Here is a 56,627-nt window from a genome sequence, read left to right as displayed (position 1 = left end):
ACGGCGTCGCGCTGACGATCATCGTCACCATCGGCTCGCTGCTGCTCTCGACTGTGCTCGGCCTGATCTGGGCGATGATGCGGGTCTCCGGCATCAAGGCGCTGTCGATGCTCAGCGCCAGCCTGATCAATGTGATCCGTGGCATCCCGATCATCGTGCTGTTGTTCTACCTCTACTTCGTGATGCCGGATCTCGGCGTCACGCTGTCGGCCTTGCAGGCCGCGATCCTCGGGCTCGGCATCGCCTACTCGGCCTATCAGGCGGAAAACTTCCGCGCCGGCATCGAGGCGATCGACAAGGGGCAGATCGAGGCGGCGCAGTCCATCGGCATGGGCTGGTGGCTCACCATGCGCCGCGTGGTGCTGCCCCAGGCCGTGCGCATCGTGCTGCCGCCCTACGGCAACGTCATGATCATGATGCTGAAGGACTCCTCGCAGGCCTCCACCATCACGGTCGCCGAGCTCGCGCTGCAGGGCAAGCTGATTGCGTCCTCGACCTTCAAGAACACCAGCGTGTTCACGCTGGTGGCGCTGATGTATCTCACCATGAGCATCCCGCTGATCCTGCTGGTCCGTCACTTCGAGAAGCGGGCCGGCAAGCGATGATCGAGCTCAATGACGTCCACAAGAGCTTTGGCAAGGTTGAGGTGCTCAAGGGCATCACGGCTTCCGTGCAAAAAGGCGAGGTGGTCTGCATCATCGGACCGTCCGGCTCGGGCAAGTCGACCATCCTGCGCTGCATCAATGGGCTCGAAAGCTACGACCGCGGCGAGATCAACGTCGAGGGATTGAAGGTCGACCGCGACGCGCCGTCGATCGTGAACATCCGCACCCAGGTCTCGATGGTGTTCCAGCGCTTCAACCTGTTCCCGCATCGGACAGTGCTGGAGAACGTCGTCGAGGGGCCGCTCTATGTGAAGAAGGAATCGCGTGGGCAGGCGCTCGAGCGAGGCCGCGCACTGCTTGCCCAGGTCGGGCTTGCCGAGAAGGCCGACGCGCATCCGCCGCAGCTCTCGGGCGGCCAGCAGCAGCGCGTTGCCATCGCCCGCGCACTCGCGATGCAGCCCAAGGCCATTCTGTTCGACGAGCCGACCTCGGCACTCGATCCCGAGCTCGTCGGCGATGTCCTCGGCGTCATGCGCAAGCTCGCCGACGACGGCATGACCATGGTCGTCGTCACCCACGAGATGGGCTTTGCCCGCGACGTCGCCGACCGCGTGCTGTTCATCGACGGCGGCGTCATCGTCGAGCAGGGACCGGCGAAATCGGTGCTCAATCAACCCCAGCACCCGCGCACCCAGGATTTCCTGCGCCGCGTGCTGCATCCGCTCTGACCGGACCTTGCCATGACGACGCGTCTGCCTTTGCCGCCCTCGCTTTATGCCGACACCGCCGTCGCGCCTGTGGCCACGCCGCCGCTCGATGTCGACAAGACCGTCTCCATCGCGATCGTCGGCGGCGGCTATACCGGGCTGTCCACGGCGCTGCATCTGGCGGAGCAAGGCGTCGAGGCGCTGGTGCTGGAGGCTCAGGAGCCGGGCTGGGGTGCATCGGGCAACAATGGCGGCCACACCAATCCCGGCCTGAAGCACGATCCCGATCAGATCGAGGCCGATTTCGGCACTGAGCTCGGCCGGCGCATGATCGACTTCTCCTACGGCACCACGAATTTCACGCATGAGCTGATCCGCCGCTACCAGATCCCATGCGAGGCGCGGCAGAACGGCACGCTGCGCGCGGCCTACAACGAGGCCAGCGCCGCCGCGATCGAAAACACCGCGCAGCAATGCATCCGCCGCGGCATGCCGGTGACATATCTGAACCGCGAGCAGCTGCGCGAGATGACCGGCACCGACCGCTACATCGGCGCGATGCTGGATACGCGCGGCGGCGATCTGCACCCGCTCAGCTACGCCCGCGGCCTTGCGCGCGCCGCGATCTCGGCGGGAGCAAAAGTCCATGGCGAGACACTGGCCCTGTCGCTGCGCCGCGAGGGCACGCGCTGGCGCATCGAGACGCCGCGCGCAGTGGTTCATGCCGACAAGGTCCTGCTCGCCACCAACGGTTTTACCGACGATCTCTGGCCCGCGCTCCGTCGCACCATCGTGCCGGTATTCTCGTCGATCGCTGCCACCGCGCCGCTATCCGACGCGGTCGCCCGTTCGATCATGCCGACGCGTCCCGTGCTCTACGAGAGCGGCCACATCACGGTCTATTACCGCATCGATCAGCACAATCGCCTGTTGATGGGCGGCCGCGGGCCGATGCGCTGGATCAACTCGCCCAGCGACGTCGACTATCTCATGCGCTATGCCGAGCGGCTGTGGCCGGAGCTGAGGGGTGTGGCCTGGACTCATGGCTGGAACAGCCGGCTCGCGATCACCAAGGACCACTATCCGCATGTGCACGAGCCTGCGGAGAACATCCTGATTTCGCTCGGCTGCAACGGCCGAGGCGTCGCGCTCTCGACCGCAATGGGCGCGCAGCTCGCCCGTCGCCTGATCGGCGGCGTCAAGGCCGAGATCGACATGCCCATCACCGGCATCAAGCCGATCCCGATGCACGCATTCTGGCCGCTCGGCGTCACGAGCGCCGTGATCGCGGGCCGCATACGGGACCGGCTCGGCATATGAGAAGGCGCCGCCCCGTTAGAAGGCGACGCCTTGCATGATTGGCGGATTAGAGCGTTTTCGAGCGAAGTGGGTACCGGTTCGCGTGAAGAAAACGCGTCAAAACAAGAATCTAGAGCTTCGGTTCTGATTCAATCAGAATCGATGATGCTCTAGGGCCTCAGCAGCGGCCTTGCTTCCACAGGCCGGGCGGGCAGCCGTAACCGCGCCAGCCGACCTTGCGCCCGTGGTACCATCCCGGCGGGGTGCCATGATAGTGATGGCCCATCGCGTGGCCACGACCGTGTCCATGACCGTGTCCATGTCCGTGCCCATGCCCGCCCTTGGCAAGCGCAGGATTGGCGAGTGTGAGGCCGGCGGCAACGATCAGCGACGCGGCGAGCGCAAGTTTCTTCATCATGTCCTCCAATGGGGGCGGGCGCACTTGTCCGTTCTTTGAACGAACCGTGCGTTGCCAAATTCCCTGCGAATGTGGAGGAGTCGTGACGCTCGCGGAGATACGCAATCGCGCATCGGCTCAACGCGCGCTGGCACAATCTCGCATCGATCGGTGCGCTCAGCCTTCCACCACGGCTTCGGCCCACGGCTGAAAAATCTCGACCGCACCCGAATTCGTGTCGCCCTCGCGCATCACCACGCTCGGGCAGGCGAACTTCATCGGCAGGGCCTGGACCTGCGTCTCCTCGTAGTCGAAGCGAGCCGCCAGCGTCTTGCGCGCGTCCGTCGGCAGGCGGGCATCGCCGATCACGACCGCGCCTTCGCTGGCATCGATGCGCGGCTGGTGGATGGCGGCATCGAGGTCCATGCCGAAATCCATCGCAAAGGAGACGAGCTGCATCACCGCCGGCAGGATGCGGCGGCCGCCGGAAGCGCCGAGCGCGAGGCGCTTGCCGTCCTTGGTCTCGGCAATGACCGGCGTGTAGTTGGTGAGGCAGCGCTTGCCGGGCGCGAGCGAGTTGGTCGTGCCCGGCGTCGGATCGAACCACATGATGCCGTTGTTCATGGGGATGCCGGTGTGCGGCGTGACGTATTTCGAGCCGAAGGTGGAGAGCAGCGTCTGCGTCACCGCGGCCATGTTGCCGTGGCGATCGACCACGGAGAAATGCGTGGTGCAGGCCGGCGCCAGATATTCCGCGCCGAGCGAGCGCTTGCCGTCGGCATCGCCCATGTCGTCGAGCCGCTGGCGATAGGCCGATTGTAGCGCGAGCGCATATTCGGCGTAGGCGGCCGCATCCGGCGTGCTGGCCGGCTTCAGGTTCTGTTGCAGCAGCCGCAGTGCGTGCGCCATGGTCGGCCCGGCCGTGAGCTCCGGCGTCGCAAACACCTTGCCGCCGCGATAAGGGATCGCGAGCGGCTCGCGCAGATGGCTGCGGAATGCGGCGAGGTCCTCAACGGACAGCGAGCCGCCATCGGCCTTGATGTCGGAGGCGATGCTCCTGGCGAGATCGCCCTCGTAGAAATCGCGTGGGCCGGCGGCGGCGAGATGGGCCAGCGTCGCCTTCAGCTTTTCCTGCGGCAGCCGCGTCTCGGCCTTGATACCCCAGGGCGCATTCGGCGGCAGGCCGTCCCTCAGGAAGATGTCCGCGCTGGCGGGATAGCGCCTGAGATCGGCGGCCGTGCTCGCGATCATCAACGTCGTCCACCAGTCGACCAGCAGCCCTTCGGAGCCGATCGTCGCCGCCGGCTCCAGCAGCTCTTTCCACGACACCCTGGCGTGGCGGCGATGCGCCTCCTCCATGCCGGCGACGACCCCGGGCACCGCGATCGAGCCGGGCCCGTGAATGTTGCGATCATCCTTCACCCGCGGCCAGGGGAACAGATCGGACGCCGCGCCCGCGCCGGTGATCGGATAATCGGCGACGCGCAGGCTCTGCGGTGCGCACATGCCGTAGTCGATCACCTCGTACCGATTTTCCCTGGCGCGGTAGAGCACCATCGCGCCGCCGCCGCCCATGCCGCTCATCCACGGCTCCAGCACGTTGAGCGCGAAGGTGGTGGCGACGACCGCGTCGACGCAGTCTCCGCCCGCCGCCAGCACCTGTGCGCCGACCTCGGCCGCCCGCCGCGACTGCGCGGCAACGATGCCGCCCTTGGTTCGAACTGCGGGCTTGCGGATGGATTGGGCGAGGCTGAACTGGTGAGGCATGATGTCGTCTTGATATCTGTCGTGGCTTCGTCGCGCTAACTCTGAAGCTCCGCAATTCGCGAAGCCCGCGGACAATGGCACATTGCAGTCAATGAGAACATCAAAAGGGAGCCGCGACATGGCTGGTGTGAGACAGGCGCGGGATGGCGCTCGACGGGTTTCAAGCCACCATGCGCAGGAGCGCCGACGCCATCGAGGGCCGCAACGCCTTTGTCGAGCAGCGCAAGGCGAGGTTCACCGGCAGGTGAGATTTTCCTGAGCCGTCATGGCCGGGCTTGTCCCGGCCATCCACGTGCATTCGCAGAGGCCAAAACGTAGATGCCCGGGACAAGCCCGGGCATGACGCGTGGAGAAACCGTCGGCGGGAAAGCGGCGGCCGCGCTCAGAGTGAGCGGTCGAGCCGGCTGGCCTGATACTTGGCGCGCCATTTCGGGCCGGGTCCACGCATGTAGTGAAGCTCGGGGCGGTAGGGATCGCCGGCGACCCGGATCAGCCGCTGCCATTTGGTGGCGACGAAGCTCAGGGGCTGGCGGAGCATGGTCAGGGAAGCGAGCAACATGGCATCACCTCAATGCGGCTTGCCGAGCATGGCGGTGAAGGGGAGATCGAAAATCTCCTCGCCGTCGTCGTCGCTGACATGGATCACCCAGTCGCGCCAGTCTTCGTTGCTGGGCGTCAGGATCATCGAGCGCATGATCTGGGCGGCGCGGTCGCGTGCCTCGGTCAGGTTGGCGACGGCGGCGCCGTAGCGATCGATCAGGGTGCCCTCGGTATTGGAGCAATGAAAGTAGACCTGGACCATATACGCCTCCTGTAGGGCGCGATTGGGATGGCAAACTGATACCACCCGAGGCATTCGCGAAACATTCGGGTCGGACCCGGTAAGGGAATTTACGGAGATTGGTCGGGTCCAAGGCCCTCACCGGTTTGATCACAGGGGGGTGATGTTCAACTGGACGGCTTTCGGGCGGCATGGAACAAGTTTTGCTGGAAAGTCCGGGGGCTGCCGTGAATCACCTCACAGTCTGGCGCGAATACCGACGCCTGCGCCTGTTTGCGGCGGTCATCGCCGGGGCACTGTTCGGCCTTGTCTCGGGAGCCCCCTCCGAACCGGTGAGGAAAAGCGGCTATGCGGTCGGCCCGGACACCTGCGGCAGCGGCGATCTGGCCTTTCCCAGAGTCCAGATCGGCATGGAGGCGGGATTTTGCGCCGGCCTCGTCGCCAGCGAGGAAGATCATCTCAAGTTTCCGCGCTCGATCGTCCAGCTGCCGGGGCGCGACCTGTTCGTCGTGGCCGACATGGGCGGCTGGGGCCATACCGACGGCCGGATGCTGCTGCTCGATCCGCACGCGCCCCAGGGCCAGCGGTTCAAGGAATTGCTGACGGGAATCGAATATCCGTTCGGTCTCGTGATCGGTCCGGACAGGAAGCTGTACGCCTCGACCGCCGAGACGATCTTCCGGTTCGATCCGCTCGCCGAGAACCCGCGGAGCACGGTCGAGACCATCATCCGTCACATGCCGGGACGCCGGATCACGCTGCCCGACGGCACCAGGCTCGATGAGGGCGCGCATCCGCTCAAGCAGTTTGTCTTTGACAGGAACGGGCGGCTGTTCGTCAACGTCGGCTCGCACAACGACGACTGCATCACGCCGGCGCCGATCACGAAGCCCTGTGCGCCGGCGGAGGGCGCTTCGGCAATGGCCGCGATCTGGCTGTTCACGCCGCCTCCGGGCGGCGTCTTTCCGGCGCTGAAGCCTGGCGATACCGATCCGCCGCACACCGTCTATGCGCGCGGCTTGCGCAACTCGATGGCGCTGGCGCTGCATCCGAACTTCCCCGATGCCGGCTATGCCTTCCTGCAAGGCGAGAACGGCCGCGACCTGCCCGACATCTTCAAGCCGAACGAGGAGATCAACGCGATCGAGCAGGGCAGGCATTATGGCTGGCCCTATTGCTACGATGTGTCGACGCCAAGTCCCGAGTTCAGGAGCGTGCTGCAATCGGGAGCCTACAAGTCGCTCTGCACTGCCAATGCGCTCTACAAGCCGCCGTTCTCGCTGCTGCCGCCGCATGGCGCGCCGCTCGCGATGCTCTATTATCACGGCACCAGATTCCCGGAGCTGGAGGGCAAGCTGCTGGTCGGCCTGCACGGCTATCGCCCGACCGGCAGCCGCGTCCTCGTCTACGACGTCGACGACCACGGCTTCCCCAGACTGAGCCCGGCGCCGGTGCGCTATCACGTCAGTTGCGCGGCCGAGCCGACACGCAGCTTTCGCACCGACGCCGGCGAGGTGGCTGCCGCGCCGTTCGAGGAGCTGATCGCGGGCTGGCACCGCGTCAACGGCGCGCGGCCGCAAGGCGCCCCTGTCGGCATGACGGTCGCGGAGGATGGCGCGATCTGGCTGGTCGAGGACAAGAACAAGACCGTGATCCGGATCGACCGCGCCGCAGGCGATCCGCCGCAGCCGCTGGCCTGCGACACGCGCAGCCAGGCATTGATCGACCAGCTCGCGGCGTTCGTCGCGAGCGACGCGCAGAACCGCATCCGGCTCACCACGCTGCGCAAGGGTCTGGTCGAAAAGCATTGCGTCGGCTGCCATTCGGATTTCGGCCTGAAGGCCGGGCAATCGGACGCGGACAAGGACGTCACCGCGCTCCGCTTCATGCTGTCGCAGGACGGCTGGATCTATCCGGGCGATCCCGACTCCGGCATGCTGCGGACGCGGCTTCGTGGGTCAGGCGCGGAGAAGCTGATGCCGCCGGGCGGCGAGAGCCTGCCGAAGACCGAGCCCGGTTACGCGCACCTGCTCGACACCGCGGATCTGCTGGTGGCGAAAATGGTTCCGGGCACGCGGATGCGGATCAAGTCCGGCCCGCCGCAGCGAAAATTCTACGGCAAGGCGGGCAGGGAATGCGGCGAAATACCGGCCGCCAAGGTCGTCGTCGTGACACAAAGGAAGGCTGTAGACAAACCCGGCTTCAGCCGATTCTTCCGGCCGGCCGATCCCTATCTGAACGGCGAGTGCACCGACGACGATGGCTATTACATCCGGCAGGAATTTCTGGTGCCTGTGCAGTAGCATCTTGCTCATCGCGACCCTGCCGGCAGCTGCCGACACGAAACTGTTCGAAAGCGTGCAGGTGACGCCCGCGGGCGAATACACCTTCGGCATCGAAGGGCCTGCCGCCGATCTCGACGGCAACCTGTTCGTCGTCAATCTCGGCAAGCCCGGCACCATCGGCAGGTTGCCCGCGGGCGGTGCGGCTTCGGAGCTGTTCACGACACTCCCCGAAGGCAGCGTCGGCAACGCGATCCGTTTCGATCGGAGTGGCGCGATGTTCATTGCCGACTACAAGAAGCACAACGTCTTCACCGTTCCGAGGGGAAGCACCGCGCCGGCCGTCTGGTTTCATTCCGATGAGATGAATCAGCCCAACGACATCACGATCGCGCGCGACGGCACGATCTACGCGAGCGATCCGAACTGGAAAGGACGCGAGGGCCACATCTGGCGCATCGCGAGAGCCGCAGACGGCTCGGTGCAGGGGCAGATCATGTCGGCGCCACGCGCGATGGGCACCACCAACGGCATCGATCTCAGCCCCGACGGCAAGACGCTCTATGTCGGGGAGTCCAGCAACGGCCAGATCTGGTCCTACACGATCAAGGGCAACGAGCTTACCGGCGCAAAGCTCGTCAAGGCGTTTCAGCCCGACACCGTCGACGGCCTGCGCACGGACGTGGCCGGTCGCCTCTACGTCGCGCGCATTCTCAAGGGCACCATCGCGCTGATGAAGCCCAATGGCGCCGTCGAGCGGGAGATCACGCTGAAAGCCAAGGAGCCGACCAACCTCGCCTTCGGCGGCAGCGACGGCAAGACCGTCTTCGTCACCCAGCGCCAGGGCGGATTCATCGAGTCCTTCCGCACCGACCAGCAGGGCCGCGAGCACTGCCTCCAGCGCGGGCGCTGCTAGAGCATGATCCGGACCCGAAGGGCCGCGTTAGCGCAAAGTGTGCAGCGGTTTTCCCTCGCGACAAACGCGGAACGCGTTTGCGCGGAGATCATGCTCAAATAAAAGAGAAACAGAGGGCCGATCTGCTTCCGGCGCAGGGCGGTGCGACAGGAGCGGCATTCTTCTTGCTTGCATCTGGCCGCCACGGGGATCAAGACATCTGTGGCACCGACCACGGAGTGTTTGAGTGAAAGCCGTCCATACCGAACTGCATCGCGGCCACGATCCGCAATTCTTCCTGGTTCGCGGTGTCGTCAAGCGCACCACCGAGCAGCCCGAGCGCGCCGACCGCCTGCTTAAGGGACTGAAGGACGGCAAGCATCAACTGGTCGAGTCGACGACATTCGGGCAGGGGCCTCGCGCGCGCATCCACAGTCCGGAATATCTGTCGTTCCTAAGCGAAGCCTGGGACGCCTGGACCGCGCTCGGCGATTCCGGTCCGGAGATGATCGGCAACATCCATCCCGTGCGCCACGCCGCGACCTATCCGACGCATATCGTCGGCAAGCTCGGCTGGCACACCGCCGACACCGCGGCGCCGATCGGCCCGGGCACCTGGGCCGCCGCTTGCGCCGCGACGGACGTTGCGGTCACCGCGGCGCAGATGGTGATGGACGGCGAGGACGCAACCTACGCGCTCTGTCGTCCGCCCGGCCATCACGCCTATCGCGACATGGCCGGCGGCTTCTGCTTCCTCAACAACAGTGCGATCGCGGCGGCGCATCTGCGGCAGAAGCACGAGCGCGTCGTCATCCTCGATGTCGACGTCCATCACGGCAACGGCACGCAAGGAATCTTCTACGCGCGGCCGGACGTCTACACGATCTCGATCCATGCCGATCCGGTCGCGTACTACCCGTACGTGTGGGGCTACGCCCATGAGCGCGGCGAGGGCGAGGGGCTCGGCACCAATCTCAACATCCCCCTCGCCATCGGCACCGGCGACGACGGTTATATCCAGGCGATGGAGGTCGCACGCAAGGCGATCGAATCCTTTGCGCCCGGAGCTCTCGTCATCGCGCTCGGCCTAGATGCCTCCGAGCATGATCCGCTGCGCGGCCTCGCCGTCACCACGCCGGGCTTCCGCCGCATCGGCCAGGCCATCGCGAAGATGGGCCTGCCGACCGTGTTCGTGCAGGAGGGCGGTTATCTCTCGGACATTCTGGGCGCGAACCTGACCTCGGTGCTGGCGGGGTTCGAAGAGGCCCGCTGATCTTCGCCTCTCGTCGCATTGACGAACTGCGCCACCGGCGTCAGCTCGCCGACCTCATTCAGCCGCTTCCTGAAGCGGCCAGGCATTGCGGCTGATGGGAAGGCCGCCGGCTGCACGGGAGCCGTCGGCGATCGCGAGGCGATGCGAGGGGGACGGCGAGCACAGCGAGAAGCGCCAGCCTTGCGGATCGTCGGCGATATCCGGCTTGAAGCTGATCTCGATCGCCTCGCGCGACACCTGCATCGCGAAGGCGTCGAGCGGCAGATTGAGGCCAAAGCCCCTGGCCTTCAGATAGGCCTCCTTGAGCGTCCAGTAGTCGAAGAAGCGCTCGATCGCAGCGGGCTCCGGCAGTCCGCGCAGCGTCTCGACCTCTTCCGGCGCAAAGAAGCGAAGTGCGGTGGATAGCGGCGCCACCCGCCGCGACACGGTTTCGACATCGACGCCGACGGCTTCGTGTCTCGACACGATGCAGGCGACGCAGCCGTCGGCATGCGACAGGCTGAAATGCAGCGCAGTCGAGGTCGCAGGCGCCGTGATGAACGGTCGCCCGTAACTGCCGGCGGCAAAGGACCAGTCGGAGGGCGCAACGTTGGGGGCGACCCGCGACAGCGCCAGGCGCAGCATGGCATGGGCGAAAATATACTGCCGCCGATGCCGCTCGAGCATGAAACGGTCGGCGCGGACTCGTTCGTCGACGGAGAGCAGACGTCGGCACGCATCGATTGCGCCCGGCGCGTCAATGGTCTCGATCAGTCCGACAAACAATTCAATTCTGTCGTCTGCCATCAATCGGGCCTTTGGCGTCTGGCCGAGGCTGGATCCCCGGTCCGGACGGAAGAATCAACTGGAGCAAGAATCAACTGAGCGGACCGTTGTTAGCGGTCCACCCGGGCAAATTCTTGTCGATTTGGAGGCCGGTTTACAGGCGCAAGCTTGTGCGAGACCCCAGCTCGACAGGCGAGCGGCCCATGTCCGAAAGGCGAAGTGAGAGGATTCGTGCGGCGTCCCGGCCGACGAGCCTTACTTCTTCTTTTTCTTCTTGGCCTTCTTCGTCACGCCCAGCACCGAAAGGCTGGCGTCGACGTCCTTCAAAGCGGTCTGGAGCTTCTTCTTCTCGAAGTTCAGCAATTTTTGCAGGGCCTTGCGGTCCTTGGGGCTTAACGAGGTGCCCTTGGTAAATTTGATGAAACCCATAACACTCCCCCGGGTCAAAAATAATCGTCCACTCAAAAGACGGGAATAATCTTGCGCGATGACGCCAAAGAATCAAGGCGCAACTTGGTCATTCACAGCTTTGGCGAGTGAACCCGTATTCGCCCGAGCCGTACGGCCGGTCATGCCGCTTTGCGATCGAGCAAACGGCCCAGCGGCATGTTGGGTTGAATCACGGCCCCGCCCAGCAGCGCTACGAGGTCCTTCATCCAGTCTGCGACCATAGGACCGTCCAGCAGTTCGCCCTTGTAACTGCATGATCCGGTGATTCCGGTCGGGCGCTCCTTGAGCATCAGCGACAGCCAGGTCTGGTCGATCTGCAGCACCGGCTGGCCTTCGCGTGCGATGTTGCCGGTCGATTCGACCGTGACGTCAGGCAGATCGAGTGGCTGGCGGAGCGGATTTTGCAGGGTGAAATAGACCTGGAGCAGCGAGGCGGGATCGATTCCCTCCTCTTCCAGATGGTCGGCCAGGATGTTGAACGGCAGCTCCTGCCGCGCATGCGCGTCCACCACGCTCTGGCGCACCCGCGCCAGGGCCTGCGCGAACGACAGTTCGGGCGTGATTCGGGTTCTGATGACCACCGTGTTCTCGAACGGACCGATGATGCGGTCGGCGTCCGGCTGGGCGCGATTGGCCATGGCGGTGGCGATCGAAATGTCGGTGCGGCCGGTCCGCGCCAGCAACAGGGTCTTCAGGCCGGTCAGGAGGCACATGAACAGCGTCGCACTCTGCTGACCGGCAAAGGCGGTGAGCCGGCTGATCAGCTCGCGCTCGAGGCTGACAGGATGGTACCCGGTCGACGCGCCCGGGCTCGATTTGCCGTCGAAGAGCGGGGTCGCGCCACGCAGATTCGCCGTCCAGTCGGCAGCCTGGCGGCGAGCGGCGTCGGTGCCGCACCACCAGCGCTGCCAGCGCGCGACGTCCGAAAAGGCCGGCGGCAGTTTCGGCAGCGGCACTGACGGATATCCGGCCAGCACCGCATAACGGCCCGACAATTCCTCGAACAGCACGCCAATCGACCAGCCATCGGCGATGGCGTGGTGCAGCGTCAGCAGCAGCACGTGATCCTCGGCGTGGAGCCGCAACAGGCGCGCCCGCAACAGCGGCGGGCGTGCGGCGTCGAAGGGAGCATAGGTCTCCTGCTCGATCAGGAGATTGACCTTCCTGAGCTCGAGGGCCTTGCGCCGCTTGTTGTGGTGGGGTCGCCCGTTGCCGATCGTCTCGACGGTCAGGACCGGGCCGAGCGGGCCGGGGGCGGCGACCAGGCTGACCGGCTCCTCGCTGCGCCAGCCGAACCCGGTCCGGAGCGATTCGTGACGGCGCACGATGTCGTCGAACGCCTGCGCGAGGGAAGCCGTATCGAGCGGGCCCTGGAGATGGAAGGCAAAGGGCAGATTGAACAGCGGCAGGCCCGGCAGATTCCGCTGGATCCGCATCATCTGGTCCTGCGCGATCGAGAGCGTCGGAGGCCCGCTCCTGGCCCGCCGCGGCATGCTTGCGGCAGACTTTCGCGGCTTCGCCGCCACGGCCTCGTCGACCCGCCGGGCGAGCTCGTCGATCGTCGGTGCCTCGAAGATGGTCTTGATCGGCAGCGATACGCCGAGTGCACGCGCGATCCGCGCCATGACCTGGCCCGCCAGCAGCGAATGGCCGCCGAGGTCGAAGAAATTGTCGGTCACCCCGAGGCTCTCGACCTTCAGCAGGTCGATCCAGATGTCGGAGAGCACCTTTTCGGTGAAACGCCGCGCCGGCACGGCCGCATCCGCGCCGGACGCTTCCTGCTGCGCGGGCGCCAGCAGCGCGGACCGGTCGAGCTTGCCGTGGGCATTGAGCGGCACCTGATCCAGGAACAGGAATGCGGACGGGATGGCGTGCTCCGGCAGCCGGCGCTTCAGGAACTCGCGCAGCTCGCTGGCGCTGATCCGGCTGCCGGAGGTTGCGACGATGTGGGCGATCAGCCTGACATCGCCGCCGGCCTCGCGGCGCGGTTCGACGATGCCGGCGCGCACACCCGGATGGTCGGCGAGCGCATGCTCGATTTCCTTGAGCTCGATCCGGTAGCCACGGATCTTGACCTGGTGATCGGCTCGGCCGAGGCATTCGATCGTCCCGTCGGCGCGGCGGCGGGCGAGATCGCCGGACCGATACAGACGCGTGCCGGCCTGGCGGGTGAACGGATCGGGCAGAAAGCGTTGCCGGCTCTGAGCGGGATCGTTGACATAGCCGCGGCCGACGCCGGCGCCGCCGATGCAGAGCTCGCCAACCACGCCAACCGGCTGTGGCTGGAGGTTTGCATCGAGCACGTAGAGCTGGGTGTTCGGCAGCGGGGCTCCAATCGGGACATTTGTCGTCGTCTCCGCCGGCGCCTTGGTCAGGCGATGCAGGGAGACGTCGTCGGAACATTCCGACGCGCCGTAGGCATTGATCAGCGGCACCTTGGGGCAGCGGGCGAACCAGGCGTGGCAGAGCTCGACCGGCAGCGGCTCGCCGGTCGAGATCAGCAGCCGCAATTTCGCGAAGGCACGCTGGATCGGTGCCTCGTCCATGCGATCGAGAATCACGCGCAGCAGCGAAGGGACGATCTCGAGCACCGTGATGGCTTCGCGCGCGATCTCCCGCGCGAGCAGAACCGGGTCCTGCACGGTCGCGTTGTCACAGACGTGCACACGCGCGCCGACCATCGGCCCGGCCAGGAATTGCCAGACCGAGATCACGAAACTTTGCGGCGCGGTCTGCGCGATCACGTCCCTGGCCGAGAGGCCAAGCTCGGAGATGAGCGCGGCCAGATGGTTCGACAGCCCGCGCTGCTCGATCATGACGCCCTTCGGCGCGCCGGAGGAGCCGGACGTATAGACGAGATAGGCAAGGCTCGAGGGCGTACGCCGGGCGGCGCGGGCCGGCCTGGTCGTGCCTGGCGTGATCGCATCCTCGAGCTCGGCCACCCGGATGCGTTCGACCAGCGGCTCGAGCAGCGTGTCGACCATGACGGATTGGACGCGCCCGGTCAGCAGCACGCGGGCGCAGCTCGACCCGAGGATGGTCGTGAGCCGCGCCGGCGGCTGGTCGGGATCGAGGTTCAGGAAGGCCGCGCCGACGCGCTGCACGGCGATCATTGCGGCGAGCAGGTCGGGCCCGCGCTCGGCAAGCAGGGCGACCACCGTCTCGGCGCCGACGCCTTCGCGGGCCAGCCAGCGCGCGATCGCCTGGCTGCGGCGCGCCAGCTCGCGATAGCTCAGGGATGCGTGACCGTCCGACACTGCGATCGCATTCGGTGTGGCCCTGGCCTGACGATCGAAGCGCTCGCTCAAGTTGCCGCGCGCGGTGAAATTGGCCGGTACACCATGGCCCTGCGCCAGCAACTGGCGGCGTTCGGCCTCGGTCAGGAGCTGCAGGCGCGAAATGCGCTGCTCCGGATCGGCGATGACGGCCTTGAGCAGGGTCTTGAACTGAGCGGCCATGTCTTCGATCGTCGCGGCGTCGAACAGATCGGTGGCGTATTCGAAGAATCCCGAGAAACGGCCGTCGGCCTCGACCAGCTCGAGCGTGATGTCGAAGCGCGCCACCCTTGGATCGACCTCGATGCGCCGCAACGAGAGGCCGGGAAAGCGAGCAGCCTCGATCGACGCGTTCTGGAGGATGAACATGATCCGGAACAGCGGATTGCCATCGCTCCTCCGCGCGACCTGCAACGCGCGCAACACCTCCTCGATTGGAAGGTCCTGGTTGCGGTAGGCATCGAGCGTCACCTGCCGTACCCGCCGCAGCACTTCGCCGAAGGTCGGATCGCCGGAAAGATCGTTGCGCAGGATCAGGGTGTTGGCGAACAGCCCGATCAGGCGCTCGCTTTCGATCTGGTTGCGGTTGGCGATCAGCGAGCCGATTGCGACATCCTCATGCGAGGTGTGGCGAAACAGGAGACACTGGAAGGCCGCGAGCAGCGTCATGAAAGGCGTGACGCCCTGGTTCTGGCTCAGTGCCCTCAAGTCGGCCGACAGCGTCTTGGAGAATTCGAGATAGTGACGGGCGCCGTGACCGCTCCAGGCCGCCGGCCTCGGCCGGTCGGTTCGCAACGGCAACGTGGTGACGCCGTCGAGCTGCGTCCGCCAGTAGTCGAGCTGCTCCTTGACGGCCGGCGTCTGCGCCCAGCCCTGCTGCCAGAGCGCAAAGTCGCGATACTGGAAGGCCGGCGAGGGCAGCGGCGTCGCGCTCGTCTTGCGCGCCGCGGCATAGTGCGCGGCAAGCTCTTCCCAGAACAGCCGTTGCGACCAGCCGTCGGTGACGAGGTGGTGGACGTTGACCACCAGCGCGTGGCTGGATTTGTCGAACGAGAGCAGGGTGACCTTCAGCGGTGGCTCGCGTGCCAGATCGAATGGATATTGCGCGAGCTTGAGCGCCTCGCGCCGGATCACGGCGGCCCGCCTGTCCGCGGCGCAGGGCTTGAGCCTGATCCGCTCGAAGTGCGGATGGGATTGCAGCACCCGCTGCTGCGGCTCGCCCTGGTGTTCGACGAAGACCGAGCGCAGCACCTCGTGGCGCCGGCAAATTGCGGCGAGGCCCGCGCGAAGCGCAGCAGCATCGATCTGGCCCCCGATCATTGCGACCTCGACGACATTATAGTTGTAGCCGGTCGAATCGAGCCGCGAGAGCACGTACATCCGCTGCTGCTGGAACGACAGCGGCGCGCCTGCTTCTGAAGCCGCGGCCTGGCGCCAGGCCGGCAGCGCCGCTGCGCGGTGGGTTGCGGCGGTCTCCAGCCGGGCCGCAAGCGCCGTGACCGTGGCGCAATCGAAGATATCCTCGAACGAGAAATCGACGTTGAAGCGATCGCGCAGGCGCGAGCGCATCTGCGTCACCGCGAGCGAGTCCGCGCCGAGCGCGAAGATATCCTGATCGACGCCGACCTGCGGCAGCTCCAGCAGATCGGCCCAGATCGCGGCAAGCTGGGTCTCCAGCGCGTTGCGCGGCAGCCGTGTCTCGTCGCTCTCCTCCGCCGTCGCGATCAGCTCCGTCAGTGCATTGCGCTTGACCTTGCCGCTGGCGCCCTTCGGCAGTGCGGCCACGCTGCGGATCAGGCTCGGCACCTTGTAGGCCGCGAGACGTTTGCGCGCGAACTGGCGCAACTGGTCCGAGCTCGCTCCGGAGTCCGGCCGCAGCACCACCACGGCAGCGACGTTCTCGCCGAGCTTGCGGTGCGGGACGGCGAACACGCCGGCCTCCAGCACCGCGGGATGGCCGAGCAGGACCTCTTCCACCTCGAGGGGCGAGACCTTCTGCCCGCCGCGGTTGATGACGTCCTTGATGCGGCCGACGATGAAGAGATAGCCGTCGGGATCGAGATAGCCGAGATCGCCGGTCCGGAACCAGCCGTTGCGGAATGCGGCCCGTGTCGCGGCCTCGTCATTGTAGTAGCCGCGGCTCATGTTGGGTCCGCGCAGCATGATCTCGCCATGCGCGCCGTTCGCCAGCACGCGACCGGCTTCGTCCATGATCGCGATCTCGGGGCCTGCGGCGCGGCCGACCGATCCGATCTTGCGCAACTCGAACGGATTGGCAGCGATCTGCGAGGCCGCTTCCGTCATCCCGTAGGTCTCGAGCACGGGAACGCCGAACGTCGCCTCCAGCCCTTCGAGGATGGCAGGCGCGAGCGAGGCCGAAGCCGAGCGGATGACGCGCAGTGACGACGACCGGGCGCGGTCCGGGTTCGCTTCCGCTGCCGTCAGCAGCGCACGATGAATGGTCGGCACAGCCGTGTACCAGGTCGGTTGCAGCTCCCGCATCCAGCCGAAGAAGGACGACGCATCGAAACCGTCGGTGCAGATCACGCTGGAGCCCGCGGCCAGCGCCGTCAGAAGGCCCGAGATCAGGCCATGGGCGTGAAACAGCGGCAGCACGTTGAGGAGGCGGTCGTGGGAGGTGAGCGACAGCACGCGGCCGGCGTTGGTGGCGGACAGGCACACATTGCGATGCGTGAGCGGCACCATCTTCGGCCGGGCCGCCGTGCCCGACGTCAACAGGATGAACGCATCGTCGTCGCCGCGTGAGGCGCCGCCGGTGATTGCCGGCCCGACCGCCGGACCGATGAAAGTGCAGCCGCCGAGATCGTTCTGCGGCCCCGGCACGAAATCGATCACCGCGACGTCGAGCGCCCTGGCGACGTCGCGACTCGCCGAGTTCATGTCGGCCCGGGTGACGAGCGCCGTCAGCTTCAACTCGCTGAAATAGCGTTGCAGCTCGTCCGCGGTCAGATCGGGATTGACGGGGATGCAGGCGCAGCTTGAAGCGACCGCGATCAACGCCAGAGCGCTGTCGGCGCCGCGTGGCAGCGCAACGGCGATGCGGTCTGCGGGGTCGATGCCGAGCCCGCGCAGGATACGGACCAGTCGCTGAGTCAATTCGCCCAGTGCGCCATAGCTGAGAGCCGGCCGGCCCGGGGCGAGGAGAGCGGGTGCTGCCGGCGTCTTCCGCGCATGGACGTCAAGAAGGCCGCCGATATGGGCAAAGCTCTTGGTTTCGGCGCCTGCGCGTTCCGATCCCTCTCCCACCGCGGATGTAATGTCGGACAACGCCATTCCCTTTTGATCTGATTAAGCTATTCTTTCAAGAACTATGGGAACGCGTCCAGTCTGAGGTGAAGTTTTGGCCCCAAAATCTGTGGTTGAGGGGGCCCTAAGCCCTTCGACGGAGTGAAGGTTGGGCAGATATCACCATGCTGGAGAATGAGCCGGGCACGGGAGCGGAAGGCAGGCTGAAGCTCTGGCTCGAGGGCATCGGTCTCGGCCATTACGGCGATCTGTTCGCACAGCACCGCCTTGATCTCGATGTCATGGGGGACCTGACCGAATCCGATCTGGTCGAGCTCGGAATGCCGCTCGGCGATCGCAAGCGGCTCCAGCGGGCGATGGCGGCGCTATTCCAGGCTGAAACGGCGGAGGCGCCGGCGACAGTGGCGCCGCAGGCGCGGACGGAGGTCGGCGCCGAACGGCGTCAGCTCACCACCATGTTCTGTGACATGGTGGATTCCACCTCGCTCTCGGTGCAGTTCGATCCGGAAGACGTGCGCGACATGATCGCAAGCTTTCGCGAGACCTGCGTCCGCGTGGTGAAGCATTATGAAGGCTTCGCGGCGCGTTTCGTCGGCGACGGTATCCTCGTCTATTTCGGCTATCCGACCGCACATGAGGACGACGCCGAGCGCGCGGTGCGTGCGGGGCTCGAGATCGTGCGGGTGCTGTCGACCGCGCGTGCGATCGAGCCGCGTGGCGCGCTCAGCCACTCCCCCGCCGTCCGCATCGGGATCGCGACCGGTCTTGTCGTGGTCGGCGACCTCGTCGGACAGGGCACCGAAGAGCGCGACTCCGCGGTTGGAGAAACCGTCAATCTGGCCGCGCGCCTGCAAGCCCTGGCGCCCCCCAATGGCGTCGTGATCTCCCCCTCGACGCAGTCGCTGCTGAAGGGAAAGTTCGACTACCGCAGTCTCGGCGTCCACGTCCTGAAGGGCATTTCCGAGAAGGTGCAGGCCTGGCACGTGGTGCGCGCCTCGCGGGTCGAGACCCGCTTCGCCGCCGCCATGGGCACGCGGCTGACGCCGCTCGTCAATCGCGAGGAGGAGATCTCGCTGCTGATGGGGCGCTGGCAGCAGGCCAAGGAGGGCGACGGCCAGGTCGTGGTCAAGTTCGGCGAGCCCGGAATTGGCAAGTCGCGCATCATTCAGGAAATCTTCGAGCGGATTGCGGGCGACCGCCACGGCCAGGTCTCGTTCCAGTGCTCGCCCTATTACACGTCGACGGCGTTCCATCCTTTCGTCGCGCAGCTCAAATTCGCCCTGGGCCTCGACCGAGAGGATGCATCCGCGCTGTCGCTGGCGGGCCTGGAGACTGCGATCGCCGCTGCCCATGGCGACATCGAGCAGGTCACGCCGCTGTTTGCCGCGCTGCTGTCGATCCCGACCGGCGATCGCTATCCGCCGCTCGACCTGTCGCCGCAGCAGCAGAAGGATGCGACCGTCGCGGCGCTGGTCAGTCACTTCCTCGGCCTGGCGCGCGAGATGCCGCTGGTCATCGCGTTCGAGGACCTGCACTGGATCGACCCGACCTCCCGTGAGGTGATCGATCTCCTGGTCGACCGGGTCCAGAACCAGCCGATCCTGGTCATCATCTCCGCGCGCTCCGAATTCCAGCCCAGCTGGAACGCGCATTCGCATATCACCACGGTGGTGCTGAATCGTCTGAGCCGGCAGCTGCGCGCGACGTTGGTCGAGCGCGTCGCCGGACGCGAGCTTCCCAAGGAGGTCGTCGAGGAGATCATCGTCAAGACCGACGGTGTGCCGCTGTTCCTGGAGGAGCTGACCAAGACGGTTCTCGAATCCAACCTCCTCACCGAGCGGCACGGACGCTACGTGCTGTCGGGCCCGTGGCGGCAGCTCGCGATCCCGGCCACCCTGACGGACTCGCTGATGGCCCGGCTGGACCGGATGGGCCCGTTCAAGCGCGTCGCGCAGATCGGCGCCACCATCGGCCGCGAATTCTCCTACGAGACGCTGCACGCGGTCGCCAACACTCCGGCGGAGCAGATCGAGGCGGCGCTCAATCACCTGGAGGAGGCGGGGCTGGTCATGCGGCGCGGCCATCCGCCCGACGCGCTCTACTCCTTCAAGCACGTGATGATCCAGAACGCCGCGCACGCAAGCCTGCTGCACAGCGAGCGGCGCAAGCTGCATTCCCGGATCGCCCAGGTGCTTGCCGAGATGTATCCGGAGAAGACCGAGCGGGAGCCGGAGCTGCTCGCCCATCATTTGACCGAGTCCGGGCAGAGCGAGGGCGCCGCGAGCTTCTGGCTCAAGGCCGGCAAGCAGGCGGCCAAGACCGGCGCCAATCTGGAGGCGATCGGCCATCTGCGCCGCGGCCTCGGCGTGGTGCAGGCCAATTCCCGCATGCAGGGCGCCGACGAGATGGAGCTCGAGCTGCGTATCGCGCTCGGCAATGCGCTGATCGCCGCCAAGGGCTATGCGGTGCAGGAGGTCGAGGAGAATTACGTCCGCGCGCTCGAGCTCGGCCGGCAGCTCGACGACGACGAAAAGACCTTTGCCGCCACGCGCGGGCTCTGGGTCTGCCATTTCATCCGCGCCGATCTCACCCGCGCGCACGATCTCAGCGTCGAGCTGTTGAAGTTCGCCAAGCGCGAGCGGCTCAACGAGCGGGCCCAGCCGGCGCAGCAGACCGGCTATCTGATCGAGGCGCACCGCGCGATCGCGATGACCATGCTCTATCGCGGGCGTTTCGCGGCGTCCCAGCATCACCTGCACCGCTGCATCAATCTCTACAGTCCCGATCTGCACTTCGATCTGATGGAGCGGCACGGCATCGAGCCCGGCGTCGTCTCGCTGTCCTATCTCGGCTACCTGCTGTGGTTCCTCGGCCGGCCCGATGCGGCGCGACAGCACAGCGAGCAGGCGATCGCGAACGCCGAGAAAGTGCGCCATCCCTTCACGCTCGCCTTCGCGCTGGTGTTCGGCGCCTATCTCTGCCAGCACCTGCGCGACGTCGAGGGCACGCGCGATCACGCCAACCGTGCCATGATCATCGCCACCGAGCACAATTTCCTGCATTGGAAGCAGCAGGCGGCGATCCTGCGCGGCTGGGCGCTGGCCCAGCTCGGTGAAGCCGACGAAGGCCTGAGCCAGATGCGCTTCGGCCTCGACGAATACGAGGCGATGGATTCCTGGCTTGCCGGCTGCTGGTTCCGCTGCCTGCTCGCGGAAGCCTACGCCAAGGTCGGGATGCGCGATGCCGCCCTGCGCGCGCTGGACGGCGCGCTCGCCACCGCCAGGCGGACCGGCGATCACTCCTACCTCGCCGAGGTCTATCGCCTGCAAGGCGAGATCATGCTCTTGGACGGCGACCCGGCGTCGGTGCGGGAGGCCGAGGATCTGTTCGGCCTGTCGCTGGAGGTCGCGCGCAAGCAGGGCGCGCTGTCCTGGGAGCTGCGCACCGCCGTCAGCCTCGCGCGCCTGTCGCACGAGGCCGGCAGGCGTGAGCATGCTAGGCTCCTGCTCGCGCCGATCGTCGGCAAGTTCAGCGAGGGCTTTTACACGCCCGACCTGAAACGGGCGATGCAACTGATGAACGAGCTCAGTGTGGACGCGTCCGTCCGCGAACAGGCCGATCCCGTGAGATGAGTGATCTTGCCGCCGCGCGTGCGCGCTTCGTCGAGTTGATTGCCAAGCGCGAGCGGATCGGCTCGCCGCGCCTGCTCGAAGCGCTCGCCGCTGTCCCGCGCGAGGATTTTCTGGCGAAAGGCCCCTGGCGCATCAAGAGCGGGGCCGCCCGCAGCTACCGGCTGACGCCTGACGCCGATCCAATCCATCTCTACGACAATGTTCTGGTCGCGATCGACGCGCGCCGCAAGCTCGACACCGGATTGCCGAGCCTGTGGGCGCATTTCATCGACGTGCTCGGCGTCGGGCAGAAAGACCGCGTGGTCCAGATCGGCTGCGGACTCGGTTATTTTTCGGCGGTGCTGTCGAAGATCGTCGGTCCAAAGGGCAGGGTGCATGCCATCGAATGCGATGGGCGGCTTGCGGCTCGCGCCGCGACTTATCTTCGCGCCTATCGCAATGTCGACGTCGTCCACGGTGATGGATGCGAGGCGCGCGGCGTGCCGGCCGACGTCATCATCGTGCATGCCGGCTTCTCGCATCCGCACCCGCTCTGGCTTCAGTCGCTGCGCCCGCGCGGCCGCCTTCTGGTGCCGCTGACCCAGCGGGATCGCGAAGGCGCCGCCGTCAAGATCATGCGCAAGGGCAGGGGATTCGAGGCCGAGGCGGTCCAGCAGATCCGGATATTCCCCGGCCAGGGCCGCGGAACGACCGCACTCGACGATCGCGTCGCCGACTGGTGGCAGCGCGCCTCCGCGCTGGCGCCGCTGCGCTTTCGCAGGCTCGAGCAGGGCCTGCCGTCGGATGGCTAATGCTTCGTTTCGTTTTACCTTGATTCCGTTTGTGAGTTTCCAGCATCTCTTGCCGCGGCTATGAGTGCAGCCTGACGGCCATTCGAGCGCGCCCATGCATTCCGTTGCCCTGCTGACTGCCAGCTACGCCAAGGATATCGAACGCTTTTCGCTGCTCAGCGAGAGCATCGACACCTGGCTCACGGGATACACGCGGCATTATGTTCTCGTTAACGATGAGGACGTGCCGCTGTTTGAGCGGTTCGCTTCCGACAAGCGCGTCATCGTTCCCGCCTCGCGCTATCTGCCGAGATGGCTCTTTGCGCTGCCGCCGGCGCTCCAGTTCGGTAACCGGCGCGTCTGGCTGTCGCTGCTGTCGTCGCCGGTGCACGGCTGGCACATCCAGCAGATCCTGAAGATCGCCGGCGTCCTCAACGCGCCGGAGCAGCGCGTCTGCATCCTGGATTCGGACAACCTGTTTTTCCGCGAATTCGACGTCGGCCAGTATGCGGGCGGTGAGAAGACGCCGCTGTTCGTCACGCGCAAGGGGATCGACGCCGACCACCCCTTGCATGTGCTGTGGCTCCGCACCGTCGATCAGCTTCTCGGTATCAAGCAGCGCTCGTTCCCGGCCGATGACTACGTCGGCAACGCGCTGGTCTGGGACAAGGACGCCGCGCGCGCGATGACTGACGCCATCAAGTCGGCGACGGGCCTGAGCTGGGCCCTGGCGTTGTGCCGGAAGAAGAAGTTCTCCGAATATCTGCTCTACGGAAACTTCGTCGCGAACTCGCCGGAACATCTGGCAGCTCACCGGATCACCGAAGACAGCATCGCCGTCTCGCACTGGGACGACACGCGCCTCGACCGGCCGGCGATCGAGGCGATGATGCGTGCCGCCTCGCCGGACCAGGTCGCGCTCTGCATCCAGTCCTATTCGTCGACCTCGATCGACGACATCCGCGACGTGTTCCGCCTCAGCTCGCGCGACCGCCGCGGTCCGAGCCTGTCGCCCGATCACATGGGCGACGAGATCGAATTCGAGACGCCGAAGACGCGCTAGATCCTTAAACCGCCTTCGTGAACTTGCTGATCACGTCCATGAACGGCTTCGGCTTGAACTCGCCGTCGAGCGGCAGGGGACGGTTGGGCTGCTTGTCCTTGCGGGCAAAGGTGCCGTTGATCCAGCTGTAGCGGTCCGAGATCCCCCAGGTCAGGATCGAGCGCACCGGGCCGCTGGTCGAAATGGCCGTCAGCAGATCGTCGACACGCTTGGCGACGATGGCGTCACGCTCCGCCGGACTGCCCGTCAGCTTCTGGTCGTCGACGTCGAGCTCGGTGACGAGCACGTCCAGGCCCCAGGAGCGCAGCTCGGCGACGAATTCGGCGAGCCCGTGCGTGTCGATCTCGAGCTCGGCATGCAGATGCGATTGCAGTCCCACGGCGTGCAGCGGCACACCCTGGTCGAGCAGCTCCATGATGAGATTGCGGTAGGCCGCGCGCTTGGCGATGAAGGAGTCCTTGGCCGACTCGATGTCGTATTCGTTGATCGCGAGCTTCACGAGAGGATCGGCCGCGGCGGCCGTGCGGAACGCCAGCGGAATCCAGCGGTCGCCGAGGTGTTGGGTCCAGAACGTGTCGCGCCGGTCGGTGACCTTCTTCGGATTGTCCGGGATCGGCTCGTTGACGACGTCCCACGACGTCAGCTTGTCCTTGTAGTAGGAGACGACGGTGCCGATGTGATCGACGAAGGCGCGCTCGACGCCTTTGGAATCCTTGATCTGCTTGGTCCAATCCGGAATGTCGTGATACCAGGCGAGCGCGTGGCCGCGCATCGTCAGATCGTTCGCCTGCGCAAAATCCAGGATCGCGTCGGCACGCTCGAAGGCGAAGGTGTGCGCGTCCGGCCGCAGCATCGGCCATTTCAGCTCCAGCACCGGCACCACCTGGGTGCAATAGGTGCTGATGGCATCCCCAAGCCGGGGGTCCGCTTGCAGATCCCAGAGCGTCACTGCCGCGCCATAGCCGGGACGGCGCTGGGCAAGCTTCGACGCCGGCGCGGCGGACGCCGATCCGCCCGCCGCGAGCATCGCCGCGCTGCCGAGCAGGAATTCGCGTCTGTCGAGACTGGTCACTCGCGGTTCTGCATCGCCGCCTCGGCGATCTCGTAGTAGTGAAGCGCGCCCTTCTCGAGCGTCAGATGGTCCAGCACATAGTCGCGAGCCGCGAAATCGCCCGCGCTGGCGCGCGACCAGAAATCGCTCCAGCCGGCCGCGAAGCCGCTTGCGTCAGGGAACGTCATGCCGCAGCGCGCGTCGAAATAGGGCACCGACGATACGCCGCCCTCATATCGCACCTTGTGCGGAAAATACTTCGGGTCCTGCCACGGTCCGCCGCGGTCCCAGGCAAAGACGGGAACGCCGCTCGACAGCGCCTGCTGGCAGGCGATGCCCTGGCTTTCGTGCTCGCACAGGAAGATCATGCTGCGGCAGCGCGCCAGCGCTTTCTTGTAGTCGTCTTCCTTGTAATGGCCGTAGCGGATGACCTCGACCGTGCGGCCGCTCGCCTCGAGATGCCTGCGGATCGGTTCGATCAGCTCCGGCTCGTACCGCCCGTAATCCCAGCGCACCTTGTCGTAGAGCAGCACGTCGACGCTCTTCTGGTCCGCCGGCGTTGGCGTCCACAAATCGGTCTCGATGCCGACGGGCCAGGCGTCGACATGGGGCCAGTGCGGACGGAACATGTTGGCGTACCAGGCGCATGGCACCAGAACGCGCTTCACGTTGAAATCCTTCAGGCGCTCAGGCGCATCGACCGGGTGATCGTACATGGCGACGCCGAGCAGCAGCGGGTTCTTCCAGGCGAACCAGTCGAGCACGAACGGCCGCCCGATGATGCAGGCAAGTTCCTCGGGATGCTTGCGGATGTAACGATAGTCGTTGACGCGATAGCGGATGCCGAGCCGGTCGAGGCCCGCACACAGGTTGAGCAAGACGCGCCGCTGGCCGCTGATGAAGGACTTGCCCAGCAACAGGCGCCGCAGCAGCGGCCGAAGGTTACGGTCGCCGGGAAACCAGCGGTCGTCCCGCTCCTCAAAGAAGAGGTTGAGGACCATCCGTTCACCGCCCCGCGTGCCGAAATAGCCCGGAACCTCGGTGCCGCCATGCGGCGAAGAGGTCGGGTTCGCCCGTGTTCGTTCGGCAATGTCCATGTCGGTCACGTCCACGCGTCGGAGGGGGTCGGACGACGTTTTGATATCATTGGCTCTTTTCTGTGATCCGGCCGGTCTCTTCAAGGACAGGGCAAACTTAACGCTAACGCGCGATATCCGCGCGATCGCTCCATTGGCGATCCGATTTGCAGACTTATGCGACTATCCTGGCCGAAGCCAGCGGCGCAGTCCGATTGCCACACCAAAGTCCAACTGTTTTTAACGACCCGTTAATCCCAAAGGCCGCTAACGGTCCCGTGCTCGCATGCTGAACCGCCATTTCTCGATCTATCTCGTCGCCTACATCCTGCCCGCGGCGGTGGGCTTCTTCGCGGTCACGGCCTACACGAGGCTGCTGAGCCCGGCGGAGTACGGCGTCTATGTCGTCGGCATCAGCCTCGCCGGCATCCTGGGCGCGATCTTCTTTGCCTGGATCAAGCTGTCGGTGTCCCGCTATCAGGCGATGTCGGCGGAGGTCGATTTTCGCGGTACGGCGATGGTCGCCTTCGCGCTGACGGCCGCGGTCCTCTGCGCCACGACCCCGCTGGTCTTCCTGTTCCGCAGCGACCTCAGTGTCGAGCTGCTGCTCGCCAGCATGTTCGTCGCGATCATGGCGAATGCGGTCGATGTCGGCCAGGAGTTCGAGCGGGCCAAATTGCGGCCCTATCGGTTCGCGGCGATCTCGATCGTGCGCAGCGTGTCGAGCGTCGGCTTTGGCCTGTTGGGCATCTGGCTCGGCTGGGGTGGATTGGGGCTGCTCGCTGCGTTCGGCCTCGGCTCGCTCACCGGGATCGTCCTGAACCTCGTCGGCGACCGCACCGGGATCGCATCCTTCCAGCGCAGCCAGTTCATGCAGCTGGCGCGCTACGGCCTGCCGCTGACCTTGGCCGGATTGTCCGTTGCGGTCTATTCGGCCTGCGACCGGCTCATCGTCGCCTATTTGCTCGGCAAGGATGCTGCCGGCATCTTTGGCGTCGCCGCCGATCTGCCGCGCCAGTTCATGGTCATGATCGCCTCCAGCGTCGCCGCTGCGACCGTGCCGCTCGTGTTTCGGACGTTGTCGGAGAAGAACAATGAGACGACCCGCGAGCGGCTGAGCGAAAGCCTCGAGCTGCTGCTCGTCGTCGTCGCGCCCGTCGCCGTCTGGCTTGCGCTTGCGGCAGACCAGGTTGCGGGCACGCTTGTCGGCGTCGACTTCCGCGCCGGCGTGTCGGCGCTGCTGCCGACCCTGGTGCTCGCCCGCTTCTTCGGCATCGCCAATCAGTTCTACGTGCAGATCAGCTTCCAGCTCGCCGAGCGTCCGTTCGTGCTGGCGGCGCAGTCCTTCCTCACGCTGGTCGTCAGCGTGGTCCTGATGTTCGTGCTGGTCGCAGGCCACGGCCTCTACGGCGCGGCGCTGGCGACGCTCGCGACCGAGGCGATCGGCTTCGTCGTCGCGGTGGTCCTGATGCGGCGCGCCCACCCGGTCCCGTTCGACCTCAACCGCCTCGCCGGCGTTGCCGCCTCCGCCGCGGCGATGGCGGCGGCGATCCTGGTTGCGCGATCGCAAGCAGGCGGCACCGGCCTCGTGGCGCTGACCATCGTCAGCCTTGCAGGCGGCCTCGCTTACGCCGCTGCGGCGTGGCTGATGAACGTCGCGAACGTGCGAACGCTGTCACTGCGCCTCCTGCGAACGTTCAACCGGAAGGCGCTGGGCGTCTAATCCGGGTGGGGGAGGGCTTGGCTGGCGTCGGCCCGGCCACGTCTTACCCGGACATTCTGCCGCAGCGGCAGGCGCCAGCTTCGGGCCAGCCCCGGCCGCAAGCGACCTTCCGCCTGCGCGAGCCGTCGTATATGAGAGATTTGTCGCCGAAGCGTGCCGAATATCGCCACAGACGGAACGTATGGCGGCTGCGATCTCTTAATCCAAAGATCGCAATTTGGCGTTTGACTGGCACAAGCCGACTGGCTTTCGACCGAGGATGGCATGAAAAACCGACCCAAGACGGCGCAATCAACCAAGGCGATGCGGCGTCGGTTGCCTCCCGGAATCCTTGCGCTCGCGGGGGTGGCCATGCTTGCGGCGGCAGCCCCGGCGATCGCGGCCAAGCAGGCGCGCCAGCCGGTCGAGGCGGTTGCGCCGCGCGAGGCCGGTGAGCCGATCATGGCGATCGTCTCGATCAAGAGCCAGCAGGTCACCTTCTACGATGCCGACGGCTGGATCCTGCGCGCGCCGGTGTCGACGGGCACCACGGGACGCGAGACGCCGGCCGGCGTCTTCGCCATCGTCGAGAAGGACAAGGACCACCGCTCGACCATGTATGACGATGCCTGGATGCCGAACATGCAGCGCATCACCTGGAACGGCATCGCGCTGCATGGCGGCCCGCTGCCTGGTTATGCCGCCTCGCACGGCTGCGTGCGGATGCCGTTCGGCTTCGCCGAGAACCTGTTCGACAAGACCAACATCGGGATGCGAGTAATCATCTCACCGGATGATGCGGCGCCGGTTGATTTTGCTCACCCCTCGCTGTTCGTGCCGAAGCGCGAGGCCATCGCGGCAGTGCCGAACCGTGCCGACAGGCTCTCCGCCGAGGCCGAGGAGGCCACGCGGGTCGCCGATGACGCCAAGAAAGCCGCGGCGGCTGCTGCGAAAGAGGCCGCCTCGCTGCCGGCCTCGCTGCGCAAGCTGGAACAGCAGAAGAGCCGCACTGAGGCCGAGCTCGCCTTCGTCGACAAACAGCTTGCGACGGCAAAGACCGACCAGGCCCGGGTCAAGGCCGAGGAGCTGAAGCAGAAGGCCGCCGCCAAGGCTGCCGACGCAGCGGCGCAACTCGACGCCGCCAAGGCCGCAGCGCAGCCGAAGCGTGACGCCGTCGCCGCCACCAAGGAGGCCGCGAAGGCGGCCGCGACCCGGAAGGCCGACGCGGTGAAGGCTGCGACCGACGCCAAGCTCGCGCTCGAGCCGGTCTCGGTCTACATCAGCCGCGCGACGCAGAAGCTCTACGTACGGCGTAACACGCACAAGCCGGCGCCGGATGGCGGCGGCGAGGTGTTCGACACCAGCATCGAGGTTCCCGTCACCATCCGCAATCCCGACCAGCCGCTCGGCACGCACATCTTCACGGCGATGGCGAAGAACGATAACGGCCTGCGCTGGAGCGTGGTCACGATCGAAAACGGCGACGACGCCAGGAACGCACTCGACCGGGTCACCATCCCGCAGGAGGTGTGGGATCGTATCGCGCCGACCGCATTGCCGCGCTCCTCGATCATCATCTCGGACGAGCCCTTGAGCAGCGAGACCAACTACCGCACCGAATTCGTCGCGGTGCTGAGCAGCCATCCCCAGGGCGGCTTCATCACGCGCAAGCCGACCGCGCCGATGGCCGTTGCAAGCGATGACGGCTGGGACAATGGCGGCTTCGGTTTCTTCTTCCAGCAGCGCGATCCGTACGCCCAACCGGTCAATCCGCGCCGGCGCGGCCAGTACCAGTATTATCAGCCGGCGCAGCCGATGCAGCGGAGTTTCTGGTAAGGTACGGAGCCCCGAAGCCCGCGATTTATGCGCGCGCTTCGATCACGATCGCCTGGATCTTGCCATCGACCGTTCCGGATCCATGGCGGGTCCGGAGCGCCTCGGCAACGAGGTCGGTGGCAGCCTGAAGCTTGCTGGCATCCCTGGCCTCGATCTCGCTGCGCAGCGGCGTGCCCTGGCAGAGTGCGATCGCGACATGCTCGGCCGATGGCGCGCGGCTGATTTCAGGCCGTGTCTCGATCGATATGTCGCGGAAGCCTGCACGTTCGAGGTCGGTTCTGATGACGGCCTTGTCGTAATAGCCGTGCGGCGTCCGGATCATGAAACGTGGCGGATCGTCGGGAAACATCCTGCCGAGCGCGACCGTTGCCTCGTGCGTGAGCACGTTGTCCTCGATGCGATCCCAGACATTGAAAATGAACGGGCCGTCCGGCTTCAGGACGCGCTTCACTTCCCCGTACGCCTTGACGCGGTCCGGAAAGAACATCGCGCCGAACTGGCAGCAGGCCACGTCGAACTCGGCGTTACCGAAGGGCAGGGCCATTGCGTCCGCCTGGCGCCAGCTGATGCGATCGTCATCCGCCTGACGCTGCGCTGCGACCGCGAGCATCGGCTCGTTGAGGTCGGTCGCGACATATCGGACGCCGCGCGGCAGCGCCGCCGCCACGGCGCGCGTCACGGCGCCGGTGCCCGCCGCGATCTCGAGCAGCGCGGAGGGCGAACGCGCAGCGACGCGCCTCGCGATGTCGTCGGCGTAAACGGCGAAGATCATCGGGACGAGATATTCGTCGTAGATTTTCGGAATCGAGCCGGCGAAAACCTTGTCAGTGCTGGACATGATTGCCTCGCTGAAGGTTCGGACACGAGGCTCAAATTATCATGGATTGCCGCCTGCCGCGCCAGCAGCTTGTTCCGGCCGCAATTCGCGATCGGATTTAAGATTTCGCGCCGCCGACCTCGCGGATCGGCCGCGTGCCGTCCCAGCTCAAGGCCGCCTGCCGGACTTTTTCGAAGAACGGCCCCTTGGTGCCGCTGATGTCGGAGATCTCGATCACGGTGCCCGGATGGGCCTGCGTGTCGAAATAGGCAAAGCGCCCCTTGTCGCCGCCGATCTGGCCCTCATGGCCGATCCTGTAACCGAGCCCGAGTGCCTTGTCGTAGAGCGCCTGGTAGTCGTGGCTCCAATAGGACATGTGCTGGAGGCCTTCGTGGCCGGCGTCGAGAAACTCCCGGTACATCGACGGCGCATCGTTGCGCTGCTGGATCAGCTCGATCTGGAGATCGCCGGAGTTGGCCAGCGCAATGCTCATCTCGATCGCGGAGTCCTGGCCGCGGTGGCGGAACCAGTCGGTCTTGACGCGATCCATGTAATACCAGGGACCGATGCCCATCACCTCGATCCAGTGCTTCATCGCGGCGTGGATGTCCCGCACCACATATCCGTTCTGGCGCACCGCGCCGAAGATGCGGCTCATGCCCGCGCTCCTGTTCTCAACATAATCACGTCAGCACAGCGGGAGGCCGTGGGACAAGCTCGGCCGGCATGGTTCGCCCGGCGATGCGGAGCATCGTCCGGAGACGCCCGCTTGCGGGCTCCTCGCCATGAGGGTCTGAAATCTTGCCGCAACACGCGACCTCATCCTGAGGGCCCGCCGCAGGCGGGCGTCTCGAAGGATGGCCGCACGCAAGCTTCCCGCCACGTTCTTGCTCACTTGACCTCGATGCCGGCGTCCTTGGCAACCTGCTTCCAGACCGCGATATCGCGCGCGTTGATGTCGCGCTGCTCGTCGCCGGGAACGAATTGCGGCGTGATGCCGAGCCCGAGGAGCTTCTCCTTCACCACGGCATCGCCGAGCGCGTCCTTCAACGCTGCCGATAGTTTCTTGGCGATCGGTTCGGCGAGGCCCGCCGGCGCATACATCGCCCAGGACAGGCTGCGGTCGAACGGCACGCCCTGTTCCTTGTAACTTGCGACATCAGGCAGGCTGGGCGAACGCTCACCGCAGGCGGCCAGCGCCTTGATCGAGCCGTCCTTCACCAGCGGCGTCGCGGTCGCCACATCGAGCGTCGCCAGCGAGATGTGGCCGCCGAGCAGATCGCCGGCAAGCTTCGCAATGCCGTTGAACGGCACGTGATCCATCTTGATGCCGGTCTGCTGCATCAGGATCTCCGCGCAGAACTGTCCGGTCGAGCCGACGCCCCAGCTGCCGTACTGGACCGGCTCGCCTTTTTTGGCGAGCGCAATCAGGCCCTTGATGTCGTTGGCGGCAAAGTCCTTGGTCGCCACCAGCATGATCGAGGACGTCCCGACGCGGCCGATCGTGGTGAAATCCTTGATCGGGTCGTAGGCCAGCTTCGGATAGATCGCCGGCGCCAGCACATGCGTGGTCATGCCGCCGACGGTGATGGTGTAGCCGTCGTTCGCGGCCGCCGCGACCATCTGCGTGCCGAGCGTGCCGGCGGCACCCGTGTGGTTCTCGATATAGATGCTCTGTCCCAGCGACTTGCTCATCCTGTCGGCGAGCAGCCGACCGACCACGTCGCCGCCGCCGCCGGCCGCGTAAGGCAGCAGCATCCTGATCTTGCGGGTGGGGTAAGCCGCCGGATCCTCGGCTCGTGCCGGCAGGGCCGCCGACAGCAGTGCGAGCAATGACAGTGTGACGGTGCGCAGCTTCATGATGGTTCCCCCTAATCCTCGAAACGAAATCTGTAGGCATCGCCGTGCCGGACCACGCGCCCGGCGGTCGGTGCCGGAAAATGGCCGGTGAGCAGATAGCTCGGCGTGTCCGCAAGCTCCTGGAGCAGCGCCAGCCGCGTCGCGACCGCAGCGGCCGGATCGACGTCGGCGGCATTCGACAGCCACGGCGCAGCGCACTGGATCGGATGATGGATGACGTCGCCCGACATCACCGCGTGATCGTGGCCGCCGTTCAGGTGGATCTGCATGTTGCCGGCGGTATGGCCCGGCGCCGGCGCAAAGCGCAGGGCCGCGTCGCGATCGCTAAACAGGCGATGATCGGTCTCGACCAGTTCGGCGAGCCCGGCCGCGACCACCGGCAACACGGAGTCCTCGAACGAGCCGTGGTTCACCGGGCTCTTCGGCGCGGCATTGTGCGCGGCCTCGAAGTGCCGGTATTCGGCGCGGCCCATCAGATAACGCGCGTTGGGGAAGGTCGGCACCCAGCGGCCGTCGAGAAGCCGCGTGTTCCAGCCGACGTGGTCGACATGCAGATGCGTGCACATCACGAAATCGACCTGTTCGGGCGCAACGCCCAGCGCCTGCATGTTTTCGAGATAAGGCTGGTTGAGATCGTTCCACGCCGGCACGCGCGGCCGCCTCTTGTGGTTGCCGCAGCAGGTGTCGACGATGGCGGTCCAGCGCGGCGAGCGCACCAGATAGGAGTGATGGCTGAGGATGAAGCGGCCGGTCTCCGGCTCGATATAGCGGTGATCGAGCCAGCTCCGGTTCTCCGCGATCACCTCGTCGGTGACGTTGGCGAACAGCCAGCTCTTGTCGAAGGCAAGCGCGGCGATCTCGCTGACGAGATCGACCCGCATGCTGCCGATCCTGATCTGTCGCATTTGCTCAGTTCTTCAGGAGGTCGCCGAACGGCACCCAGCGCGTGCCGTCGAAGCGGATGAGCTGAAGGCTCGTCATCGGCGTATAGCGCTCGGGCGAATTGTTCACCGCGGTGCCGTTGATCAGCATCGGCAGGCGAACGTCCCTGAGCATCGTTGCCTGCTTCATCACATTGGCGCGGGTGAGGTCATTGCCGGCCGCCTTCAGCACGGTCACCAGTGTCTGCGCGATGGTGTAGCCATAGACGTTGAGCCAGTCGTTCTTGTTGGCCTCCGGCAGGTACTTGTCCATGAAGGCGAGCCACTCTTTGTAACCGGCATCGTCCTTCAGTGCGGGATCGGTCGCGTCCTTCAGATACTGGCTGGAGATGACGCCGGTGGAATTGTCCTTGCCGGCCGGCTCCAGCACGCCGCTGATCGACGCCGAGACGTTGGAGATGATGGTCACAGGCTTCCAGCCGATCTCGCCGATCTTGCGGATGGCCTGGGCTGCGAATTTCGGCGTCGCCGCCACCAGCACGACGTCGGCGCCGGCGGTCTTCAGTTGCAGGATCTGGGTGTCGACGGTCGGCGCCGAGGTTTCGTAGGCGGCGCGCGCCACGATCGCCTCGCCGCTGCCGAGCCCTTCCTCCAGCGCCTTCAGATAGTCCTTGCCGAGATCGTCGTTCTGGTAGAGCACGCCGATCTTCGCATGGGCGTGGCTCGCCTTGATGTATCTGGCGTAGGCGATCGCCTCGTCGCGATAGGTCGGCTGCCAGCCGATTGTCCACGGAAAGTTCTTGGGATCGTCCCACTTCGCGGCGCCCGAACCGAGGAACAGCTGCGGCACCCTGCGGTCGTTGAGATATTTGTGCACGGCGCTGTTGGTCGGCGTGCCGACGCCGCCGAAGATCAGCAGCACTTCCTCGCTCTCGACCAGCCGCCGCGTCTGCTCCACCGTCTTCGGCGGGCTGTAGGCATCGTCAGCGATGATCATCTGGATGCGCCGCCCGTTGACGCCGCCGTCGTCGTTCACCTTGCGGAAATAGGCCTCCGCCGATTTGGCGATCTGGGCGAAGGCCGACACCGGGCCGCTCAGCGGCGCCGTGGTGCCGATCTTGATGGTCTTGTCGTCGGCGCCGGGATCGTATTTCGCGTTTTGGGCTTGAGCGGGTTGGGCTTGAACGGGGCCTGCTGCGAGCAGCGGCAACAGGATGCAGGCCACGCGCAGTCGGGCAAAGCGCGCCATGAATCGTCTCCCCAGGAATTGCTCTCCGCTTCTCGATGGAGCGGAGTTGAAACGCGAGAACGGCGCCCGAAAGCGATCTTGCGGGCCACGACCATCGCCGCCAGACTGGCAAACGAACGATCGTTCGTACGGTTGACTAGCGAACGATCGTTCGTTAGTCAAGTCGCATGGCTGTCCACACCTCCAGCGCGGCGGAAGCGGCTGCGCCCACGACCCGCGAGCGTATCCTCACCGAGGCGCTCAACCTGTTCGCGCAGAGTGGCTATGGCGGCGCCTCGATGCGCGAGCTGGCGCGCCGCGTTGGCATCCGCGAGAGCAGCCTCTACAATCATTTCTCCGGCAAGGCCGCGATCCTGGAAGCGATTGTTGCCGAGCACGGCCCGGCCAGCTCGGCGAGCCGCCTGGAGGAGCCGCGCTACAGGCAGCTCGCGCGCCAGCCCGCCGCGTTCTGCCGGCAGTTCGCATTGGACCTCGTCGAGCAATGGTCCGATCCGCGCGAGCACCAGTTTCAGAAGGTCATCACTGCCGAGCGCAACCGCGTGCCCGGCATCCGCGCCAAATTTGCCGATCATTTCTATGCGCGCGAGCAGAGCCTGATGACGGATTATTTCCGCGGCTTTGCGCTCGCGGGCCTTGTCTCGACGCCGGATCCGCGCGAGACCGCGCGGCTGTTCGCCGCCGGCCTCATCTACATCCGCCTCGAGCATTACGTGATGGGCGCGGCACCCTCGCCGCGGCCGAAGGTGATCGAGGCGATCGAGCGCTATCTCGCCTTCTTCCTGTCGCTGATCGCGGCGAGCAACGACGACAACAAGAAACGAAAAACCAAGGGAGAGAACCGTGGCAAGGCTGCCGCTGATTGATCCGGAGACGACGAGCGGCGACATCCGCGCCTCGTTCGACCGCATGCCGGTCAAGCTCAACATCTTTCGCATGATGGCCCATGCCGAGGCCAACATGATCCCGGCGATGCGGCTCGGCAATTCGATCCTGCACAAGCAGAAGCTCTCGGCAGTGAACCGCGAACTGCTGATCCTCCAGGCCGCGCAGCTCGAAGGCGGCGCCTATGAATGGCGCCAGCACGTGCCGATCGCGCTCGGCGTCGGCTGCACGCAGGCCCAGATCGACGCCGTCGAGCGCGGCGACTACGACGCCGCGGCGCTGAACGAGAGCGAGCGTGCGCTGCTCAAGTTCGGCCGCGAGGTCGTCGAGAACGTCCGCGTTCCCGAAGCGACGTTCGCTGCTGCCCGCGCGCACTTCAGCGACCAGGAGATCGTCGAATCCATCGTCGCGCTCGGCTTCTACATGATGATGGCGCGCCTCACCGAAGCGACCGAGACCGATCTCGATCCCGCCGCCGGCATGAAGGTCTATGACGGCGGCAAGAAGTAGGCGGTTGAGATGACGGAAACCGAGAGCAAGCCGGAGCGTTATGTCCGTTCGCCCAGCGCGGAGTCATTAGGCGAGGCGCCGGGCAGGGGACGGCTGAAGGGCCGCCGCATCCTCATCGTCGGCGGCGGCCAGCGCGTGTTCGACGCCGCCACCGATCCGATCGGCAATGGCCGCGCCATGAGCATCTTGTGCGCCCGCGAGGGTGCGAAGGTCGCCGTCGCCGATCTCAACCGGACCTCGGCGGAACAGACGGTGAAGCGCATCACCGACGAAGGCGGTGAGGCCTTTGCCATCGCCGCCGACGTCACGAGCGAAGCCGACGTTCAGCGCATGATCGAGGAAGCGCATTGCGCCATGGGCGGGCTCGACGGCATGGTGCTGAACATCGGCACCTTCGGCAAGGTCGGCCTCGATGCCGTCAGCCCCGAAGAGTGGAACAGGATCTACGACGTCAACGTCCGTGGGCCCATGCTGTGCTGCCGTGCCGCGCTGCCGAGATTCGACGATGGCGGCGCCATCGTCTTCATCTCCTCCATCGCCGCGCTGAAGGCCGGCTCGCAGATGGCGGTGTACGATTCCTCCAAGGCCGCGCTCGGCGGCCTCATGCGCAACATCGCCCATCTCGGATCGCGCCGCGGCATCCGCGCCAATCTCGTCTATCCCGGCCTCGTCGACACCCCCAACGGCCGCGAAGCCGGCGCCGGCCGCCCCTCGCGCGGCAAGGGTCACGTCCCCTTCGGCCGCCAGGCCACGGCCTGGGAGATCGCCTATGCCGTGCTGTTCTTCCTCTCCGACGAAAGCGTCTACGTCACCGCGCAGACGCTCGCGGTCGATAGCGGCCTGAGCGGGATGTAACGCCGGCCGCGCCCTATCACGCGTGCGATCGTGCGCGACAGATGAGATGGTCGAGCGAGATGTGCCCGGGTCCGTAAGCCATGAGGGCGAGCGCCATCGCCGCCCAGGTGAGGTGAATCGGCCAGCCGTCCGGCACGGTGAGCTCGACGATCAGCGTCATGAACAACAGTCCGAGCCCTGCGAACCTTGTGCCGAGTCCCAGCACCAGGAGGATCGGGAACATGATTTCGCCGGAGCCCGACAGGAAGGCCATCACCGTCGGTGCCGGAAAGTGATAGGGGCCGCCCGGCAGATGCAGCATGAATTCGTCGCTGAACAGCGTCACCGCGGTGTCGTTGAGCCGCAGGAAGCCGTCCCATTTGAGGATGCCCGAGCGCCAGAACGGCACCGCCAGCGCCACGCGCAGCACGAGCTGGACGAGCGATGGCGTGGCGATCGTCTGCACAAGTTGATTGGCCTTGTCGATGAGCAGCCCGAGCGACGGCGGACCGCCGCCTGTCGCCATGCGTTGGTCCGTGATCATGGTACGTCTCCGAGAGCAAGCGAGGTGAATGCGCCGGCCTCGATCAGGCCGGCGATGTTCGTGGCGATGTCGAAGTCCGCAGACGCCTCGAGCGCCGCGCTGGCGGCTTCGCCGAGCGGCTGTCCGGAGGCCAGGCAGGCGGCAAAGACGGCACCGCCGGGAGGAAGATGCCCCACCGCGACCTCGACATCAGGCCGCGTGATCAGCGCGTCCTCGGGTGTGGACGCATCGATGCGCGCGGTGGGGGCGCCATCGCGGTTGGCCGCGAAGATCGTCACGGCGGCAAACGGCGAGCGTATGATCCGCATCGCCGGATGCGGCGTGAACACGATCTCGGCCAACTGGTCCGGGACGATCGCGGACAGCCGGGCCGGCGACAACGGTGCGGCATCGCACGCATGGTAGGCGTCGAGCCAGGCCCGCTCGATGCGCGCAACGCCGGCGAGCCAGGGCATGGTCTGCGCGTGCTCGTACTGCGCGATGAAGTCCGGAAAGTCGTGGCCATAGTCGAACAGCAGCGGCGATGTCGGCGGGTTGCTGCGGACATGGAAGCGCGCCATCGCCCGGAAGAAGTCCGGACCCGTGATGCGCTGCACCGTTGGATAGATCGCGGCGAGGGCCTCGATCAGGCTCACGGTGACGTTGTTGCGGTAGACGGCGTAGCGCTTGCCGGCCGCCTTGCCGTTCGGGCCGGTCACGATCGCAGGTGCGGTCCGCGCCGGGTCCAGCAGCGCCGGGGCGAAGGTCGCGGCAAAGGACAGGTGTTGCTCAGGCGGCATGACGATCCCCGCTCGCGGCGGATGGCCGGCAGCCATCGAGGATCGCCTGCGCGGCGGCGGCTTCCGCTTGCAGCACCGGCCAGTCCGGAATCTTGCTGTCCCACTCGATCAGCGTCGGGACCGGGCCGCGGCGCCGGATGACGATCTCGTAGAGCTTCCAGACGGCATCTGCGACTGGGCCGTCATGGCTGTCGATCAGCAGCAAATCGCCCTCGTCGTCGGTCTGCTCGGTGTGCCCGGCGAGATGAATTTCCCCAACCCGCGACAGCGGAAAGTCGGCAAGATAGTCCAGCGCGGAAAACCCGTGATTGGTCGCCGACACGAACACGTTGTTGATGTCGAGCAGCAGCCCGCAGCCGGTGCGCTCGGAAATAGCGCGGATGAAGTCGGTCTCGCTCATCGACGAGTCGCGGAAGGCGACATAGGTCGACGGGTTCTCCAGCAGCAGCGGCCGGCGGATTGCATCCTGCACCTGGTCGATGTGATCGCAGACGCAAGCCAGCGTCGCTTGCGTATACGGCAGCGGCAGCAGATCGTTGAAAAAGCTGGTCTCATGTGTCGACCAGGCAAGGTGTTCGGAGACAAGCGCAGGCTGATAGCGCGCGACCAGGCCGCGGAAGCGTGCCAGATGCGCCTTGTCGAGCGGCTGGAGGCCGCCGATCGACATGCACACGCCATGCAGCGACAGCGAATGATCGCGGCGGATCGCCTCCAGCGCGCGATGTGGTGGCCCACCCGCGCCCATGTAGTTTTCGGCGTGAACCTCGAAGAAGCCGCGTTGCGGCCCCGCGTTCACGATGGCCGGCAGGTGCTCTGGCTTGAAGCTCGTCCCGGCAACGCCGCCGATGGGGGTGGAATAGCGGAGCGGCACCGCGGACGTTTTGGGAGCGATTGCCATCGTCATGGTTCCTCTCCGCTGTTCCTCTGTTGTCGTGGTTGCGACGCGGTGCGTCAGATCGGCTTGAGCGAGCCCTTCTTGCCGCCCGGCAGCTCGATGCTGGTGCAGGTGCCGCCCTGCACGAATTTCCAGGCGTTGCCCTGGAAGTCGACGGTCGAGGTGCCCTGGCAGGTCGTGCCCGGTCCCGCCGCGCAGTCGTTTTGGCCCTTCAGCGCGACGCCGAAACACTTTTCCTTCTTGGCGGCGACGGCCGCATCGGCCTCGGCCTTGGTCAGCGGGCCCGCGGCGGCAAGACTGGCGAGTGCGGTCGACATCGCACCGGCCAGAACGATCGAAGTGACAGCATGCTTGGCAGACATCAGGACTCTCCTTTTGAAATGGAATCGCTTCGCGAGCGAAAAGCACATTGTTTCATTCGTCTCGACCGCACCCCGAGTTACTTTCGAGCCGCTCACGAGTCCGTGAGACCGGTTGGGCGAGCGCGCACAGGCCGTGCGCCCGGCCGGCATTAGCGGGCAGACCGGTGCCGCCGTGGCGGCATTGACGTCGAAATAGCGACATCGGCCGAGGCTCTCGCGACGAAGTTCAGACCGGCTGGCAAAGTCGGCCCGTCACGGGCATGATGAGGACATGAAGACCACGCTGCTGAAATCCGAAGACTACACCCGCTCGCCCTGGAAGAACGGCGGTGGCGTTTTCACCGACATCGCGGACGCCCATCGCGCAGATAGCCCGGCAAAGGACTGGGACAGCCTGCTCTGGCGTTTTGCCAGTACGCCCATCGTGGCGCCCGGTCCGTTCTCCCACATGCCCGGCATCGACCGCCTGCAGATGGTCGTGGGCGGGCGTGGTCTGGTGTTGAAGGCGCCGGGACAGGAATTCGACGAGCGTGAACCTTTTACGACGGTGCGCTTCCCCGGCGAGCTCGCGATCGTGACCGAGCTCGAGGCCGGCCCGGTCGAGGTCGTGAACCTGATGGCGCGGCGGGGTGCAGTTGAGATCGAGCTCGAAGCGCTCAGGGCACGCGGCGATCGCGTCTTGTCCGCCGGAACGCATCTCATCCATGCGCCTCGCGGCGATTGCAGCATTCGCCTCGGCGGCGAGAGCTTCGCGATTCCGGGCGGTGGCACGCTGAAGGTCGAACTGACCGAGCAATCGAGCCTCGCGCTCGCATCGGGTCTGGTCGTGCTGGGATCGATCCGGCTCGCCGCCTAGACGGCGAGCACCCCCGATCGCCCGATGCGCCCAAACCGGGCAACTGGCCAGGTTGACGCCGCCGCGCCGGAGCACGATATCTCCGCAAGATGCAGTCACCCGCGAAGGGGCAGGATATGAACGCGCCAGACAACCACGCCCCCGCCACGCAAGCCGACGGCGTCGTCGACTGGCTGACCAACGGCACGCGCGACGAGCGCTTCATCGACAATATCTTCACGCAGATGTGCATCCGCCTCCAGCAGGCGGGCATCCCGGTCAAGCGGGCGACGCTTCACATCCTGATCAATCACCCGCAATGGCTGGGGGCCCGCATGATGTGGTCCAACGGGATGCGCGAGGCGGAGATCGCACTCGTCGACTACGATGTTCGCGAACGGTCCGAATATATCGGCAGCGCCGCCAACGAGATCCATGACGGCGCCACCGAGGTCCGCGAGCGGCTCGAGCAGGATCCCTCGCTCGGCCGCAAGCACGCTCTCTATGACGAGATGCGGGCGAACGGCCTCACCGATTATGTGGCCTGGCCGCTTCACCACACGCTCGGCAAGCGTCATCTCGTCACCTTCGCGACCGACCGGCCCGGTGGGTTCGACGAGGGGCATATCGCCGGTCTCAGGAAGCTGTTGCCGGTGCTGGCGCTGGTCAGCGAGATCCGCGTCAAGAACCGCCTGGCGCGAACGCTGCTGGAGACCTATGTCGGCTCCCATGCCGGCGAGCTGATCCTGGCCGGTGCCACAAGGCGCGGCACCGGCACGACGGTGCGCGCCGCGATCATGATCTGCGATCTGCGCGACTTCACCAAGATCTCCGACAACTGGCCGCGCGACGACGTCATCGATCTCCTCAACGATTATTTCGACGCGATGTCCGAGCCGATCGCGCGGCACGGCGGCGAGATCCTCAAATTCATCGGCGATGGCCTGCTCGCGATCTTTCCGCTTCATGAGCCCAATGCCTGCGCGAACCTGCTGCGTGCCGTGGCCGAGGCCCGCCAGGCCATGGCTGCGCTCAACGAGAGGAACAACGCGACGAGCCGCGCGCCGCTGAACTATGGCATCGGTGTCCATGTCGGCGACGTCATGTACGGCAACATCGGATCGAGCAGCCGGCTCGACTTCACCGTCATCGGCCCCGCCGTCAACATGGCCTCCCGCCTCGAAGCCCTGACCAAGCAGTTGGGACGGAACGTGCTGCTGTCCCGCGCCTTCGCCGAATTGGTGGAGCGGGAGTTCGAGCTGGAGCACGTCGGCAAACACGAGGTGCGCGGCTTCAGCGATCCGATCGAGCTGTTTGCGTTTCAGGGGTGAGGCGCGCGCGCACTGCTTCTCGCGCCATCCGTAAACAGCCGCCGGCAGTTGGCGGCGCCTCGCGTCGTGCCATGCCGTCGGATGGCGTGCAGCGCGCGCCTCGCAAATTCCTATGTGGCGTTCCGACTACAGCCAGATCGCTGAACGGCAAGTATGAGTTCGGTCATCGCTTTAACCGAACTGCTGGAAAGTCGAGCCATGAAGAAAATCGTTGTCGCATTGATCGCAACCACCGCCCTGAGCTCCGCGGCGTCCGCGGCGGACCTTGCGGCGCATTACACCAAGGCTCCGGTCGCCGCGCCGATCACCGATTGGACCGGCGTGTATCTCGGCGTCTCCGCCGGCGGCGCGTGGGGCACCAACGAATGGTCCTCCGATGAGACGGCGCCCTATCGCCCGGGCTCGTACAACACGTCGGGCTGGACCGCCGGCGGCATCGTCGGCGCCAACATCCAGGTCCGCAATACGGTTCTCGGTGTCGAATTCGACGGCAACTGGGCCGACGTGAGCAGTTCGCGCGCCATTGGAACGCCGTTCAATGGATTGGCGACCAACATCGCGTCCATCGACAACAAGATCGACTGGACCGCCCATGCGCGCGCTCGCCTGGGCTACTCGTTCGGCAATTGGCTGCCGTTCGTCGCCGGCGGTGCCGCGATTGCCGGCGTGCACGACAATCTGAACTTTATCGCGCCCACCGCGTTCAACGGCGTCGCCTATTCCGGCTACAGCAACAGCGCCACGCGCGTCGGCTTCACCGTTGGCAGCGGCATCGATTTCAAGGTGACGCCGAACGTGATCGCTCGCGGCGAGTATCTCTACGACAATTTCGGCAACACCTCGGGCCGTCTCGGTCCGCCGACGTTCGACAATCAGGTCTTCACGCTCGACACGCACGCGGTCCGCGCGGCGCTCATGTACAAGTTCGACTGACCTTTACGACCCGTTCCAGTCGCTGAGCCCGGTCTCGCCAGAGGCCGGGCTTTTTTTCATGCATCCCTGCTCATTCTTGCGCGAACGCACGGTTGCCGGCCCAGCCCTCATGCGCAGGGCCGCCCGTCGTGCGGATGGGCAATCGAGGGCGCCTTGTTGAAAGAGATCGCCGCGCAGGACTCGTAGGCTGGTTTCGAAGAGGTGATCGGCGACATCCGGCGTGACAACAACAGGAGACGTCAATGCCAAGCTGCTCCGGAAATCTTCATTGTCCAACCAGGCGCTGCGCAGTTTGCGACGGCAAGTTCGGTCTCGTCCGGTACTACGCATGGCGCAAGCCGCTTTGCTCGAAGAAGTGCGTCGAACGGTTCGCGACCCGCCGTCAGGATGACCGCGACTGGGTGGGCCGTTTCCCGATCGCCTTCGACATGCTTCCAGAGAACCGCACGAGGGTCCTATGACGATTCAGATGTCACGACGAGGCAAGGAATATATGGAGACTGCGCAGAGCCTGCTCCGCGCGGCCCGAAGCATGACCGACGAGGTGGTTGCGGCGCGGTTGAAGATGCTGGCTGATGACTATCAGCGGCGCGCCGAAAAAGCCTCGAGCGTCGATGCCGCCAGGTCGGTGGCGCGCTCGGCCGCGAGAGCCGAATACGACTGGTCGAGGGAGCTCGCGTGAGATGATCAGGATCATTGCCGTGCTCTGCAGTCTCTCGTCGCCGACGGACTGTCGTGAACAGGTCGTCACGACCTCGGACTTCGCCGACGTGACGATGCAGTCCTGCCTGATGGGCGCGCCGCAGCTCGCCGAATGGATGGCGCAACATCCGGCCGAGCGTCTGGCCGCATGGCGCTGCACGATCGGCAGGCAGGCAGGCGGCAGGGGAGCCTAGGATGCGGAGGGCAGGGTGGCGGGATGGGAGTCCTGTTGCCAACGCTGGATTGCACGACTACGCTTGTCGCCAGCTCCGCCCAAACGGTCTTCCGATCGGCCGCGTTCATGCCAAAATTCCTTCGCATCGGCGTCCATCAGTCCAACGTTTCCGGGTACACGTCGAAGGCGTGGTGCGTTCGGCGGGTCGGCCCGGTGGTTTTCCTGAAGTGGGGCGCCGTGGAGGTCCAGGGCGCCGGCGACGGGCGAAACGTCTACTGGACGCGTCTGCCGCAGGAGAAAACGGTTCGCTGCGGCACGGCGCAGCGTGCGCAGGACTACACGAAGGCCGCGATCGCGCGGCGGCGCAGCCATCGCTATGAGCCGCTGGTCGGATCGATCGCGGTCCGGCGCCGGGCCGCCGACGGTGGCGCCGAGCTCAAGCAGGCGCTCGCCACGATCCTGATCGTCGATATCGTCGGCTCCACCGCAAAGGCGGCAAAGCTCGGCGATGCCCGCTGGACCAAGGTGATGAGCCATTATTATGCGGCCGTCCGCAAGGAGCTGAAGACCTCGCGCGGCAGGGAAATCGTGACGACGGGCGACGGTGTGCTGGCGACGTTCAAGGCGCCGGCTGCCGGCATCAACTGCGCGACCGCGATCCAGAAGGCCGTGCGCACGCTCGGTCTCGAGATCAGGGTGGGGCTGCATGCGGGCGAATACAAGGTGAGCGGCGGCGAGATGGTCGGTCTCGCCTTCCACATCGGCACGCGCGTCGCCGCGAAGGCGCGCGCCGGCGAAGTCCTGGTCTCGAGCGCAGTCAAGGACCTCCTGAAGACGCAGTCGACGATCAGCTTCGCCGATCACGGCATGCACCAGCTCAAGGGCGTGCCGGAGCGGTGGCGGCTGTATCGGGTGGAGGAGTGAGAGGGATTGACGTGAGCGAGGTTGGACTTCGGGGCGACATTCACCCGGTCTGCACCTCGCGCTGGGAACGCTTGGGGGCGGCTTCTCTTGCCCGCTTTGCTGTCGACGTCGCCGTTTGACGTTCCTCTGCCGGCTGGCTCTTCCGCAGATCAGCAAACTCTTTCCTGAGAAGCTCGACGACCGTTCTGACCTTGGGAAGATCCGCCATGCGCTTGTGGCAGATGATCGTGAGGGATGGGCGGAGCGCAGCCGGAAGCTCGAGCTTGAGCTCCACGAGCTCGCCGGGTCGTTTGACCCGATGGGAGGTCTTCAGAAGGACCATCGCGCCGACGCCGGCCCGGCAGGCCGCGACCTGCACACTGTAATCGTCGGATGTGAAAGCGGGACGAAAATCCGGGATCCTGCCGGCGAGCTGCGGATTCGGGCTCACCATCTCGTGCTGACCCGCCCACGCGATCCAGTCGACGTCGCGGAAGTCGTATTTCGCGGGGAGGCTCTTCGCGTAATCCCTGCTGACATAGGCGCCGATCGGAACGATCACCTGATCGACCGTGATCAGATCGGGATCATCGGACGGATGTTTCCTGAGTGCGAGGTCCGCCTCGCCGCGCGAGAGGTTCAGGAGCTCCGTGCTGGCCAGAACCTCGAGCGTGATCTGCGAATGCTTCCGCTTGAGCGTTTCAGCGAGCGGCGCCAGGACATCGAAGGCGAACGCCGGTGCCGCCGTGATGCGCACGCGGCCGCTCACGGGTGAGGTCTTTGCGTCGAGCGAGCGACTGGCTTCCGTCGCCCACTGCGCCATGCCTTGGGCGGCGGGGAGCAGTCTTGTCGCGGTCTTCGTCAGGGAGATGCCCTGGTTCTTGCGGACGAAGAGCGGCTCGCCGAGCCCGTACTCCATCTCGGCAATCCGCCGGCTCAAGGTGGGCTGGCTCACCTTGAGCCGCCGCGCGGCACCGCTCAGGCTGCCGGCATCGCAGACGGCGAGAAAAATCCGCAAGTCGTCCCATTGCAGATCCACGTTCACTCCTCGGCGCGGCTATTCAATTATGGATGGCGATATAAGATTTTAGCCGATTGCTATTCTACCCGTCCAGGGCAAAAGCGGCAGCAGAAAATGAGGAAAAACATCATGCTCCGCAAATCAGGGCTCTCCGTCATCGGCGCCCTTACCATCGTCGCGCTGTCCGCGTGCACGCAGACCTCTCATTCGACGAAGCCTGCCAATCTTGGCAAGGCGATCAGCTCGGCGGCCATGGAGGCGTTGATCGATCAGCCGGGGCCGATCGAGCTCGAGACGGTTGTCGGCGCGGATTGGATTGCCGATCTCTCGGGATTGCTCAACCTGAAGGATCCGAAAGCCGTCGAGGCCGGGCTCAGGGATCACGAGGAGCCGATCCAGATCTATGCGCATCTGCTGCGGCATCCGACCCAGGGATTCTTCATGGTCGATACCGGCGTTTCGAAGCGGCTGGTGGCGGACCCTGCGAGCCTGGGGGTCGGCTGGGTGCTGAGAACATTCGCCAAGATCGAGAGGATGCAGGTCCGCCAGGACACCTTGTCGGTCATCAAGTCCGAAGGCGTCCCGCTCAAGGGTGTCTTCATGACCCATCTCCATCTCGATCACATCTCCGGAATGCCGGACGTTCCAAAGGACGTGCCGATTTACACCGGTCCCGGTGAACCCGAATATTCGAGCCTCGTGCACATGTTCGTGCAGGGGATGGAAGACAGCTTCCTCGCCGGAAGGCCCCCGCTTCAGGAGCTTCAGTTCGCGAAAGATCCGGATGGGAGGCTCGAAGGGGTGATCGACGTCTTCGGCGACGGCTCGTTCTTTGCGATCCAGAGTCCCGGGCATACGCCGGGCAGCATGGCGTTCGTCGTGCGCACGACGGCAGGTCCGGTGCTCCTGACCGGCGACACCTGCCACACGCGCTGGGGCTGGGACAACGGCGTCGAACCCGGAAGCTACATCGATGACCGCGAACGCACCCGGAAGAACCTGCTCGCGTTGAAAGCCCTGAGCGAACGTCACCCGAAGATGATCGTGAAGTTGGGTCATCAGCCCTGAGGCTGAGCCTCGAAATATGAGTGACGAGACCCTTGTGAGTCCGCCGGGGATTGATTAGCCTTCTGGTTGCGATGAGCATCAAAGGCTCTTTCGCTCCCTCGCGCGACTGGCGAGCTTGCGTGGAATTGACCACGGTGAAGCGCGAAGGATTCCAACGCCGTTCGCCTGGGCACCTTTCAGCTGATTTCACAGCGTCTTAGGGAGCCCAGACATGCCGTCATTCCGGAATGAACTCCACGTCAATGATGCGGAAATTGCCCTCGCGCTCGAGGGCGAGGAGCGTCGTCAGCAGGACGGCGTCGAGCTGATTCCTTCGGAGAACTACACCTATCCGGAGGTTCTCGAGCTGCTTGGCTCGGTCTTCACCAACAAATATTCCGAGGGCTATCCGGGCCGCCGTTATTATGGCGGCCAGGAATTTACCGATCAGATAGAGAACCTTGCGCGGCAGCGCGCTTGCGCGCTGTTCCGCGCCGAGCACGCCAACGTTCAGCCTCTGTCCGGCTCGCCCATGAACCAGGCCGTGTATCTCGGCCTGTTGCAGCCCGGCGATACGATACTGGCGATGGACCTGTCACACGGCGGCCATCTCACGCACGGCGCGCCCGTGTCGCACATGGGGCGACTGTTCAACTTCGCCCGTTACAAGACGCATCCGTCGAAGGGCGGCGCCATTGATTTCGACGCGCTTCGCGCCACGGCCCGTCAGGTCCGCCCGAAGCTGGTCCTGTGCGGCTACAGCTCCTATCCGCGCGATCTGGACTACGCTTCGTTCAAGAGCATCGCCGATGAGGTCGGGGCACTGACCATGGCCGACGTGAGCCATTACGGCGGCCTGATCGCCGGCAACGGCATGCGCAATCCGCTCGATTCGGGCTTCGACATCATGACCACGACATCGCACAAGACGCTTCGCGGGCCGCGCGGGGGAATCATTCTTTGTCGCCGGGAGCTTGCCGGCAAGATCGACGCGTCGGTATTCCCAGGGTTGCAAGGCGGTCCGCACATGAATGTCGTGGCCGCCACCGCCGTGACGCTGAAGAAGGCCGCGACGTCCGACTATCAGGCCTACGCACGGCTGGTCATGCGCAATGCGAAGGTTCTGGCCGAAGCGTTGATGGAACGCGGGATGAAGCTGATCACCGATGGGACCGACAATCACATGATGGTCGTGGATACCGTGACGAGCGCCGGCTTGGACGGCGGCGCGGCTGAACACATTCTCGACGCCGTCGGCATCACCGCAAACAAGCAGATCATCCCCGATGATCCGCGTCCGCCGCTCAAGCCGAGCGGCGTTCGCCTCGGCACGCCAGCCGCGACCACGCGCGGCATGGGCGAGGTGGAGATGCGGCTCATCGCCGAACTCATCGCAGAGTCCCTCAGGTCGAAGGGAGATGCGGCCGTCGTAGGACGGCTCCGGGCGAAGAGCATCGAGATGTGCCGCGCCTTTCCCGTCCCGGGGATCGTGGCGCCGTCGTAGGTCGCTGGCCGCGTTCCTGTTGGCGAGGTATGTCCTCGCCCTCCGGGCAGTCGCATGTCGTTTACATCCGCTTTGCTCGATCTCCTACTTCGTCACGATCCGTCGCGTTGGCGTCACGGTGCTGGCAGGCGCCATCGGTGAGAGAGAAAACGTCAGCCACGTATTCCAGCCCGCTGGACGGTTCTCCGCGGCGAATTCGCCGTATCCTTTCAGATTCAGATAGCCCTGCATGTCCCCAACCGGAAACAAATACCCGATCTGCGGACCGACGCCGACGACACGCGACCGGAAACCGCCCAGGATCGGGTGCTGACCGGAATCGTCGGTGATCTGCTGATAGGCATATCCCACGAGGCCGACAAAAAGCTGCTTCGAGAGAAACTGCGACGCACCCCAGTCGACATGAAAGTCGATGCCGCTGCGGTATTGCGTGTCCGGATTCCTAAAATTGTAGGTGAATCCCGCGACCGCCGAGAATTCATGTCCCGCCTGCGGGTTGAAATAGGTGTAGCCGCCGCCGCCATCGATCGCGCCGTGACCGATGCCGAGATTGGCAAGGCGGTTTGGATCGTAGGCGCCGACGGGAATGTCTCCCGTTGCATACGCCATGAAGTTATGGACGCCTTGATTCCATTTCAGCGTCACCTGCGGATAGAGGTCGCCGATGGAGGTGACGGAGTCGCCGATGCTTCCCATGCGCGTCGTCGCAAACGGTCCGAACCCGGTTGTCAGCGTCCCGTTGAGATCGGCGGCCGACCGCCCGAACAGTCCAGTGACGCCAATGGCCAATTGTCCGCCCAGAACCGGCGTCGCGAATGTGTAGGTGGGGTTGAGCAGCACCAGATCGGCCTGCGCATTCAGATGCAGATCCAGGTTGACGTTTACGGCCGCCGGAAATCGGCCGATCTGAATTTCTCTTGACGCGGCCGCGGCGCCGAACGCCGATACCGAGGTGTGATAGTAGACCTCGGCCATCGACCATCCCGGCACCCCGGGTGTTGCGGCAAGGCTGCTGAAGCGACCGGGAAGCCAATAGGAAACACCGCTTTCGTCGGCGCAGGCGGCGCCGGATAAGGCCGCGGACATCGCCATGACCGTGCCGATCACCGAGCAGATCAGTCGAGGACCAGACCTGCGTTCGGGTATGCAGCGCGTCATGTGCTCCCCCATGTCCGTTCACGACAGTATGCCAGCAAGATCATGAATGTCTCGCCGTAAACTGGCGAACCGCGAAATCGCCTCGCTGTGTTGCCTTGGGGGCACGCCTTGATCTACGTCGAGAGCGTTCGCATACTCCCCGTAGGAACGTTGCTTGTATTCGACTATTTCAACGGCTGCACCTGCGCTGCCATATCCGGCGCGCGGCTGACCCTGTAGGTCGCGTTGCTGCATTTCAGCACCCAGACGGCATGATCGGGCCTGGAGCGTTTTGCATCTCTCGTAGCGCGGACCGCCTTGTCACAGGCAAAGCCTTGCGTGCGGATCTGCGCAGCGAGCATGTCCTTCGGCATCTCTTCCGCGGCCTGCGCGACGGATACCGTCAGGTGGGTAAGAGGCGCACCTCCGGTCAGGAGCGATGCTGCGAGGAGAACAGCGCCGGCGAACAGATGAATAAGCGTGGAGACATTGCGATGCATCATAAGGACCCCCAACTCCGCGACCGACAGAAGAACCTTGAACAACCCGAGAAGCGCATACGCGCCACTTTTATAAAGTGTGCCGCAAGCTTGCGCTACAACGCCGTTCTTCCAATTGCGATCATCGCACTGCACGTAATCTCCCTGCCGAATGAACCGACCGGTGGCTTGAGATAGGCCGTGTAGGCCGACCCATACCAGGATGGAGGCGAGCAGCCCGATCACCCCGGCATTGTCGGCAAAAGCCGTCGCGGTGCCCGACATGCCGAGCCGAAGGTACAGAATAATGACCATGGCTGGTCCTCATTCTCTGATTGTGCTAGTGTGATGCGCGTGGAGGTAGCCGAAGCATCACTCTTTTGAAATGCCGTTAGACTACAAGCCCATCACGTTCGATTCCAGCGCGCGTTTTTGAGTCTGCGGACACCGTGGGGTGTTAACTGCAGCCGATATCGCACGTCTCGATGCACGACCTCTCGCTTGGAAGCGAGAGAGCTATGACGCCGATCAATACTTCTGCAAGAGAAGAAATTGATGTCATGCGCATTACAATCGGTGCGGCGGCGTAAGGAGCGGCTGCGGGCTACTACCCTTCCTACCGTCCGGCTTGCGGCTGCTATCCGTACCGCCTTGCTATTGAGGCCAAAAGAGCGGCGTCAGCGCTCGAACGGCGAGCTGCGCGCCTCGATCGCGAACAGCGCGCCGGTTGATTTAGGTCAACGAATGCGCCCAGTGCTGGTTGATCCAATAGAGGTGACGGTAATGCCAAGACGTCATTGAGACAGGAGCATACGTCATCTTGACGAAGCGCGATCCTCTCCGCTCGTCGGCGCTAGCGGTTGCAGCGGGTCCGATCGCTGCGCCGGCGCAAGACCTACGACTAATCGCGGCAACACGCATCAGTACAGGAGGATTCGACATGCATCGGGGTATTCTGGCGCTGACTCTATCACTCTGCATCGGTTCCCTAACTGGGCCCGGAGCGCTTGCGCAAAGCGCGGCACCGGCAATCACGGAGCAGGAGGCGCGCGCAATCGCGATCGACGCCTATGTCTATTTCTATCCGCTGCTGTCGATGGACATTACACGGAAGCAGTTCACCAACGTCGCGCCCGGGAAGGAAATGGCGAAGGGGCCGATGAACATGTTCAGTAACGTACCTGAATATCCACCCGCGGACTTCAAGGGTGTCGTTCGATCGAACTTCGACACTTTATATTCAAGCGCGTGGCTGGACATGACCAAGGAGCCGGTGGTCATCACGGTACCGGATACAAACGGGCGCTACTATCTGCTGCCGATGCTCGACATGTGGACCGACGTGTTTGCGTCGCCGGGCTGGCGGACGACCGGCACCAAGGCCGGGACGTTCCTGATAACGCCCCCGGGCTGGCGGCCCGATCTGCGCGAGAAGTTCGCCGAAGAGTTCAAGCTGCCGGCGGACACTCAGCGTATCGACGCGCCGACGCCCTATGTCTGGGTCATCGGCCGCACCAAGACGGACGGCCCGCACGACTACGATGCCGTCCACAAGATCCAGGCCGGCTACAAGGTCGCGCCGCTTTCCGAATACGGCAAGACGCCAAAGCAGGTCGAATTCAAGCCCGATCCCAGCGTCGACATGAAGACGCCGCCGAAGACCCAGGTCGATAGCATGTCGGCCGGCGTGTATTTCGCCAATGCTGCGGAGCTGCTCAAGCTGCATCCGCCGCACATCACCGACGAGCCAATCATCGCCCAGATGAAGAAAATCGGCATCGAGCCGGGCAAGAGCTTCGACATCGGCAAGCTCGCCCCCGTGCTGCAGCGGGCGCTGGAGACCGCGCCGCAAGACGGCCAGAAGCTGATGGCCTGGAAGGTGCCGACGCTGGCGCGGGTTGCAAACAACTGGTCGATGAACACCGACACCATGGGAGTCTACGGAAACTATTATTTGAAGCGGGCGATCGTCTCGCAAGTGGGACTCGGCGCCAATCTGCCCGAGGACGCCATCTATCCGCTCAACCTCGGCGACGAATCCGGCAAGCCGCTTGATGGCGCGAACAAGTACACCATCACTTTCGAGAACGGCGCGGCCCCGCCGACCAACGCCTTCTGGTCGATCACCCTTTACGATCCGGAAGGCTTCCAGGTCGGCAATGTGCTGAATCGTTTTGCCGTCAGCAATTGGATGCCGTTCAAATACAATGCGGACGGATCGCTCGACCTCTACTTCCAGAACGAGTCGCCGGGCAAGGACAAGGAAGCCAACTGGCTGCCGGCTCCGAAAGGACCCTTCAATCTCACGATGCGTCTCTACGCACCGAAGTCCGATGCGCTGACCGGCAAATGGAATCCGCCGCCGGTTGTGAAGGCGCAAACAACGGTCGGTCTGTCGGCGCAATGAGCGATTGGATCGAGCGCCATTGAGTCTGCGGGCATCGAAGGATGCCCGTAGACTCGTCCCTGCACCGCAGCATGCCGCGCGGTGGCTGAGTGCGCAAAATCATCAAAAGCGGCGCCGGGCCATCCTCGTCGCTGTCCTGTTCGCGTTTCTGACAACACGGGTACTGCGTTCTCGACGAACGCTAAACCCGACGGCATCTCCGCTGACGCGACCCAGGACACCAAGTCCGGCGCAAACTACTTCACGGTGCGCATCGTGGTTCCAGACCAGGAGGTTGCACGCCTCAACGGCACGACGCTTCTTCCCGGCATGCCGGTCGAAAGTTTCATCCAGTCCGGCAGGCAACCACACCGTTAGGAGCGGCAGAATATCGATCAGGCGTTGACCTTCCCGTGCGTTTTTGTTCGAGTCCAATGGCTTTCGTTCCGTTTCGTGCACGCCGTTTCTGTTGCGAAACTGGTGCGGTGCTCTGAAACTGGCCCACAAGCCGGCGATCGGCAGATCAGCTCATCCAGGACGTACCGGACAACCGCGCGCGCTTAATGAGCGTTTAACGCTTTTGCGCAACAGATAGATCACCAGCGCGCAATTAGTCCTTGGTTTCGAGTGCGAGCCGAACTCCCGCGGAGGGGAATCGGATGGGACTGCTTTTTGTCGGAGTGCTGGCGGGAGTCCTGATCGGCTGTGGCTGGTTCGCGCCTTCCCGAGGATATTTCCTTGATTGCGCGTCACGCCCCTGTTTCGACTGGGGCGCAGTCGCCCGACCCGCGCTGCCAATGCAGACGGCATTGGCGCCAGATCCTGCGGTCGTCAAATCGAATTCTGCAACTCCGGCAAGGTCCGGCAAGAGATCTTCCCCGAAGAAGCGTGGATCGGCCGACCTTGCCAAGGCGGCGTCCCCGCGGACGAGGATCAGCGTCCCGGCATCCGAACGCCCCGCGGAAATATCAGATCCTGTTCTGGACAAGGCGAAGGTCGCGATCTCGGCGAAGATGGAGGATCCAGAATCGACCGAATTCACCGATATGAAGCGCACGATGCGAAAGAACATGCTTGGACGCCCCGTGGATACGATTTGCGGGCGTGTGAAAGGAAGAAGCGCGTCGGGCGGCGAGACCGCAGAGAGACCGTTTCTTTATCTCGTGAAGGAGGAGGAAGCATATGTCGTCGACGGCAAGTCAGGGTCGGCGGCGTCAACGGCGCATCGAAATATCTGCAATTAGGGGATGCGTCGACTGCGCCACCGCGCGGTACGCGCCCAAGTGATTTGAGCGGAAAGAATTTCCACCCAGCCGCAAAGTGATCCCGCAGTGGATACGGCACTAACGGCGGCACTGCGCCTCGTGATGATGCATTCAGAATGAATGCAGCTGCAAGGGGAGACGCAATACGGAATGGGAATATCGCGGAAATTCTTTTCATCTCGAGGAAATCATGCACGACATAACGAACACCTCAAAACGGCTCAATGAATCGCTTCACTTGCCGGTTCTGGTAATCATCGAGCCGCTCCTGTTGCCTCGCACATGCATTCTGAACGTCCTCAGGCGGGAGCTGGACGACCTTGAGATCCTTGACATGGCAACGGTCCAAAGCCTGGACTCGACGTCAGCCCGCGATGTTCGTCTGGTGGTGCTGAGTATCGCGGAGAAGCCCATCGGCGATCCCTCGGTTGAGGACGATCTCGCCTTCGTTGCGGAGTGTTGTCCCAACGCCGCCGTTGCAGTCCTGTCAAACCACGATGACGAGCCGACCGTGCAGGCTGCGATGCAGCGGGGCGTGCGCGGCTTTCTTTCCACCTCGCTATCGATCGAGATCGCCATAGCGGGCCTGCGCCTTGTTCTTGTTGGTGGCGTCTACCGGCCGTTGCCCGTGGCCGGGACGAACAGGATGGTGGATTTGGAGCCGTCGGATACGCGTGGGCTTGCGCCCGCATATCTGATGAACGAGGGAGTCAGAGTGGCTATCGACAGGAGCGTGACCGATCTCACGCCTCGTGAGCAACAGGTTCTGGCGGAATTGGAGCTCGGCCTGCCCAACAAGCTGATCGCCGCCAAATTGAACCTCTCGGAAAGCACAGTCAAAATGCACATCCAGCATATCATGAGGAAATGTGCTGCGCACAATCGCACGGAAGCTGTCCTCCGCTGGCGCGGCCGGTTGCCCGCGCAGAGTCGCGATCACGATCCCGGCACAGCCCCAATGCTGGAAAACTAGTCCTCTCTGAATGCACCACGGAAGCTGTCGAGCAGGGGCCGGAGCGCGTAGAGAGCCACGGTACCGCGCCCTGTCGTGATGAACACTTGAACCGGCATACCGGGGACGATCTGGATGTCGTTTGCCACGATCTGCGCGTCGTCGATCCGGATTTTGGTCGCGTAGTATGGCTGGTCGGCACGCTTGTCGAGGAGCCGGTCTGCGGATACGTGCACGACGGTTCCCTTCAGGCGAGGCACGCGACGCTGATTGTACGGTACGAGGTGAACCTCGGCATTGAGGCCGGGATGAACCACGTCGATGTCCTCGGGCCTCAGGCGCGCGGTCACGACGAGGCGGTCTTGCCGGGGCACCAGGTCCATGAGCGGAGCACCCGCTCCGATGACGCCGCCGGCCGTATGAATCCGCAGATCGGTTATCACGCCGTCCTCGGGCGCCTTGACCTCCGTTCGCGATAGCTGATCCTTGGCCGCAAGCAACCGCTCGCGGAGCTGGAATATCTGGTTCTGCGCTTCACGAAGCGACTGTGCGATCTCGTTCTGCCTCTCGCTCTCGAGCTTGAACAATGTGGCCTGCTGTTCGCTGATGACCTGCGCGGCGCGGGAAATCTGCGCGGCGAGCTCGCCGCGGCGGCCCTCAACGTCGGCCAGCTCCCGCTGCAGGTTCAGAAGCCGCGGTCTCCGTTCTAGTCCCTTGTTGACGAGGGTCGCGACCATATCCAGTTCCTCCCGGACGATGTCGACCCGCTGCCCGGTGGCGCTCTCCTGAGCCTTGAGACCTTCGATCTCCTTTTCGACTTGACGCCTTCGTTCGCGAATGACCGCAAGCTGCGACTCGTGAACCTGCAGGCGTGCCTGAAAAATGAACTGCTGCGCCGACACCGCGGCGGCGGCCACCCCGTTCTGCTTGCTGTCCTGTTCCAGCGCCTCCGGAATTGCGATCCTCTCGAATCTCTGCTGCTCGGCCTGAAGTCGTGCGGCACGAGCAACTGCATCCCACAATTGGCCTTGAAGGCTTTGCATCTCCGAGGCGGCCCGGGTGTCGTCCAGCGCGATCAGCGTTTGGCCGCTTCGCACGATATCGCCATCCGAAACAAGGATATTCCTGACGATGCCACCTTCCAGATGCTGAATCGTCTTGCGGCTCGACTCCGATTCCACGACGCCGGACGCGATCGCGGCGCTCTCGAGAGGCGCGAGGCTCGCCCATGTACCAAGCCCCAGCATGAAGCAGAGCACCAGCAGATTGCCCGCGACTGTGATGCCGCGAAGCCTTCCGCGCGGAGAGGTCGGCGTGGGTGTCGAGCACCATGGAAATTCCAGCGGCTCGAAATCGTCGATTGCGGTCACCACGACGCCAAATCGCCCGGCGGGCGGGGGGCGCGCCGGAGTTCGTATGAGCTGGTCCCAGATCATGGGAAGTCTCGAGACGGCGGGAAACTTCCGGATGGTGAGGGAATTCCAGATCATGGCGCAATCTGCGAAGTAACTTGGGGGCGGCTCAGGTGCCGTTCAAAGATGTCCTCACTGTCGCCGAACGCGGCGATCGCACCGTCTTCCATGATGGCAATTTTGTCCGTGGCTGCGAGGAGACCCATCCTGTGAGTGACGACGACCAGGATGACACCTGCGAGCTTCATGCGCTCGACGGCATCCAGGAGCATTCGCTCGCCCCCGTAGTCGAGGCTGGCGTTAGGTTCGTCGAGAACGATGAGGCGTGGACTGCCGAAAAAGGCGCGGGCAAGTCCGAGGCGCTGCCGGTACCCGCGCGAGAAGTTTGTTTCACTGTGAACCACCGTGTCGTAACCCTGCGGCAGGCGCATGATCGCCTCATGGATCCCGACGAGCCTGGCCGCGTCGATGACCTTCCGCCGGTCGGCATCTTCAAGGCGTGCGATGATGTCGTTGATCGTGTCGCCGAGCAGGTTGATGTCCTGGGGGAGATATCCGAGGCGGTCGCCGTTTCGGCCCTCGCGAAGCAGCGAGACGCTGGTATTGTCGAGGAGGACATGGCCATATGTTGGCATCGACAGCCCGGCGATCACCTGGCCGAGCAAGGACTTGCCCGACCCGGACGGACCGATAATGCCAAGGCATTCTCCGGGCATGAGGCTGAACGAGATGCCGTTCAGCAGAAGATGGTCGGTCCCCGCAAGCCGCACGCTGACATTGTCGACGACGAGGCCGCTTCGCGCCTGCGGCGGAGAAACCTCCGCGCTCTGCTGCGGGGCGACGGGGAATGCGGCGAGAAGTGCGCCGAGCCGCTGACAGGCGCTCACGGCCGTTACGAGTGATTTCCAGCCTGCGACCGCACTTTCGACCGGCGCGAGCGCCCGGCTGAACATCAGCGTAGAAGCAAATATGATTGCCGGACTTTTCCCGTGATCGAGGACGAGCCACGCGGCAACCCCCATGATCAAGACCTGCGACAGCGCGCGAACCGGCCTAGTGGACAGCATGACGATCTCGCCTCGCCGGAGTGCCACATCGTGCTCCCTGCGCGCGTGCTGCGCCTCACGGTGGATCATGCGCGCGGCGCTGTCGAACATTCCCATGGCGCGGATCACGTGGATGTTGCCCGCGGCCGTCTGGAGGCGGCCGCAGCTTCTGGACAGTGCGGCGCCGGATCTTTGCAGAACGTCTTCCGTGACCAGCTCTCCGGCAACCGTGAGCGCGAACAGAAAGGCGACGCAGCAGGCGCCCACCACGCCAAGCAGGGGATGGATCAGAAAGAGGACAAGGAGGAACAAGGGCGCCCAGAGCGCGTCGAACAGCAGCGTGCATGCGCCGGACTCGACGAACTGGCGCAGCACGGTGAGATCCCGATATGCGCCCGACGCTTGCGTCCAGTCGCTGCGAAACGCCGATTCGAGGCCGGCCGAAAGCACGCAAGGACGAAGGCGATCGTCGAGCCAGGCGCCAAGGCGTCCCAGGACGGCGCGCCGCAATGCATCGAACACGCCGCCCACGACCACTGTGATCGCGACAATGAGCGTGAGCAGAAGCAACGTGTCGCCGCTCCGGCTCGACAACACCCGGTCGTAGATCTGAAGAAGATAGATGGAGGGCGCAAACAGCAGCAGATTGTAGCTGCAGCTATAGGCGAATACGAGACCGAGCGGTCCCGCGCAGGACCGGAGGGCCGCGTGCAGTGGCGTCCGGATCTGCGGCAGGATAGGCCACTGAAGGGGCGGCATCAGCATCATCGTCACCGCCTGAAATCGAGGTCCGGCGCACTTGACCGGTGGCGAACGTCATCTGCCAACGGTATCGGCGGGGTATTGGCTCGAACGTCAGGACCGGTGGCGGAGGCCACCGGTCCTGCCAGTCGGACGAGCCGATGGTCAGAACGTATCGAGATGGAAGCTCACCTCGCCGCCCACCGCGGCGTTGCCGTTTCCGCCATTGCCGCCGATGCCGGCCACGACCTC

At 64.8% G+C, this 56,627-nt stretch carries 50 protein-coding genes and 1 riboswitch (2 of these 51 cut by a window edge); of the genes, 26 read left to right on the top strand and 24 right to left on the bottom strand.

Annotation, left to right across the window (positions count from 1 at the left end; genetic code table 11):
- The 3 genes in view from GPL20_RS15005 to GPL20_RS14995 are tightly spaced (at most 12 nt apart) and all read left to right on the top strand, a layout consistent with a single transcriptional unit that may run on beyond the window.
- Nucleotides 1-605 carry the 3' portion of an amino acid ABC transporter permease gene (locus GPL20_RS15005; RefSeq protein ID WP_157330231.1) on the top strand. 49 nt of this gene lie to the left of the window's left edge, so 605 of the gene's 654 nt are visible here — the last part of the coding sequence; its start codon lies beyond the left edge, outside the window; its stop codon occupies nt 603-605.
- Nucleotides 602-1,333 (top strand): amino acid ABC transporter ATP-binding protein, encoded by a 732-nt coding sequence (locus GPL20_RS15000; protein WP_157330230.1) that lies wholly within the window; start codon nt 602-604, stop codon nt 1,331-1,333. The genes GPL20_RS15005 and GPL20_RS15000 overlap by 4 nt, the downstream gene beginning before the upstream one ends.
- Before the next feature lie 12 nt (nt 1,334-1,345).
- On the top strand, nt 1,346-2,632 hold the full coding sequence (locus GPL20_RS14995; protein WP_157330229.1) for an NAD(P)/FAD-dependent oxidoreductase: 1,287 nt from the start codon (nt 1,346-1,348) through the stop codon (nt 2,630-2,632).
- Nucleotides 2,633-2,789: 157 nt separating this feature from the next.
- On the opposite strand, the gene GPL20_RS39175 is transcribed toward GPL20_RS14995, so the two are convergent.
- The 4 genes from GPL20_RS39175 to GPL20_RS38850 form a co-directional block, all read right to left on the bottom strand.
- Nucleotides 2,790-3,029: a hypothetical protein gene (locus tag GPL20_RS39175; protein ID WP_205751166.1), complete on the bottom strand. Its 240-nt coding sequence runs from the start codon at nt 3,027-3,029 to the stop codon at nt 2,790-2,792.
- Between the two features lie 156 nt (nt 3,030-3,185).
- Nucleotides 3,186-4,775, bottom strand: coding sequence for a gamma-glutamyltransferase (locus GPL20_RS14985; protein ID WP_157330228.1), 1,590 nt, complete (start codon nt 4,773-4,775; stop codon nt 3,186-3,188).
- 382 nt (nt 4,776-5,157) lie between these two features.
- A complete protein-coding gene (locus GPL20_RS38855) occupies nt 5,158-5,334 on the bottom strand; it encodes a hypothetical protein (protein WP_167533036.1) in 177 nt (58 codons plus the stop codon).
- Between the two features lie 9 nt (nt 5,335-5,343).
- Nucleotides 5,344-5,577 carry a DUF6894 family protein gene (locus GPL20_RS38850; protein WP_167533035.1) on the bottom strand — a complete coding sequence of 78 codons (234 nt, stop codon included), beginning with the start codon at nt 5,575-5,577 and terminating at the stop codon, nt 5,344-5,346.
- Between the two features lie 206 nt (nt 5,578-5,783).
- Between GPL20_RS38850 and GPL20_RS14970 the strand changes: the two genes are divergently transcribed.
- From GPL20_RS14970 to GPL20_RS14960, 3 genes are all read left to right on the top strand, one after another.
- Nucleotides 5,784-7,859: a PQQ-dependent sugar dehydrogenase gene (locus GPL20_RS14970; RefSeq protein ID WP_347340035.1), complete on the top strand. Its 2,076-nt coding sequence runs from the start codon at nt 5,784-5,786 to the stop codon at nt 7,857-7,859.
- A complete protein-coding gene (locus GPL20_RS14965; RefSeq protein WP_157330227.1) occupies nt 7,816-8,754 on the top strand; it encodes an SMP-30/gluconolactonase/LRE family protein in 939 nt (312 codons plus the stop codon). Before GPL20_RS14970 ends, GPL20_RS14965 begins: the two co-directional genes overlap by 44 nt.
- Nucleotides 8,755-8,980: 226 nt before the next feature.
- A complete protein-coding gene (locus GPL20_RS14960) occupies nt 8,981-10,006 on the top strand; it encodes a histone deacetylase family protein (RefSeq protein ID WP_254125826.1) in 1,026 nt (341 codons plus the stop codon).
- Nucleotides 10,007-10,060: 54 nt separating this feature from the next.
- On the opposite strand, the gene GPL20_RS14955 is transcribed toward GPL20_RS14960, so the two are convergent.
- The 3 genes from GPL20_RS14955 to GPL20_RS14950 all read right to left on the bottom strand — a co-directional run bounded on the left by GPL20_RS14955 (nt 10,061) and on the right by GPL20_RS14950 (nt 17,790).
- A complete protein-coding gene (locus tag GPL20_RS14955) occupies nt 10,061-10,792 on the bottom strand; it encodes a 4'-phosphopantetheinyl transferase family protein (protein WP_157330226.1) in 732 nt (243 codons plus the stop codon).
- Between the two features lie 234 nt (nt 10,793-11,026).
- Nucleotides 11,027-11,200: a hypothetical protein gene (locus GPL20_RS38845; RefSeq protein WP_167533033.1), complete on the bottom strand. Its 174-nt coding sequence runs from the start codon at nt 11,198-11,200 to the stop codon at nt 11,027-11,029.
- A gap of 140 nt (nt 11,201-11,340) precedes the next feature.
- The gene (locus GPL20_RS14950; protein WP_157330225.1) at nt 11,341-17,790 is read right to left on the bottom strand and encodes a non-ribosomal peptide synthetase; all 6,450 of its coding nucleotides are present in this window, start codon (nt 17,788-17,790) and stop codon (nt 11,341-11,343) included.
- Nucleotides 17,791-17,927: 137 nt separating this feature from the next.
- On the opposite strand from GPL20_RS14950, the gene GPL20_RS14945 reads away from it, so the two are divergent.
- The 3 genes from GPL20_RS14945 to GPL20_RS14935 all read left to right on the top strand — a co-directional run bounded on the left by GPL20_RS14945 (nt 17,928) and on the right by GPL20_RS14935 (nt 23,228).
- Nucleotides 17,928-21,395 (top strand): AAA family ATPase, encoded by a 3,468-nt coding sequence (locus tag GPL20_RS14945; RefSeq protein WP_157330224.1) that lies wholly within the window; start codon nt 17,928-17,930, stop codon nt 21,393-21,395.
- Nucleotides 21,392-22,186, top strand: coding sequence for a protein-L-isoaspartate O-methyltransferase family protein (locus GPL20_RS14940; RefSeq protein ID WP_157330223.1), 795 nt, complete (start codon nt 21,392-21,394; stop codon nt 22,184-22,186). Before GPL20_RS14945 ends, GPL20_RS14940 begins: the two co-directional genes overlap by 4 nt.
- A gap of 94 nt (nt 22,187-22,280) precedes the next feature.
- Entirely contained in the window at nt 22,281-23,228 is a 948-nt protein-coding gene (locus GPL20_RS14935; RefSeq protein ID WP_157330222.1) for a DUF6492 family protein, read from the top strand.
- A gap of 4 nt (nt 23,229-23,232) precedes the next feature.
- Here GPL20_RS14935 and GPL20_RS14930 read toward each other — a convergent pair whose 3' ends face one another.
- On the bottom strand, nt 23,233-24,300 hold the full coding sequence (locus GPL20_RS14930) for an endo-1,4-beta-xylanase (protein WP_254125830.1): 1,068 nt from the start codon (nt 24,298-24,300) through the stop codon (nt 23,233-23,235).
- Complete coding sequence (locus GPL20_RS14925; RefSeq protein ID WP_157330221.1) at nt 24,297-25,376, bottom strand: glycosyltransferase; 1,080 nt, start codon at nt 25,374-25,376, stop codon at nt 24,297-24,299. The genes GPL20_RS14930 and GPL20_RS14925 overlap by 4 nt, the downstream gene beginning before the upstream one ends.
- A 265-nt stretch (nt 25,377-25,641) precedes the next feature.
- On the opposite strand from GPL20_RS14925, the gene GPL20_RS14920 reads away from it, so the two are divergent.
- Both GPL20_RS14920 and GPL20_RS14915 read left to right on the top strand, forming a co-directional pair.
- Entirely contained in the window at nt 25,642-27,078 is a 1,437-nt protein-coding gene (locus tag GPL20_RS14920; RefSeq protein WP_157330220.1) for a lipopolysaccharide biosynthesis protein, read from the top strand.
- Nucleotides 27,079-27,342: 264 nt separating this feature from the next.
- Entirely contained in the window at nt 27,343-28,893 is a 1,551-nt protein-coding gene (locus GPL20_RS14915) for a L,D-transpeptidase (RefSeq protein WP_157330219.1), read from the top strand.
- 25 nt (nt 28,894-28,918) lie between these two features.
- Here GPL20_RS14915 and GPL20_RS14910 read toward each other — a convergent pair whose 3' ends face one another.
- The 5 genes from GPL20_RS14910 to GPL20_RS14890 all read right to left on the bottom strand — a co-directional run bounded on the left by GPL20_RS14910 (nt 28,919) and on the right by GPL20_RS14890 (nt 33,700).
- Nucleotides 28,919-29,731 carry a class I SAM-dependent methyltransferase gene (locus tag GPL20_RS14910; protein WP_157330218.1) on the bottom strand — a complete coding sequence of 271 codons (813 nt, stop codon included), beginning with the start codon at nt 29,729-29,731 and terminating at the stop codon, nt 28,919-28,921.
- 97 nt (nt 29,732-29,828) lie between these two features.
- On the bottom strand, nt 29,829-30,368 hold the full coding sequence (locus GPL20_RS14905; protein WP_157330217.1) for a VOC family protein: 540 nt from the start codon (nt 30,366-30,368) through the stop codon (nt 29,829-29,831).
- A 233-nt stretch (nt 30,369-30,601) separates the two neighbouring features.
- Nucleotides 30,602-31,570: a Bug family tripartite tricarboxylate transporter substrate binding protein gene (locus GPL20_RS14900; protein WP_157330216.1), complete on the bottom strand. Its 969-nt coding sequence runs from the start codon at nt 31,568-31,570 to the stop codon at nt 30,602-30,604.
- 11 nt (nt 31,571-31,581) lie between these two features.
- Entirely contained in the window at nt 31,582-32,475 is an 894-nt protein-coding gene (locus GPL20_RS14895; protein WP_157330215.1) for an MBL fold metallo-hydrolase, read from the bottom strand.
- A 4-nt stretch (nt 32,476-32,479) separates the two neighbouring features.
- The gene (locus GPL20_RS14890; RefSeq protein ID WP_157330214.1) at nt 32,480-33,700 is read right to left on the bottom strand and encodes an ABC transporter substrate-binding protein; all 1,221 of its coding nucleotides are present in this window, start codon (nt 33,698-33,700) and stop codon (nt 32,480-32,482) included.
- A gap of 167 nt (nt 33,701-33,867) precedes the next feature.
- Here GPL20_RS14890 and GPL20_RS14885 point away from each other — a divergent pair, with 167 nt between their 5' ends.
- From GPL20_RS14885 to GPL20_RS14875, 3 genes are read left to right on the top strand one after another with little or no spacing between them, the layout of a single operon-like run.
- Nucleotides 33,868-34,563 (top strand): TetR/AcrR family transcriptional regulator, encoded by a 696-nt coding sequence (locus tag GPL20_RS14885; protein ID WP_157330213.1) that lies wholly within the window; start codon nt 33,868-33,870, stop codon nt 34,561-34,563.
- Nucleotides 34,541-35,092 carry a carboxymuconolactone decarboxylase family protein gene (locus GPL20_RS14880; protein ID WP_254125834.1) on the top strand — a complete coding sequence of 184 codons (552 nt, stop codon included), beginning with the start codon at nt 34,541-34,543 and terminating at the stop codon, nt 35,090-35,092. Before GPL20_RS14885 ends, GPL20_RS14880 begins: the two co-directional genes overlap by 23 nt.
- A 9-nt stretch (nt 35,093-35,101) precedes the next feature.
- Nucleotides 35,102-35,947 (top strand): SDR family NAD(P)-dependent oxidoreductase, encoded by an 846-nt coding sequence (locus GPL20_RS14875; protein WP_157330212.1) that lies wholly within the window; start codon nt 35,102-35,104, stop codon nt 35,945-35,947.
- Between the two features lie 16 nt (nt 35,948-35,963).
- Here the strand turns inward: GPL20_RS14875 and GPL20_RS14870 are convergent, their stop codons facing one another.
- From GPL20_RS14870 to GPL20_RS14855, 4 genes are read right to left on the bottom strand one after another with little or no spacing between them, the layout of a single operon-like run.
- Nucleotides 35,964-36,470 (bottom strand): DoxX family protein, encoded by a 507-nt coding sequence (locus GPL20_RS14870; RefSeq protein WP_157330211.1) that lies wholly within the window; start codon nt 36,468-36,470, stop codon nt 35,964-35,966.
- Complete coding sequence (locus GPL20_RS14865; RefSeq protein WP_157330210.1) at nt 36,467-37,249, bottom strand: HvfC/BufC N-terminal domain-containing protein; 783 nt, start codon at nt 37,247-37,249, stop codon at nt 36,467-36,469. Before GPL20_RS14865 ends, GPL20_RS14870 begins: the two co-directional genes overlap by 4 nt.
- Nucleotides 37,239-38,153, bottom strand: a complete 915-nt coding sequence (gene bufB, locus GPL20_RS14860) for an MNIO family bufferin maturase (protein WP_157330209.1) — start codon at nt 38,151-38,153, stop codon at nt 37,239-37,241. Before bufB ends, GPL20_RS14865 begins: the two co-directional genes overlap by 11 nt.
- A gap of 47 nt (nt 38,154-38,200) precedes the next feature.
- Nucleotides 38,201-38,506: a BufA1 family periplasmic bufferin-type metallophore gene (locus tag GPL20_RS14855; RefSeq protein WP_157330208.1), complete on the bottom strand. Its 306-nt coding sequence runs from the start codon at nt 38,504-38,506 to the stop codon at nt 38,201-38,203.
- Between the two features lie 271 nt (nt 38,507-38,777).
- Here GPL20_RS14855 and GPL20_RS14850 point away from each other — a divergent pair, with 271 nt between their 5' ends.
- From GPL20_RS14850 to GPL20_RS14825, 6 genes are all read left to right on the top strand, one after another.
- Nucleotides 38,778-39,362: a HutD/Ves family protein gene (locus GPL20_RS14850; RefSeq protein ID WP_157330207.1), complete on the top strand. Its 585-nt coding sequence runs from the start codon at nt 38,778-38,780 to the stop codon at nt 39,360-39,362.
- Between the two features lie 116 nt (nt 39,363-39,478).
- Nucleotides 39,479-40,672: an adenylate/guanylate cyclase domain-containing protein gene (locus GPL20_RS14845; protein WP_167533032.1), complete on the top strand. Its 1,194-nt coding sequence runs from the start codon at nt 39,479-39,481 to the stop codon at nt 40,670-40,672.
- Nucleotides 40,673-40,870: 198 nt separating this feature from the next.
- A complete protein-coding gene (locus tag GPL20_RS14840) occupies nt 40,871-41,605 on the top strand; it encodes an outer membrane protein (protein WP_157330205.1) in 735 nt (244 codons plus the stop codon).
- Nucleotides 41,606-42,062: 457 nt separating this feature from the next.
- Nucleotides 42,063-42,287, top strand: a complete 225-nt coding sequence (locus GPL20_RS14835; RefSeq protein WP_157330204.1) for a hypothetical protein — start codon at nt 42,063-42,065, stop codon at nt 42,285-42,287.
- A 1-nt stretch (nt 42,288) separates the two neighbouring features.
- Nucleotides 42,289-42,501 carry a hypothetical protein gene (locus GPL20_RS14830; protein WP_157330203.1) on the top strand — a complete coding sequence of 71 codons (213 nt, stop codon included), beginning with the start codon at nt 42,289-42,291 and terminating at the stop codon, nt 42,499-42,501.
- A gap of 107 nt (nt 42,502-42,608) precedes the next feature.
- Nucleotides 42,609-43,406, top strand: coding sequence for an adenylate/guanylate cyclase domain-containing protein (locus GPL20_RS14825; protein ID WP_157330202.1), 798 nt, complete (start codon nt 42,609-42,611; stop codon nt 43,404-43,406).
- 40 nt (nt 43,407-43,446) lie between these two features.
- Here the strand turns inward: GPL20_RS14825 and GPL20_RS14820 are convergent, their stop codons facing one another.
- Nucleotides 43,447-44,424, bottom strand: a complete 978-nt coding sequence (locus GPL20_RS14820) for a LysR family transcriptional regulator (protein ID WP_157330201.1) — start codon at nt 44,422-44,424, stop codon at nt 43,447-43,449.
- Between the two features lie 111 nt (nt 44,425-44,535).
- Here GPL20_RS14820 and GPL20_RS14815 point away from each other — a divergent pair, with 111 nt between their 5' ends.
- Both GPL20_RS14815 and GPL20_RS14810 read left to right on the top strand, forming a co-directional pair.
- The gene (locus tag GPL20_RS14815) at nt 44,536-45,474 is read left to right on the top strand and encodes an MBL fold metallo-hydrolase (RefSeq protein ID WP_157330200.1); all 939 of its coding nucleotides are present in this window, start codon (nt 44,536-44,538) and stop codon (nt 45,472-45,474) included.
- Between the two features lie 92 nt (nt 45,475-45,566).
- Nucleotides 45,567-45,652: riboswitch (ZMP/ZTP riboswitch) on the top strand.
- A gap of 33 nt (nt 45,653-45,685) precedes the next feature.
- On the top strand, nt 45,686-46,957 hold the full coding sequence (locus tag GPL20_RS14810) for a serine hydroxymethyltransferase (protein WP_157330199.1): 1,272 nt from the start codon (nt 45,686-45,688) through the stop codon (nt 46,955-46,957).
- A gap of 84 nt (nt 46,958-47,041) precedes the next feature.
- Here GPL20_RS14810 and GPL20_RS14805 read toward each other — a convergent pair whose 3' ends face one another.
- Together GPL20_RS14805 and GPL20_RS39560 are read right to left on the bottom strand one after the other, a co-directional pair.
- Entirely contained in the window at nt 47,042-48,043 is a 1,002-nt protein-coding gene (locus GPL20_RS14805; RefSeq protein WP_246250543.1) for a SphA family protein, read from the bottom strand.
- Nucleotides 48,044-48,279: 236 nt separating this feature from the next.
- On the bottom strand, nt 48,280-48,888 hold the full coding sequence (locus tag GPL20_RS39560; RefSeq protein WP_246250525.1) for a hypothetical protein: 609 nt from the start codon (nt 48,886-48,888) through the stop codon (nt 48,280-48,282).
- A gap of 625 nt (nt 48,889-49,513) precedes the next feature.
- Between GPL20_RS39560 and GPL20_RS14790 the strand changes: the two genes are divergently transcribed.
- The 4 genes from GPL20_RS14790 to GPL20_RS14780 all read left to right on the top strand — a co-directional run bounded on the left by GPL20_RS14790 (nt 49,514) and on the right by GPL20_RS14780 (nt 53,197).
- On the top strand, nt 49,514-50,980 hold the full coding sequence (locus tag GPL20_RS14790; RefSeq protein ID WP_157330198.1) for a DUF1254 domain-containing protein: 1,467 nt from the start codon (nt 49,514-49,516) through the stop codon (nt 50,978-50,980).
- An 81-nt stretch (nt 50,981-51,061) separates the two neighbouring features.
- A complete protein-coding gene (locus GPL20_RS40400) occupies nt 51,062-51,337 on the top strand; it encodes a beta-barrel domain-containing protein (protein ID WP_488226132.1) in 276 nt (91 codons plus the stop codon).
- Nucleotides 51,338-51,618: 281 nt separating this feature from the next.
- The gene (locus GPL20_RS39555; RefSeq protein ID WP_246250522.1) at nt 51,619-52,203 is read left to right on the top strand and encodes a hypothetical protein; all 585 of its coding nucleotides are present in this window, start codon (nt 51,619-51,621) and stop codon (nt 52,201-52,203) included.
- Nucleotides 52,204-52,414: 211 nt separating this feature from the next.
- Nucleotides 52,415-53,197 carry a response regulator transcription factor gene (locus GPL20_RS14780; protein WP_157330197.1) on the top strand — a complete coding sequence of 261 codons (783 nt, stop codon included), beginning with the start codon at nt 52,415-52,417 and terminating at the stop codon, nt 53,195-53,197.
- Here GPL20_RS14780 and GPL20_RS14775 read toward each other — a convergent pair.
- The 3 genes from GPL20_RS14775 to GPL20_RS14765 all read right to left on the bottom strand — a co-directional run.
- A complete protein-coding gene (locus GPL20_RS14775; protein WP_157330196.1) occupies nt 53,194-54,666 on the bottom strand; it encodes an HlyD family type I secretion periplasmic adaptor subunit in 1,473 nt (490 codons plus the stop codon). The two genes, GPL20_RS14780 and GPL20_RS14775, sit on opposite strands and share 4 nt — an antisense overlap.
- Nucleotides 54,663-56,399: a type I secretion system permease/ATPase gene (locus tag GPL20_RS14770; protein ID WP_157330264.1), complete on the bottom strand. Its 1,737-nt coding sequence runs from the start codon at nt 56,397-56,399 to the stop codon at nt 54,663-54,665. Before GPL20_RS14770 ends, GPL20_RS14775 begins: the two co-directional genes overlap by 4 nt.
- 141 nt (nt 56,400-56,540) lie before the next feature.
- On the bottom strand, nt 56,541-56,627 hold the 3' portion of the coding sequence (locus GPL20_RS14765) for a hypothetical protein (protein ID WP_157330195.1). 372 nt of this gene lie beyond the right edge of the window; 87 of the gene's 459 nt are visible here — the last part of the coding sequence; its start codon lies beyond the right edge, outside the window — the gene reads right to left on this strand; it ends in the stop codon at nt 56,541-56,543.

Origin of the sequence: Bradyrhizobium cajani (assembly GCF_009759665.1) — a bacterium.
Taxonomy (GTDB): domain Bacteria; phylum Pseudomonadota; class Alphaproteobacteria; order Rhizobiales; family Xanthobacteraceae; genus Bradyrhizobium; species Bradyrhizobium cajani.
The sequence above is the reverse complement of the archived record's forward strand: the minus strand, read 5'-3'. Positions and strand labels throughout refer to the sequence as shown.

Excerpts from the sequence above, each read along its gene's own strand:
- GPL20_RS15000 (WP_157330230.1), top strand. The coding sequence starts at position 602 with ATGATCGAGCTCAATGACGTCCACAAGAGCTTTGGCAAGGTTGAGGTG.
- GPL20_RS14995 (WP_157330229.1), top strand. The coding sequence starts at position 1,346 with ATGACGACGCGTCTGCCTTTGCCGCCCTCGCTTTATGCCGACACCGCC.
- GPL20_RS39175 (WP_205751166.1), bottom strand. The coding sequence starts at position 3,029 with ATGATGAAGAAACTTGCGCTCGCCGCGTCGCTGATCGTTGCCGCCGGC.
- GPL20_RS14985 (WP_157330228.1), bottom strand. The coding sequence starts at position 4,775 with ATGCCTCACCAGTTCAGCCTCGCCCAATCCATCCGCAAGCCCGCAGTT.
- GPL20_RS38855 (WP_167533036.1), bottom strand. The coding sequence starts at position 5,334 with ATGTTGCTCGCTTCCCTGACCATGCTCCGCCAGCCCCTGAGCTTCGTC.
- GPL20_RS38850 (WP_167533035.1), bottom strand. The coding sequence starts at position 5,577 with ATGGTCCAGGTCTACTTTCATTGCTCCAATACCGAGGGCACCCTGATC.
- GPL20_RS14965 (WP_157330227.1), top strand. The coding sequence starts at position 7,816 with ATGGCTATTACATCCGGCAGGAATTTCTGGTGCCTGTGCAGTAGCATC.
- GPL20_RS14955 (WP_157330226.1), bottom strand. The coding sequence starts at position 10,792 with ATGGCAGACGACAGAATTGAATTGTTTGTCGGACTGATCGAGACCATT.
- GPL20_RS38845 (WP_167533033.1), bottom strand. The coding sequence starts at position 11,200 with ATGGGTTTCATCAAATTTACCAAGGGCACCTCGTTAAGCCCCAAGGAC.
- GPL20_RS14950 (WP_157330225.1), bottom strand. The coding sequence starts at position 17,790 with ATGGCGTTGTCCGACATTACATCCGCGGTGGGAGAGGGATCGGAACGC.
- GPL20_RS14945 (WP_157330224.1), top strand. The coding sequence starts at position 17,928 with ATGCTGGAGAATGAGCCGGGCACGGGAGCGGAAGGCAGGCTGAAGCTC.
- GPL20_RS14940 (WP_157330223.1), top strand. The coding sequence starts at position 21,392 with ATGAGTGATCTTGCCGCCGCGCGTGCGCGCTTCGTCGAGTTGATTGCC.
- GPL20_RS14935 (WP_157330222.1), top strand. The coding sequence starts at position 22,281 with ATGCATTCCGTTGCCCTGCTGACTGCCAGCTACGCCAAGGATATCGAA.
- GPL20_RS14925 (WP_157330221.1), bottom strand. The coding sequence starts at position 25,376 with ATGGACATTGCCGAACGAACACGGGCGAACCCGACCTCTTCGCCGCAT.
- GPL20_RS14920 (WP_157330220.1), top strand. The coding sequence starts at position 25,642 with ATGCTGAACCGCCATTTCTCGATCTATCTCGTCGCCTACATCCTGCCC.
- GPL20_RS14915 (WP_157330219.1), top strand. The coding sequence starts at position 27,343 with ATGAAAAACCGACCCAAGACGGCGCAATCAACCAAGGCGATGCGGCGT.
- GPL20_RS14910 (WP_157330218.1), bottom strand. The coding sequence starts at position 29,731 with ATGTCCAGCACTGACAAGGTTTTCGCCGGCTCGATTCCGAAAATCTAC.
- GPL20_RS14905 (WP_157330217.1), bottom strand. The coding sequence starts at position 30,368 with ATGAGCCGCATCTTCGGCGCGGTGCGCCAGAACGGATATGTGGTGCGG.
- GPL20_RS14900 (WP_157330216.1), bottom strand. The coding sequence starts at position 31,570 with ATGAAGCTGCGCACCGTCACACTGTCATTGCTCGCACTGCTGTCGGCG.
- GPL20_RS14895 (WP_157330215.1), bottom strand. The coding sequence starts at position 32,475 with ATGCGACAGATCAGGATCGGCAGCATGCGGGTCGATCTCGTCAGCGAG.
- GPL20_RS14890 (WP_157330214.1), bottom strand. The coding sequence starts at position 33,700 with ATGGCGCGCTTTGCCCGACTGCGCGTGGCCTGCATCCTGTTGCCGCTG.
- GPL20_RS14885 (WP_157330213.1), top strand. The coding sequence starts at position 33,868 with ATGGCTGTCCACACCTCCAGCGCGGCGGAAGCGGCTGCGCCCACGACC.
- GPL20_RS14875 (WP_157330212.1), top strand. The coding sequence starts at position 35,102 with ATGACGGAAACCGAGAGCAAGCCGGAGCGTTATGTCCGTTCGCCCAGC.
- GPL20_RS14870 (WP_157330211.1), bottom strand. The coding sequence starts at position 36,470 with ATGATCACGGACCAACGCATGGCGACAGGCGGCGGTCCGCCGTCGCTC.
- GPL20_RS14865 (WP_157330210.1), bottom strand. The coding sequence starts at position 37,249 with ATGCCGCCTGAGCAACACCTGTCCTTTGCCGCGACCTTCGCCCCGGCG.
- bufB (WP_157330209.1), bottom strand. The coding sequence starts at position 38,153 with ATGACGATGGCAATCGCTCCCAAAACGTCCGCGGTGCCGCTCCGCTAT.
- GPL20_RS14855 (WP_157330208.1), bottom strand. The coding sequence starts at position 38,506 with ATGTCTGCCAAGCATGCTGTCACTTCGATCGTTCTGGCCGGTGCGATG.
- GPL20_RS14850 (WP_157330207.1), top strand. The coding sequence starts at position 38,778 with ATGAAGACCACGCTGCTGAAATCCGAAGACTACACCCGCTCGCCCTGG.
- GPL20_RS14845 (WP_167533032.1), top strand. The coding sequence starts at position 39,479 with ATGAACGCGCCAGACAACCACGCCCCCGCCACGCAAGCCGACGGCGTC.
- GPL20_RS14840 (WP_157330205.1), top strand. The coding sequence starts at position 40,871 with ATGAAGAAAATCGTTGTCGCATTGATCGCAACCACCGCCCTGAGCTCC.
- GPL20_RS14835 (WP_157330204.1), top strand. The coding sequence starts at position 42,063 with ATGACGATTCAGATGTCACGACGAGGCAAGGAATATATGGAGACTGCG.
- GPL20_RS14830 (WP_157330203.1), top strand. The coding sequence starts at position 42,289 with ATGATCAGGATCATTGCCGTGCTCTGCAGTCTCTCGTCGCCGACGGAC.
- GPL20_RS14825 (WP_157330202.1), top strand. The coding sequence starts at position 42,609 with ATGCCAAAATTCCTTCGCATCGGCGTCCATCAGTCCAACGTTTCCGGG.
- GPL20_RS14815 (WP_157330200.1), top strand. The coding sequence starts at position 44,536 with ATGCTCCGCAAATCAGGGCTCTCCGTCATCGGCGCCCTTACCATCGTC.
- GPL20_RS14810 (WP_157330199.1), top strand. The coding sequence starts at position 45,686 with ATGCCGTCATTCCGGAATGAACTCCACGTCAATGATGCGGAAATTGCC.
- GPL20_RS14805 (WP_246250543.1), bottom strand. The coding sequence starts at position 48,043 with ATGTCCGCGGCCTTATCCGGCGCCGCCTGCGCCGACGAAAGCGGTGTT.
- GPL20_RS39560 (WP_246250525.1), bottom strand. The coding sequence starts at position 48,888 with ATGGTCATTATTCTGTACCTTCGGCTCGGCATGTCGGGCACCGCGACG.
- GPL20_RS14790 (WP_157330198.1), top strand. The coding sequence starts at position 49,514 with ATGCATCGGGGTATTCTGGCGCTGACTCTATCACTCTGCATCGGTTCC.
- GPL20_RS39555 (WP_246250522.1), top strand. The coding sequence starts at position 51,619 with ATGGGACTGCTTTTTGTCGGAGTGCTGGCGGGAGTCCTGATCGGCTGT.
- GPL20_RS14780 (WP_157330197.1), top strand. The coding sequence starts at position 52,415 with ATGCACGACATAACGAACACCTCAAAACGGCTCAATGAATCGCTTCAC.
- GPL20_RS14775 (WP_157330196.1), bottom strand. The coding sequence starts at position 54,666 with ATGATCTGGAATTCCCTCACCATCCGGAAGTTTCCCGCCGTCTCGAGA.
- GPL20_RS14770 (WP_157330264.1), bottom strand. The coding sequence starts at position 56,399 with ATGCTGATGCCGCCCCTTCAGTGGCCTATCCTGCCGCAGATCCGGACG.